Origin of the sequence: Paenibacillus sp. E194, from assembly GCF_000935845.1 — a bacterium.
Lineage (GTDB): Bacteria > Bacillota > Bacilli > Paenibacillales > Paenibacillaceae > Paenibacillus_B > Paenibacillus_B alvei_B.
This window is the reverse complement of sequence record NZ_JMDX01000013.1, coordinates 1-47,310: the sequence shown is the minus strand read 5'-3', so window position 1 is coordinate 47,310 and position 47,310 is coordinate 1. Positions and strand designations below refer to the sequence as shown.

Here is a 47,310-nt window from a genome sequence, read left to right as displayed (position 1 = left end):
GACATCGAAGAACCGGGTCGGATGGCGGATGTTATCGCCAGCCACTTGTCCATCAAGCTCAAAGATAAACAGGCGCTTCTGGAGACGGTGGATAGCAAAGCCCGTCTGCATAAGCTGCTTGAGCTGCTCAATAATGAGAGCGAAGTGCTGGAGATGGAGAAGAAGATTGGCCAGCGCGTGAAGAAGCAGATGGAGAAGACACAGAAGGAATACTATTTGCGTGAGCAAATGAAGGCGATCCAGAAGGAATTGGGAGATAAAGAAGGCCGCGCGGGCGAGGCCGAGGAGCTGCGTGCCCAATTGAAGGAGCTCGAGGCTCCGGATAAAGTCCTTGAGAAGATTGGCAAAGAAATCGATCGATTGGAGAAGATGCCGGCTTCTTCCGCAGAAGGATCGGTGATTCGAAACTATATCGATTGGCTGCTTCAGATTCCGTGGGCGCAGTTCTCGGAGGATGATCTGGATCTGAGCAAGGCAGAATCCATTCTGGAGGCCGATCATTATGGACTTGAGAAGCCGAAGGAACGTGTCCTTGAATATTTGGCTGTACAGCAGCTAGTCAAAGAAATGAAAGGGCCGATTCTATGCCTTGTTGGACCACCGGGTGTCGGAAAAACGTCGCTTGCAAGGTCAATTGCGAAGTCGCTTGGACGGAAATTTGTTCGTATCTCGTTAGGTGGGGTGCGTGACGAGGCGGAGATTCGCGGTCATCGTCGTACCTATGTAGGTGCGATGCCAGGACGTATTGTTCAGGCACTCAAAAATGCGGGCACGATGAACCCAGTAATGCTGCTTGATGAAATTGACAAGATGGCATCTGACTTCCGTGGGGATCCGGCATCGGCACTGCTGGAGGTATTGGATCCAGAACAGAACAATGCATTCAGTGATCATTTCGTCGAGCTCCCGGTCGATCTGTCCAAGGTTCTGTTCGTGACAACTGCCAATGCGGTTCACAACATACCGCGTCCGCTGCTGGATCGGATGGAACTGCTGTCCTTGTCTGGATATACGGAGCTTGAGAAGCTGGAAATCGCGAACAGACATCTGCTTCCGAAGCAGAAGGAAGCCCATGGATTGCGGGCGAATCAACTGACGGTTCAAGACGACTGCCTTCTGAGAGTGATTCGTGAATATACACGTGAAGCGGGGGTTCGTCAACTGGAACAGCAATTGGCTGCGCTATGCCGCAAGGCTGCAAAGCGAATTGTATCGGAACAGGTGGAAGACATACAGATTCACGCCCAGCAATTATCCGAATATTTAGGTGTAGCTCGATATCGCTATGGTCTGGCAGAACAAGATGACCAGATCGGAACGGTGACAGGACTTGCGTGGACGGAAGCGGGAGGGGATACGCTTAATATTGAGGTTACCGTTGTTCCTGGTTCCGGCAAGCTGCAATTGACAGGCAAGCTTGGCGATGTCATGAAGGAGTCCGCACAGGCTGCATTTAGCTACATCCGCTCGAAGGCGGCGCAGTGGGGATTGGAGCCCGACTTCCATGAGAAGCTGGATATTCATGTCCATGTCCCGGAAGGAGCGATTCCGAAGGATGGCCCCTCCGCCGGAATAACAATTGCGACGGCACTTGTATCGGCGTTCACCAATCGGTTTGTATCCAAGGATGTTGCAATGACCGGTGAGATTACATTGCGCGGGCGAGTTCTCCCGATCGGTGGATTGAAAGAGAAGTCGCTGGCTGCGCTTCGTGCAGGAATCAAGACGGTTCTGTTCCCGCATGACAATGAACGCGATCTAGCGGATATCCCGGATACGGTACGGCGGGAGCTGACCTTTATACCAGTAGCTCATATGGATGAAGTGCTGCAGCATGCCTTGCTGGAGGCGACTTCATCATAATGGTATAGCAACAAGACGGATGCGCGTGCAGCGCATCCGTTTTTCTTTTTTTTGTGAAATGACGGGAATCGTGTACAATTGTACAATAGACAGAACAGAATGTAAGGTGAGGATAATCGCGTATGAAAATAACAAATGCTGAATTTATTATTAGTGCTGTTGGATCTGCACAGTATCCAGATGACGGGTTCCCGGAGATTGGTCTGGCAGGTCGATCGAATGTAGGGAAGTCATCGTTAATCAATCGTATGATTATGCGCAAGAACTTGGCGCGTACAAGCTCGCAGCCGGGTAAGACACAGCAGTTGAACTACTATCGCATTAATGACAATATGTATTTCGTGGACGTGCCGGGATACGGGTATGCAAAGGTATCAAAGACGCAGCGCGCTGCGTGGGGACGCATGATTGAAGCGTACTTCCAAGAGCGTGAGACACTTCGCCTTGTGCTGCTGGTTGTTGATTTGCGCCATGCGCCTACAGCAGACGATTGCATGATGCATGACTGGCTTACGCATTATGGCGTCCCGGTATGTGTAGTTGCGACGAAGGCTGATAAAATATCGAGAAACCATCTTCCGAAACATGTGAAGCAAGTCCGTACCACGCTCGGGTTGTCATCGGATGCTCCGTTTGTCATGTTCTCCGCTGAGACGGGACAAGGACGAGAAGAGTTATGGGACATTATTAATCAGCATGCAGACGTTAATTCGTAAGCATGTTGGATAAAAAGCGGGGTAGTTCCGGCCTCAGTCCGTTTTTTTGCGAAATGCACCATAAAATGGCGGCTCATGAACAGGAATTCATATTCTCCCTGTAGTATAATAAACATGTATAAATATTATATGTTGAATACAGGTAAGGAGAGTTTTTATGGCTCGGCGGTTAGCCACAGAGTATGTGAAAGCCAGTTTACAGTTGACGGAAGCTCAATTGACCCGATTTGTGCAATCGCTCGCGAAGCAATCTATTGTGGGGCGGGTGAAGGTATTAGAAAACGGTAATCAAGAGGTGGTTCTTGAGGACGGCCAGGGTGATGAGATCATATTCCTGTTCGAGAAACAAGGCAATCGGTATGTCTGTGTAACGTCTTGCCGCTTGGTTCATCCGAAATTGACACAAGTGATGCATAAGCTTGTGGCGACATTCCGTGGCGAAGCGGTAGTCAATCGGATTTTTGCGGGATTTACAATCACTTATTATTACGCAGATGGGGCTGTTCGCAAGATTGTAGAGCAGAAGGAAGAGCCTCGCGTTATTTTCGAACATAAGGATACGGTGCAGGACTTGCATCACATGTATCGTAACGAACATGTGGAAATACGAATTGCGAGTATTAAGGAGCGCATCAACAATTTGCTTGATAAGCGCAATCGAAGCCTGTCAGCAGATGAGGTTCAAGCTGTAGATCAGCAGCTAGCAGCATTGGCAAAGCAATTGTTCATCTTGGAAGCCTGAGCGGCACTTGAATATGAAAGAACTTAAGGCATATGCCTTAAGTTCTTTTTTTGCTCTGCGGCGAGAATATTGGGCGGGCGTACTAGACACCTATTAGAGGCTTTCGCCATATAGTAGACAGGGAATTTGAAATAGTCAGGGGAAAAGTGGATAAAAAAGTGTTGCATTTATGTGAGTAAGATGTTATTTTTAATCTCGTTGAAAACAATATAGGAACCAGGATTCACTCAGGACATTGCATGTTGCGAGAGATTTTTCCCTCGGGAAGTGAATGACGTAGGTCCTAGCGGATGAAATTATTTTTTCAAACATTTTATTCCTAGGAAGGGGGAACCGGAAGATGGAATACTCAACTTTCGGAAGACATGTTGCTGTTGACACGTGGGGAGTCGACTTCGATTTGCTGAACAATGCTCAATTGCTTGAAGCACAACTGGTAGAAGCCGCTGAAGCGTGTGGTGCAACGGTCTTGTCTGTTCAATCTAAACAGTTTGACCCACAAGGGGCAACAGTTCTAGTTATGTTGTCAGAAAGTCATCTTTCAATCCACACTTATCCTGAACGTGGATTTGCAGCAATCGATTGTTACACTTGCGGAGAAACAGTAGACCCGCAGCTAGCCATTGATTACCTGGTCTCTGTGTTGAAACCGGAGAAAACGTACGCGAAGAAGCTTATTCGCGGATTAGGCGAATTGCAAGTGGTTACTCCGGATATGAAAGTATCCGAATTGGTATAAACGACAATAAAGTCCCGCTCATCCTCGTGCTTGGCACAGGGTGAGGCGGGCTTTTTTTTATTCTCCTACAGAGACAACCTCATAGCTCGGTTATTTGTCCACTTGTTGCTCCATAAGCTATATACATAATCATATATAGTAGGAGAATGCTGATGAGACCTAGACGATTTCGAGGCGGTATCGTATGGATGGTTGTGTTGTTCATGCTGCTAATATGGCCTTCCATTCAAGTGTACAACTTATTGTCACCGAAGGCAGAAGCGTCCGACCCGCTTAAAATGCTGTACGAAGTAGCTCAATTTCAAACGAACCTGTTAAAAGGATCATTGCAGGAAGCAGCGCGGTATGACTCGACAGAACCGCTTCAAAAATTGAAGCTTGTTGCTTATTCAGCTGCATTTGCACATGAAAGACTGGTTCGTGCGGTTGGGAAGAAGCAGCTGCCAGAGCTGCCAAGCCTGAATAAGGTTGTAGAAACCATCACATTGATGCAGATAAATGGTGATCGCCCATTAACGGACAGTGAAAAAGAGATGATCAGCATGAGCGCCGAGGCAATGACCCGACTCTATGACAGCTATGCGCTCATCTATAACAGCAGCGGGGGATGGGTCGCCTCGAAGCGTGAAGAACTGGTTAGCGCTGACAAGGATTTGAAGGGAGTGCTGGATTCTTATTTTACACCGAAGTAAGCTGGCAAAAAGTGCATAAAAAAGAATGACATTGGCTCGTAGCGATGATAGTATAAGGTTCAGTTAGCCCGTACAAACTAAAATTTGACATGCATTTCATAATATTTTCAAATTACGAACGAATGTTCTTGTCGATCTATGTTATAATGATTATCATCTGAGAATGTACTAAATTTTGAAAAGCAGGTGAAATGAATGCACATCATCGTCGTCGGCATGAACTATCGTACGGCGCCCGTAGAAATTCGGGAGAAGTTTGCGGTGCCCGAAAGTGATTGGCAAGAGGCGCTGAGACAATTGAGACAGACGAAGAGCGTGCTCGAATGCGTGATGGTGTCGACATGCAATCGCACAGAGCTGTATGTGGTTGTCGACAGATTGCACATGTGCGGTCACTTCATCCGCAGCTTTATGGAGACGTGGTTCGGCATTTCTAGACAGCAATTTACACCGTACCTCTATATATATGAAGATGATCAGGCCGTCGAGCATTTGTTCCGGGTCAGCTGCGGCTTGGATTCCATGGTCATCGGCGAAACGCAAATTTTAGGCCAAATCCGCAATTCCTTCTTGTTCGCGCAAAATGAAGGGGTAACCGGGACGTGGCTGAATACAGTATTTAAGCAGGCAATAACACTCGCGAAGAGAGCGCATGCCGAAACAAGCATTAACGAAAATGCGGTATCGGTCAGCTATGCCGCAGTGGAACTTGGCAAGCGAATCTTCGGATCGTTCCAAGGAAAGAAGGTGCTCATACTAGGCGCAGGCAAAATGAGCGAGCTGACTGTGAAGCACTTATATGCCAATGGGGCTGCGGAGGTAATGGTAGCGAACCGTACCCTATCTCGCGCGGAAGAGCTGGCGAAGCAGTTTGACGGCCGTGCAGGTACGCTTGATGAGGCCGAACAGATGCTGGTTGAGGCTGATATTGTGATTAGCTCAACGGGTTCGAAGGAATATGTACTGACAGCAGATGATGTGAAGCGGGCGATGAGCAGACGCAAATCTAGGTCGCTGTTCTTTATTGACATTGCCGTGCCGCGTGACTTGGATCCGGCGATTAGTGACGTGTCGAATGTATTTTTATATGATATCGATGATCTGCAAGGTATTGTGGAGAGCAATCTGGCACGTCGCCGCAAGGAAGCGGCGAAGATTGAAGCTTTCATCGCAGATGAACTCGAGGAGCACCGTCATTGGCTCAAAATGTTGGGTGTAACTCCGATGATACGGTCTTTGCAGTCCAAAGCAGAACGTATCCACCAGGATACGCTGCAAAGCTTGTTCAATAAACTTCCTGAGCTGTCTGAACGGGAAGAAAAATTGATACGCCGTCTGACGAAGAGCATGCTGAACCAAATGATGCACGACCCAATTAATCAAATTAAAGAGCTCGCCGCTGAGAAAAATGGGGACGAGGCATTGCGGTTATTTTCGCAAATTTTCGCACTGGAGCAGCCGGAAACGGGTGGCAAGGAGGAGCGAGGCAAGGAACAGCCCTCATCCCAAGTCGCCGTGAATCGAAATGCGGAACCCGAGCGGGGGAAGTCTGTGCTGTCTTGGGCAGCCGTCACATGGTAGAGGAAGAACAGGAGGCGGCAGGCATCGATGGTTACGAATAGTTGGATTTACGATGCGATTATCTACACATACGCCCTGAGCCTTCTGTTTTATTTTTCCGATGTGGTAGGAGTCAATCGGAAAGCGAAGCGGATGGGCGCAGGGCTTCTTACTTTTGTATGGGTACTTCAGACGATCTTCTTGATTGTGAGAATGGTGAGACATCAGGATGTGCCCGTTTTTAGTAGTTTTGAATTTATGTTTTTATTTTCATGGTTCCTCGTGACCGTATCCATTGTCATTAGCAGGTTCTTTCATATCGAATTTATCGTTTTTTTCGTCAATCTTATTGGGTTTGCCTTATTGCTCGTGAATATGCTTAACGACCCGACAATGCCTGCATCGATGAAGGAATGGGAGATGATGCGCAATTTGCTCTCTTTCCATATCTCGCTTGTAGCCTTTGGTTTCGCGGCCCTGACGATTAGTGCCGTATTCGCGGGCATGTATGTATTTCTTCATCATAAGCTGAAGGCCAAGCAATGGTCTGACGCAGTGCGGCGATTGCCTAGTCTTGAACGAATTGAACGATTTTCGTTTCTGGCTGTCGTAATCGGCATTCCGATGATTTTACTGTCGCTTGCCGTAGCAGTTGGAGCTATTCTGCTCGACAATCGTACAGAACTGCTGATTGATTTTAAAATATGGTTTACATTAGTGGCGCTGCTATTATATGGATCTTATATTGTGAAACGCTCGCGTAATGATTCAACAGGATTTCGACTTTCTTTGTTGAATTTAGGATGTTATGCGGTAATGATGCTCAATTTCGCATTAAATTCATTGTCGACATTTCATCGCTGGATTGGAGTGTAGCGAATGGGAGATTCCCCTCTGTATCCGATTATGCTGAAGCTCGTTGGCAAGCCATGTACGGTGATTGGCGGTGGCAAGGTAGCTGCGCGCAAGGTTCGTCATTTGCTGGCGAGTGGTGCTGAAGTGAAAGTGGTCAGTCCCGTATTAACTGCAGAGCTTTGGCACTTTGTCCATGAAGGTAGCATTGTTCATATCGCAAGAGAGTATGAAGAGGGGGACGCCATTGGAGCGCTGCTTGTGTTTGCTGCGACAGATCACTGTGAAGTGAATGAACGAGTAGCAGCGGAAGCAAGGCGCTGTGGGGCGCTTATCAATATTGCTCATAGTCCGGAACAGAGTGACTTCGCCAATCCTGGGACGGTGCAGCACGGAGATGTTCATCTTGCTGTATCGACTGGCGGCGCTAGTCCAACCTTGACGAGAAGTATATTAGCCAAGCTGTCCAAGTTAATGGACGATGAGTTGGCGCAAGTAGCGGAGATGCTGCTGCACGCACGCAAGGCTTCGCATGATGTGCTGCCAGACACGGTAGATCGCCAGCGAGCAATGCGGCACTATGCAGAAGAGTGCTGGCGAGCCTATGAATGTAATGTCACACTTCCCAAATGGGAGGACTGGGTCATGGCGTGGCTCGCTCAATATCAATAAATGAATGAATAATTTAGGCAAACAGGAGGGGCAACTAGATGCGTACTATCATTGTTGGGACAAGGCAAAGCGCCTTGGCATTGACGCAGACCGGGCATGTAATTGTGGCGTTGGAGACCATTTGCAAAGAGAACAACCTTCCGTTCCGATTCGAAATTAAGAAGATCGTAACGAAAGGGGACCGCATCCTGGACGTCACCTTGTCCAAGGTAGGCGGCAAAGGGTTGTTCGTGAAGGAGATTGAACAAGCGTTAATGGATAAGGAAGTGGATCTCGCGGTTCATAGCATGAAGGACATGCCTTGGGAACTTCAGGATGGACTGACGGTTGGCGCTGTGCCCACGCGGGAAGATCCAAGAGATTGCTTGATTATGAACTCTGGCACCTCTATTGAGGATTTGCCTATAGGTGCGAAGGTAGGTACGAGCAGCTTGCGCAGAGCTTGTCAATTGCAGGCGCATAGACCGGATTTGCAGATCGAGCCATTGCGCGGCAATATTGATACACGGTTGAAGAAGCTAGAGACGGAAGGATTCGATGCAATCGTTCTTGCTGCAGCAGGACTTCATCGGATGGGATGGCAGGATCGTATCACATCCTATTTGCCGACAGAACTGTGTCTCCCAGCGGTAGGGCAAGGGGCATTGGGGATTGAATGCCGTGCAGATGATGAGGAAGTACTGTCGCTGCTTGCGCGTTATCACGATGTAGATACCGCTCGTACCGTTCAGGCGGAGCGGGCTTTTTTAGGCCGCTTGAATGGCGGTTGCCAAGTGCCGATCGGAGCGTATGCAGAGCTTCATAAAGCAGATGACACGATACGCTTGACTGGTCTTGTCGGATCGGCGGAAGAGAATACGATTTTGAGTGACACAATGGAAGGTGGACAACCAGAGGAGCTTGGCATTGCAGTTGCAGAGCGGCTGCTGGATCGAGGGGCGGAACAAATGCTATCCCAATTAAGGGGCTGATATGAATGGAGCGGCATTCCTCTGAAAAAGGTATTGTCTATCTGGTAGGCGCTGGGCCAGGTGACGTAGGGTTGATAACGGTCAAAGGCTTGAATTGTTTGCAGGATGCGGATGTTGTTGTCTATGATCGTCTCTCTAGCCCTCAATTGCTCAGATATATGAAGCAGGGAGCTCGTAAGATCTATGTGGGCAAGCTGCCTGATCGACATGCGATGAAGCAGTCGGATATTAACCAACTGCTTGCTGATCTAGCACAGGAAGGAAACAAGGTCGTTCGCTTAAAGGGGGGCGATCCTTGTGTGTTCGGAAGAGTGGGAGAAGAAGTGGCTGTCCTGAAGCAACATGGAGTTCCGTATGAGATCGTTCCAGGGGTCACCTCTGCTGTTGCGGTGCCTGCATATGCAGGCATACCTGTGACTCACAGGGACTATGCATCTTCCTTTTGTGTAGTGACTGGTCATGAGAACCCGGACAAGTTGGATGAGTTCATCGAGTGGGAGCAGATGACCCAAACTGCTGGAACTTTGCTGTTCCTTATGGGTATCGGCAAGCTGCGTGTAATAGCCGAACGATTGATGAGTCAAGGGCGGGCAGCGGATACGCCTGTAGCATTAGTGCGCTGGGGAACAAGGGCGGAGCAGCGCACGCTCGTAGGAACACTAGCGACGATCGCGGATGAAGCAGAGCGTGCTCGCTTCGAGTCGCCGGCAGTCATTGTCGTGGGGGATGTTGTGAAACTGCGAGAACAGCTAGCTTGGGCAGAGGAGCGCCCGCTGTTCGGTAAGAGAGTGCTTGTCACGAGGAGCCGTTCGCAGGCTAGTGAGCTTGTTAAGCCCATTGAACAGCTTGGAGGGGAGACGTATGAATATCCCGTCATTGAGATGCGGGCGCCTGTCTCTCTTGGGAAACAGCAAGCGATTCAACAAGCTTTTATCCATGCACAGCAATATCAATGGCTAGTTCTGACGAGTGTGAATGGCGTCAAGTATTGGTTCCAACACTTGCAGGAGCAAGAGCAGGATATTCGCCAATGGGCGAATGTACGAATCGTAACGGTAGGCCCCAAGACTGCTGAAGCGCTTCGCGAATATGGAGTGCAGCCAGATGTATCTGCTGCTCAGTATAGCCAAGAAGGGGTATGGGATGCCCTTCGTCCATTAATCTCACCAGAAGAGCGCGTGCTCCTTGCGCGCGGTGATCTGGCGCGCCCTTGGCTGAAGGAGATGCTGCAGCAACATGGCCTTCTTGTGGATGAGGTCGATTTGTACGAGACCGTGCTGCCGGAGTACGATGATCCTTATTTAGTGGAATTGCTGGAAGAGAAGGCGATTCATCTGATTACGTTTACAAGTTCCTCGACCGTTACGAACCTGATTACCGCACTCGAACGCATGGGGGTTTCTGACCCTGTAGCGAAGCTGAGCGGCGCTCAAGTGGTGTGCATCGGGGAGATTACGGCGCGCACGGCGCGTGATGCAGGCTTGCAGGTTGCTGCAGTCGCAGAACGATCTACCATTAGCAGTATGGTGGACGAAATGTGCAGACTAAGCAGTGCTGACAAGGCGCATATACACATTCAAGGAGGTTGCTAACATGGTATTTCCAACTACAAGATTACGCCGCCTACGGAAGACGGCAGCTCTCCGCAATATGGTTCGCGAGACAGTATTGACAGTCAATGACTTGATTATGCCTATATTTGTGACGCATGGTACGGGGATTAAGGAAGAGATTAGCTCCATGCCGGGAGTTTATCATTTCTCCCTTGACCGCATGGATGAAGAAATAGATGAAATTGTGGAATTGGGTATACCAGCTATTGTGTTGTTTGGTGTCCCAGCTTCGAAGGATGCTGTCGGAAGCTCTGCATTCGCCTCGGATGGAATCGTGCAACAAGCAACAAGACGAATTAAGGCGGCTCATCCTGACCTGCTTATTATTGCGGATACATGTCTATGCCAATATACCGATCATGGGCATTGTGGAATGATTCATGTGCATGAAGTGAATGGATGCGAGGTAGGCGAGATCGATAATGACGAGTCCCTCGAGTACTTAGTGCGTACGTCGGTGTCACAAGCAGAAGCGGGTGCTGATATTATAGCGCCATCTAATATGATGGATGGATTCGTGCATGCGATTCGTGCAGGTCTTGATGAGGCGGGTTATCATGATGTGCCAATCATGTCCTATTCGGTGAAGTATGCATCGGCATTCTATGGTCCATTCCGAGATGCGGCTCATTCCGCGCCTCAATTCGGTGATCGCAAGACCTATCAGATGGATCCTGCCAATGTGCGCGAAGCAATTCGTGAAGCAGAAGAGGATGTTCTGGAAGGCGCGGACATGCTTATGGTGAAACCAGCCATGGCGTACATGGATGTTATCCGTGTGATGAAGGATCAATTCGATTTGCCGCTAGTGGCTTACAATGTGAGCGGAGAGTATTCCATGGTGAAGGCAGCGAGCAAGCTCGGATGGGTTGATGAACGTGCTATTGTGAGCGAACTGCTGCTTGGTCTGAAGCGCGCGGGAACAGATATGATTATTACGTATCATGCAAAGGATGCCGCACGTTGGCTGTCTGAACGAGCGTAAGAATTGTTGCAGTGGGGGCTTGAACAAGGAGAAGCGGCTTCCGTATAAATAGCAAACTCCCCGTGGCAAAGTTCATTGAATATGCCGACGGGGAGCTTTCTACCCGTTGTATGAAGCTAGCTAACGTAAGGACTCTGGAACAGACGGGATACGTCCAGCGTGTATTCGGTCGGCTGCAGCGTCAAGATACGCTGATGCTCGAGATCACGAATCACTTGTTCTAATACGTTCCGATGCACACCAGCAAGACCTGACATGGCATCAGCATCGAAGGCAGTGCGGATGTAGATTTTATCTCCGCGGCGCTCGCCTTGCTGCTGAGCGATGCGAACGATGTTCTTTACGATGCGGCTTGGTGCATCTAAAAACGTTAAGTCATAGACATATCCGTTCGTCGAGCGCAATCGCCCGCATAGTTGAATCATAACCTGCTTCGCAATATCGTAGTGGGCGCGCAGCAGTAAGTGGAAGCTCTCGGATGTGACGGTAAAGAGAACCGTATCCTCTAGTGTCTCTGCCGTTGCAGAACGCGGCTTGCCATCAATAAGTGCGAGCTCGCCGAAGTTGTCGCCGCTCTGAAAGACAGAGAGGATCTTCTGCTGGCCTTTCTTGTTGGATGTGTATACTTTGACGGCACCGCGTAATACGATGCAGAATGTGTGCCCTGGATCTCCCTGCTGGAACAATATCGTATGTGGGGCATACTCCCGACGGGACGTGATGGAAGATACGATTTCCAGTTGTTCATCTGTCAAGTCAGAGAATAATGGGACGCGTTTGAGCAATTCAATCATGACTTTCCCCTCTTTGCCAAGCCGATTTTTTTATTAGTGTAACATAGAACAGAGGAATAAATAAGAAGGAGCAACCAACATGTCTGAAAAAAAATCTGGCCGTGTAGATACACGTTCGCAGGCAGCATTCGCAGAAGCAAAGAAATACATACCTGGCGGTGTGAACAGCCCTGTACGCGCATTCAAATCTGTCGGTCTGACACCTGCTTATATTGAACGGGCGGAAGGTTCCCGGCTGTATGATATCGATGGCAATGTATTCGTCGATTATGTATGCTCATGGGGGCCGCTAATTATGGGCCATGCGCATCCAGAAGTCGTGCGTGCGATCCAAGAGACGGCAGCGAAGGGGACAAGCTTCGGTGCGCCTACGGAGATCGAGACGGCTATGGCGAAATTGGTATGTGAGCGCGTACCATCCGTAGACATCGTTCGTATGGTGAATTCCGGAACGGAAGCGACGATGAGTGCGATCCGATTAGCGCGCGGTATTACGAAACGGAGTAAGATTGTGAAATTCGAGGGGTCCTACCATGGTCATGGAGACAGTCTGCTCATCAAAGCTGGTTCGGGTGTAGCGACATTGGGGCTACCAGATAGCCCGGGAGTGCCTGAAGGAGTTGCCAGCAATACGATTGCGGTTCCTTATAATGATCTGGAAGCAGTGAAGTTGGCCTTTGATCGATATGGCGAAGATATTGCCTGTGTTATTGTAGAGCCAGTTGCAGGCAATATGGGGGTTGTGCCGCCTCAGGAAGGGTTCTTGGAAGGTCTGCGGCATTTGACGGAGCAATATGGAAGTCTGCTTATTTTCGATGAGGTTATGACAGGATTCCGTGTGGGCTACAGCTGTGCGCAAGGCTTGTTTGGCGTCACACCGGACTTGACTTGCTTCGGCAAGGTTATCGGCGGTGGACTGCCAGTAGGTGCATATGGAGGCAAACGCGAGTACATGGAGCAAATTGCACCGAGTGGCCCGATCTATCAAGCAGGTACGCTTAGCGGTAACCCGCTGGCGATGGCTGCTGGTTACACGACATTGTCTTTGCTTACGCCGGAGGTGTATGCAGAACTGGATCGTATGGGTGCCAAGCTCGAGGCAGGCTTTATCCGCAATGCGCAAGAACTGGGAGTGCCGTGTACAATCAACCGTGTTGGCTCTATGGTCTGCCCGTTCTTTACGAATGAGCCAGTAACGAATTTTGATACGGCTCGCACGTCCAATCAAGAGATGTTCCGTACGTACTTTAAGTATCTACTCGATGAAGGTGTTAATGTAGCGCCTTCGCAATTCGAAGGGATGTTTGTGTCGGCGGCTCATACCGATGAGGATATTGAATTTACGATTCAAGCTAATTATGCTGCACTAAAGAAATCAATCTAAGTGCAAGCAGGATTGTATACAGGATGGTCACCCTGTACACATAAATAGGACGAACATGAGCCCGGCGATTCCACGTTAGAAGTGGAGTGCCGGGCTTTGAAATGGATAGAAACGGAGGAGGTGCGTTATGACACGATATTGGAGACGACAAGGAGAATGGATAGAATTCATGCCTGGCAAAGCAGCGCTTCAAGATGAACAATCTTCACTGGCGTGGCTGATTAGCGAGCTGCGTTTGCCGAAGAATTTCGTTCATAGAATGAATCATGCGGGAGATATTCGCACTACAGGAGATAGGCTGCGTGTGAAATGGTTTGTTGCTGAATCGGATGCTTATGAGCCCGCTGACGCACCTGCCGAGGTGTTATATGAAGATGATGCTTGTCTGGTTGTATATAAGCCTGCAGGTATGGCGGTTCATCCAACGACACCCGAGCAGGATAAGAGGCGGGACAGTCTTGCCCATGCAGTGGCATGCCACTATCTATGGACAGGGCAGGCTTCCAAGGTGCTGCATATACATCGCTTAGATGTTGATACAACTGGGCCGGTGCTGTATGCGAAGCAGCCGTGTACACAAGTGATTCTAGATGAGATGATGCGTGAGAAGAAGATTGAGCGAATCTATCATGCGATTGTTCAGGGAACGCTGACGCCGGCTTCTGGAACGATAGATACGCCAATAGGGAAGGATCGTCATCATCGCGGCAAATATCGGGTAAGCGATAGCGGCGTACCTGCAATTACCCACTATGAAACACTGCAGCCAGGCTCAGAATTGTCCCTGGTGCGCCTAACGCTGGAGACGGGGCGGACACATCAAATTCGGGTGCATATGAGTGCGAAGGGGCATCCGCTCGCAGGAGATACGCAGTATGGGGGCGATGGCAGGTTCATTAGCAGACAAGCGCTTCATGGGGAGAGTTTGCGCTTCTTCCATCCGCTGTCAGGAGAACAGATTGTTGTAGACGCCCCGTGGCCTGAGGACATGTTGCGCTTGCGGCAAAAAATATAGTCATGCTCCTCTCTTTCCTCCCATATAGATGAAGTAGTGATACGAGTCTGACTTTGCGACTGTAGCTTAACATCGTTGCCATATCGCATGTACGCTGGTCACAAGGGAAGATGGCATATGAACTGCGGGAGGAGGAGCGGTCTGTGAACGAAGAATCATATGGATTGCGCTTTGATATTTATGAACGTGTGCACTTGTCCGACGAAGTGGTCGGCATTGATCAATTGGAAGAAGTGGAGTTGACACCGCACATTCAGGTCATTCCTGCTGGTGACCAGGTGACAGTGCGTGGCAGCTTGCTGCTGGCTGGGGCATATGTAGGTGCTGATGAACTGCGTAGCAGTCATTCGCTTGAGCATTGGATCCCTGTTGAAATCACACTCCCCTTAAATCGGGTGCGCAGCTTGGATGATATTTCAGTCGATATTGAGCACTTCGATGTAGACCTTTTATCAACACGTACATTAAATATTACAGGAATTTTATCGCTGCGCGGCATCTCAATGGAAAGTATAGAGCCTACGGCTTGGGAGCCGGAGCAATTTACAGTTGTACATCAAACGGAGCTCGAGCACGATGCGGAAGAGCCAGCGTGGCTGCGTGACTACGGTACTTATACACCGGCGTTCACGAAATCAGCAGAGCATGTGACTGAAGAAGTTGCAACTGAATCGGAAGTTGCGACTGAATCGAAAGTAGAAACAGAAGCTGATTATAGAGATTCCAGTCCTGTTAGGGCTTCAGAGGAACAGGAGCAAGAAGAACAAACAGAAGAACAGGCAGAGGACCAGATGGAGGAGCAGGCAGAAGAAGAGTTGGAAGAGCACTTCGATCGAGCTGCTGAAGACGTGGAGATTCGCGAAGTCGAAGGGGAAAGGCTGCTGCCTGCACAAACCGATCATGATGCATTCGATGGAGATTCTCCCCAATCTGAACGTATTCCGCTTACATGGAGTGGTTCTCAGTGGGCCAGAGAGACGCGAGATGAGGAAGATCGATTAGAGGTTCAGAGTGCCGAGGGGCAAAGCGAAGCAGGGCGAGCGTCGGGCAGAGCATCGGGCAGAGCAAGTGCTGCTACGGATAGAGCAGAACACGAGCCAGAAGCGAAAATGACTCAGTTGGAGTCTCATTCACCGAGCCTCTCGAATGAGGCGAATATGAATGAGCCTGTTGCGAGAAAGGAAAGCGTGCAATCCATCGAAGTAGATGCAGCTGTTCAATCAGAGGGTGGAGGTGAATCGTTCGCCTCGAATCATGAAGAGGAGCGGGACGATATTGAAGCAGCCGCTTCATTGAATGAGCCGGAGGATGTTCCAGCAGCTGCCAAGCAGGAGATGAAGGTTGCGATCGGCAAGTCGAAAGCGAGTGAGCCGGAAGCAGCGGAACCAGTTGGATTCAGTTCGTTGCTGCAGAAGAAGCGGGAGTCTCAAGAACTGGAACGCATCCAGAAGGAAGAAGAGGCAGCGCAGCTAGCAGCAATGAATGAGGAGACAACTGGTGAGGAAGTAAAGTGGCAGTCGTTATTCCTGCAGCGTATTGATGATGAGCGGGCTTTCAAGAAGGTGCGCTTGTGTATTGTGCAGCGTTCTGAAACACTCGATACAATTGCTGATCGCTATTGCATGAATTCGAGAGAAATTGCGCTCTACAACCGCTTAGCGGAATCGGATATATCCGAAGGGCAAGTTCTGTATATTCCTACCTCGTAACAATATCTCCACTTCCTATTAGATAGGCAAGAAACCCGTATGGCTCAATGAGCGACGGGTTTCTTTGTGTCTGCATGCAGCTGTACAAGCTTCAATATACATCCCACAAAAATCCAATGAAGATGAGGAATAATACAAATAGCAAAAATACGTCAAATGCTGTTGGCAGAAGCAACGTGCGAACAAATTGCAAGCAAATGATGGGGAAAAGAACCCCTTTAATGGAACCTCGAACACGACACCACCACCGTTCCATGTAAAACACCTCCTATAGTACATGTTATGAAAAATGAAAAACAGGATATGACTAATAGGGAAAGCATTTGTCAGTATCCTTTTGTGCTTCGTCTATTGACTCGCTCGGTATGCGAAGGTACAATATATCGTAAATGTTATTGTTTATTTTTATAAAGATCTGATTGAAAGACTATGAACAGGAGTAGTAAGCGATTGGCCCCTTACAGAGAGCAGAGCGACACGGTGCAACGCCTGCAGGATTGTCCCGCGCTGAAGTCACCTGGGAGTTGCCCTTTTGAACGTGTCACGGTAATGTATGAACACGATGTTCATCATGTTCCGGATACGCAAGATTAGGCCGGCCGCAGCCGTTATTTGCAACTGAAGTGCCGCTCGCACGATCTGTAGGATGTAAGGATCTGTTCTGGGAGCGGAATAAAGGTGGTACCACGGAAGCTAAACCTTTCGTCCTTTGTGGCGTAAGGTTTTTTTATTTGCCTACGTAAGCGAATTGTCCTTGCAAATACCGAGCTATACGCTTAGAGAAGCATGCATGGATCGAGCAGTATGATTTGCTTCGATTATATAGGCAGAACATTGTCGATTAGATATTCATGATTATGTAACGGAGGGATTTGCTTGGCAGAGAATCAAGAGCAACTGTCTATGCCTACGACGTATGATCCGAAGGCAGCGGAGCAGAAATGGTATGATTTTTGGATGAAAGGCGAGTATTTTAAAGCAGGTGATCGCAAGGATGCTGAACCATTCACAATCGTGATCCCGCCTCCGAACGTTACTGGTATGCTGCATATTGGTCATGCACTTGACTTTACATTGCAGGATATTTTGATTCGTTTCAAGCGGATGCAAGGATATGATGCTTTGTGGCTTCCAGGTTCTGACCATGCAGGTATTGCAACGCAGACGAAGGTAGAGCAGAAGCTGCGCGAAGAAGGGATTACACGCTATGATCTTGGGCGTGAAGCATTCTTGGAGCGTGTATGGGATTGGAAAGAGAAGTATGCGAATACGATTCGTGAGCAATGGGCGAAGATGGGACTGTCCTTGGACTTCTCCCGTGAGCGTTTTACGCTGGACGAGGGTCTGTCTCGTGCGGTTCGTCAAGTATTCGTGAAGCTCTATGAGAAAGGTCTCATCTACCGCGGTAAGTATATTATCAACTGGGATCCGGCAGCACGTACGGCATTGTCTGATATCGAAGTTGAATATAAGGAAGTGCAGGGGCATCTCTATCACCTGCAATATCCTCTGAAGGATGGCAGCGGCACAATCACTGTGGCGACAACACGTCCAGAGACGATGCTTGGCGATACAGCAGTAGCTGTACACCCTAAGGATGAGCGCTATAAGCATATGATTGGAAAAATGCTGGTACTGCCGATTGTTGGCAGAGAGATTCCGGTCATTGCTGACGATTATGTAGATAAAGACTTCGGAAGTGGCGCGGTTAAGATTACGCCAGCCCATGATCCGAATGACTTTGAAATGGGACTCCGCCATCAACTGCCGCAAATTACGGTAATGGATGAGTCCGGTAAAATGAACGAGCTGGCTGGCCAATATCAAGGGCTTGATCGTGCAGATTGCCGCAAGCAGATCGTGAAAGATTTGCAAGAGCAAGGCGTGCTGATCAAGATTGAAGATCATGTGCATCAAGTTGGTCACAGCGAGCGCAGTGGCGCAGTTGTAGAGCCGTATTTGTCTACGCAATGGTTCGTGAAGATGAAGCCACTCGCGGAGCGTGCAATCGAAGCACAGAAGTCTGGCAAAGGTGTTAATTTCGTGCCTGATCGCTTCGAGAAGACATATTTGCATTGGATCGAGAATGTACGCGACTGGTGTATTTCCCGCCAGCTGTGGTGGGGACATCGTATCCCTGCATGGTACTGTGAGGATTGCGGACACATTCATGTTGCAGAAGAAGACGCGATTGCATGTACATCATGCGGAAGCAGCCATTTGAAGCAGGATGAAGATGTACTTGATACATGGTTCAGCTCTGCATTGTGGCCGTTCTCCACACTTGGATGGCCGGAACAGACGGAAGATCTGAAGCGCTACTATCCAACGAATGTGCTCGTTACAGGCTATGACATCATTTACTTCTGGGTATCCCGCATGATCTTTACGGCGTTGGAATTCACAGACGAGATTCCGTTCAAGGATGTGCTGATGCACGGCTTGGTGCGTGATGCTGATGGCAAGAAAATGTCCAAATCGCTTGGGAATGGTGTCGATCCGCTTGAAGTTATCGAGAAGTACGGTGCTGATGCAATGCGCTTCATGATTTCGACGAGCAGTACACCGGGCCAAGACTTGCGCTTCCGCTGGGAACGTGTAGAACAGGCTCGCAACTTTGCCAATAAGATTTGGAATGCATCGCGCTTCGCTCTGATGAACCTGGAAGGGTTCACCTATGCGGATATCGACATCACAGGCGAATTGGGCACAGCTGACCGTTGGATTCTCCACCGTATGAACGAGACTGCCCGCGAAATTACACGCTTGATGGATGCCTATGAGTTCGGGGAAACAGGCCGTGTGCTCAATAACTTCATCTGGGATGATCTGTGCGATTGGTATATTGAATTTGCGAAGCTTAGCTTGTATGGCTCGAATGAGCAAGCGAAGAAGAAGACGCAATCCGTTCTGGCTTACGTGCTTGACCGTACAATGCGCATGATCCATCCGTTCATGCCGTACATCTCGGAGGAAATTTGGCAGCATCTGCCGCACTCCGGCGAGACGGTAACACTTGCGGAATGGCCAGTATACCATGCTGAATTCGAAGCGCCTGAGGCGGTTCGCGAGATGACACTTCTTATGGATATGATTCGCGCAGTACGTAATATTCGTGCTGAAGTGAACGTACCGATGAGCAAAAAGGTAGAATTGATTGTGAAGCCGACTGATCGTACGGTAGAAGCGAACATTACGAATAACCTTGAGTTCGTGGAACGCTTCTGCGGTACTTCGAAGCTGGAGGTAAGCACAGAAGCTATCGCTCCGAACAAAGCGATGACTGCTATTGTGACTGGAGCCGAATTGTACTTGCCGCTCGCTGGCCTTCTTGACATTGAACAGGAAATTGCACGTCTACAAAAAGAAGTCGAGCACCTGAACAAAGAAGTGGAGCGTGTCGATAAGAAGCTTGCTAATCAAGGTTTCATCGCGAAGGCGCCTGCTTCGGTCATTGATGAAGAGCGTGCCAAACAGCGTGATTACAGTGAGAAGAGAGACAAAGTATTGGGGCGTATTACCGAATTGAAAGAAGCGTAAACAACCTGTGCGATATGTACGACCGATCCGGACGTGAGCGTTGTCTCATGCCGGTTCGGTCGTTTAATGACATCTGATAAAGGATGAGGAACTATGCCTACGACAAGCGAGACGGAAGCAACCGATTTTCCTTTTGTTCGGGTAGAAGACGCAATTGATTGGATTAATTCTTTAATTCCTTTTGGAATCCGTCCTGGATTGGATCGGATCGAACTGTTGATGGAGCGGTTAGGTTCTCCGCACCGTCGATTGAAGTTCATTCATGTTGCGGGCACAAATGGTAAAGGCTCGACCTGTGCGATGTTAACAAGTGTCTTGCTTGCTAACGGATATGATGTCGGCACATTTACTTCTCCTTATATTGAGAAGTATACGAATCGTTTAAAGTACAACAACGAGGACATTCCTGAAGATACGTTGCTTCAACTTGCGAACAAGCTGAAGCCGTTGGTGGATGAAATCGCGCAAACGCCGCTCGGTTCGCCGACGACGTTTGAAGTATCAACTGCGCTCGCCATTATGTACTATGCGACAGTGACGTTCCCGGATGTCGTCGTATGGGAAACGGGACTTGGTGGTCGGCTTGATGTAACGAACATCGTGACGCCGATCGTATCGATTATTACGAATATTGGCCATGATCATATGGACATACTTGGGGATACGATTGAGAAGATTGCTGCCGAGAAAGCTGGAATTATTAAACCGGGGGTGCCGGCGGTGACGACGGTGGAGCAGCCAGAAGCGCTTGAAGTGATCAGGCAGGCTGCGACGAAAAACCAATCTACGCTGTATGTCATGAACGAACAGTTCCGGGTGGAACTGCTCCATGCGATTGAAAATGAACAGAACTTCACATTCTTCGGCCCTTTCCGTACGATGGAAGGAATGTCGCTTACGATGAACGGGGCACATCAGTTGAAGAATGCGGCTGCCTCATTAATGGCGCTTGAAGTACTGCGACAATATATGGCTTTCATGTTAGAGGATGCTGCCACGCAAGAGGGTCTGAAGCGTGCAGCATGGCCAGGACGCTTAGAGATGATATGCGAGAAGCCTCGCATGCTGCTCGATGGAGCGCATAATCCGGAGGGAGCAGCAACGCTTGCACAAGCGCTGCGCGATACGTACCGTTATGAACGGCTTCATATTATGATGGGCATGCTATCGACAAAGCATCATCCCGATGTTCTGCGACATATACTACCTTTAGCAGATACCGTTATTTTTACAGAACCAGATTTCCGCAAGAAGATGGATGCGGAGAGCTTGCAACATATTGCCGGGCAGGTGATGGAGGGCGATATGCATCGTCCAACCATTCTTGTAGAGCCGGATTGGCATAAGGCTTTGGAACAGCTACAAGCGATGACAGAGCCAGGGGATTTAGCAGTAGTTACGGGGACATTATATCTGATTGCAGACGTTCGTTCTTTCGTCCTGCATCGGACCGAATCTGAAAAGGGTTGGTGAGTTCGTTTTGAATACGACGGAACATATTCATTTTATCGGCATCGGGGGCTATGGGATGAGCGCCATCGCTCGTGTCATGCTGGAAATGGGGTACACCGTCACGGGGTCCGATGTGGCCGAACAGGATTTGACGGAAAAGTTACGCAAAAAGGGAGCGACTGTACATATCGGGCATGACCCTGCCTATGTTCAGAACGCCGACACGGTAGTATACTCTACGGCTTGTCCGAAGGATAATGTAGAGCGAGTTGCAGCTGAACAGCAAGGGATTCCAGTCATTCACCGCTCACAAATGCTGGCGCACTTGCTGAATGCTAAGAAAGGCATTGCTGTAGCTGGTGCTCACGGGAAAACGACGACATCTTCCATGATTGCTTTTGTCATGGAACGCTGCGGCGTAGATCCGACTTATATTATTGGCGGCGAAGTGACGAATCTAGGAACGAATGCCCAAGCAGGAAATAGTGAATATGTAGTAGCAGAGGCGGATGAGAGTGATGGCTCCTTTTTGAATTATCACCCTCATATTGCGGTTGTACTCAACATAGAGGCAGATCATTTAGAGAATTATGGCGGGGATTTCGAGCGATTGAAGGAAGCTTATGTACAGTTCCTGTCTCAAGTAAGTGCGGAAGGATGCTCTGTATTGTGTGCGGATGATCCAATTGTTGGTTCTATGCTTCCGAACTTGGGCACAGGTGTTGTGACATACGGCATTGAGCAAGCGGCTGATTATACAGCCACTGAGATCATCGCGGAAGATCGCGGTATGATCTTTACGATGAATCATCAAGGTAAGGCACTTGGCACAGTACAATTGTCTATTCCAGGTACGCATAATGTGTTGAATGCAATGGCGACCATTATTGTGGCGATGCGTGCAGGCATTCCATTCGAACAGGCATCTGCTGCCATCGTGGACTTTATTGGCGCTAAGCGCCGTTTCCAAGTAATTGGGGAAGAGCAGGGCGTACTTGTTGTAGATGACTATGCTCACCATCCGACGGAGATTGAGGCAACACTTACTGCTGCCAAAGCAACAAACCGTCGTATTGTTGCCGTATTCCAGCCGCAGCGTTATTCGCGGACTTATTTCCTGTTCGATCAGTTCAGCCGTGCATTTGAGGGTGCAGATGAACTGATTCTGACAGATATCTACTCTCCAGCTGGGGAGAAGCCGATTGAAGGGGTACACTCTTCGAAACTGGTTGACCGGATTCGCGAAAACAGCAACAGCAACGCACAGTATATTGCGGATAAGAATGATGCATTAGAGCATCTGAAATCGATTGTGAAGTCCGGAGATTTGGTAATCACAATGGGTGCAGGTGATATTTGGAAGACAGCACGTGACTTAACTGAGGCATTGAAATCGTAGTATCTCTGACAGTGAGTCAGCAATGTTCAAATAGTGTTCCAACAGTGGAATGTAAGTCTGTAGACAACCAGAATAGCAAGAAAAGATCGAGCTAGGGGTCGGGATTTGGCCCTTCGTTCGATCTTTTTTTCTGTTGACTTATTGTCTTTGTCTGAGTGGATTACACAAGTCTAATAGCAACTACAGCTGCAAATAGAATACGACGAATAAAGAAAAAGCCCCGACGCTGTACACGTAATCGGAAGGAGATAAGCCCCGAGGATAAGATTCTGCCAACCAGTACTTCTCCAGTAAACAGAACGACAATTACGCGACGGCCGATATTTCGTCTAACGAATCGACGTACCTCAGCTGGGGTCAAACGGAAGTTGCTTTTCTTGCTTTTCATTCTATTCCCTCCTTTGCTGCGGGATTGTATATCATATGCTAGCGTTGCAAGATTTGATAGGACGCATATAGGAGGACGGACGCACTTTCTAGCCAATAATTTGTGAGGTAGGTTCTATTGGATTGGAATCTAGCATAAATCTACTAGTAACCAATAGGACAAGGTAGGTGTTCGGATATGACCAACATGCGAACGAAGATGACGTTTCGATTCGATGATTCCCATCCTGTGAAGGATAACCATGAGATTCAGGGCATAGAGGCGAGCAAGAAGAAAGAGCGGCTTACAGATTGGGAGGAGATGTCTGATGGTACGATTGTGAATGGGTCTCCAGTGGAGCGGGAGAGCGTATCAGAACGTGAAGAAAATAGTGAATCAACTCCTATAGAGAATCGGCATCATATAGAAAAGGTCGAAATGGATGCTCCGAACATTGATCGGGAACAAGAAAAGGTAGAGAGCGAAGATGAACGAGTGGAGCGCTGGATTCGGGAGTCGGATCGTCAGTCTGAATATGACATTCCGAAGAACGGTTATGCGGTTCCATCCTCTATTGAAGATCCTGCCTCTAGTTCACTTAGTGATCAAGGCGAGTTGTTGTGGCATGGTATTCATTCGCGTTCTCGCAAGCCCCCGGTGTGGAGAGTCGTTGCTTCCGTTGCAGGCGCGCTCGCAACGGGTGCCTTGTTCGGATTTCTCGCTCTGTCTCTGTTCAAGGGCGAAGTATCGATGCCTAATCCAAGTGATGCTATTCCAGTATTCGCGAATGATAAGCAAGGAAAAGGCGGAGAGCCAGTATCTCAGGATTCGGCATTGAACGAAAAGGGAGCGGTGAAGGCAGGGGATTTAGGAAGCAAGTCCTCATCTACTAGCAATGGAGGAAATTCGGCTGCAACCGCAGCAGGTCTGTATGTGACGGATGTGAATATTCCGGAGAAAGTGTTTTACATGCTGCAATATGGTGTGTTCGCTCAGGAAGAAGGGGCTCAGAAGGCAGCGACGGAGCTGAGAGAACTCGGGCTGGCTGCGATGGAGGAGAAGTCAGAGCAGCATCGCGTGTATGCCGCTATCGCACCTTCGAAGGAGGATGCGATGGGGTTGAGCGCGTTGCTGAAGAACAAGCAGGTGGATTTGTATGTGAGAACCTTGAACCGCCCAGCGATTACAAAGCTGGCATTTCAAGGTGACTCAGCCTCCGTGGAACAATTTTTAGGCCAAAGTGATGTAGTGAATGAATGGTTAATGTCTCAATCGATTGCGTATTTAGAAAAGACCAATACCGAAGCATTCACTCAAGAGATCACGGAACAGCTTCGGAAGGAGCATCAGAAGTGGACACAGCAAATGAGCGCCGTGCAAAAAGGGATTCCCGACCAGTCCAAGAAAGCTTGGACGGAGCTGGTTCAGAGCATGAACACAGCAATCAGTGCAGTGAATGAGTATAATAAGCAGCCTTCGTCCTCGCATTTATGGAGTATCCAGCAGGCGGTTATGCAATATCGGAATGCAGAGGCGGTTTGGTTGGGTTCGATGAAGGTGTAGCTGAGAGCGGAATAGATCACATGCCAATTATATTGTTGGGAACAGAGTCTTTTGATAGGAGCGCAGCTCTTTGAGGGGGCTCTGTTTTGTATATAAGAACTTGCATTCGCATTGTTGTGAGGGAATGGATAGAAAACTGCATGAATTTGGGATTGTTGCATAGATTACCAAAATTTGTTCATCTAAATCTTGCAAAGATCATCATTTGAATGTTTGTTTCGACAGCCAGTTACGCGTATAATAGAACAGTGTCAAAAAATGGCGAGGAGAGACTACGAAAATGAGTATATCCAAATTCGAGCGACCAACGATCGTAATGGCTTCCTCCTCACCACGGAGACAAGAGCTTGTCCGTTCACTCGGTCTTCCTTATGTCGTACATCCTAGCGATGCAGACGAGACAGTGGATCCCAATCTGGATCCTGACTGTATTGTTGAGACGCTGGCACTGCGCAAGGCACAGGCGGTAGCAGATGTCCGCAAGGCGGCTGGCGAGCACGGTATTGTCATCGGTTCAGACACCATTGTCGTCTTGGATGGCGAAGTGTTGGGCAAGCCAATGAATGAAGAGGGTGCGGTTCGTATGTTGACTAGGCTGCAGGGAAGATCGCACAAGGTGTATACCGGCGTGGCGATGATTGATGCAGCGGACGAACATACAGAAGTAGCGCATGGTGTTACCACAGTCCATATGAAGCCATGGACAGATGAACAGATACATCGCTATGTTGCAACAGGTGAACCAATGGACAAGGCAGGGGCCTATGGGATTCAAGGAATTGGCTCAACGCTTGTCACGCAAATTGAAGGCTGCTATTTCAACGTAGTTGGATTGCCGTTGTCGCTTGTTAGCGATATGCTGGCTTCATATGGCATTATCATCCCGTAATGGGCACCGCCAGTATGGAGCAGCAAGGTGCAGCAGGAATTGTAAATGAGATAAGATGAGTATGAAATGTTGAATGCAAGACGGTCCTAGGAACAGCGGATGCCGACAAATGGTGCTTCGTCGGTGCATGATGGCGACCGGACAATCGACTACAGGGGGTTGTAAGATGGGACATAGTCCACTTCTACGCGATCTTCCCCATGAAGAACGTCCGAGAGAACGCATGATGCAATATGGGGCAGAGTCATTAAGTCATGCTGAATTACTTGCAATATTACTGCGTACAGGCACGAGAAATGAATCGGCCATTACATTAGCGCAGCGAATATTGAATCACGTAGGACAGCTTCGGCATTTGCACGATATGTCTGTTACAGAGTTGACGGCGATTCGTGGTATTGGCGACGCTAAGGCACTGCAGCTAAAAGCAGGATTAGAGCTTGGACGCCGTATGTCGCGTTCTCGTCTTGAAGATGCACTGCAGGTACGACGGCCGCAAGATGCAGCCGATCTGCTTATGGAGTCGATGCGATACTATGACAAGGAACATTTTATTTGTTTGTTTCTGAATACGAAGAATCGAATTATGGCACAGGAGACGGTTACGATCGGAATCCTGGATGCATCTTTGGTACATCCCCGCGAAGTTTTCAAGGCTGCTCTGAAGTGTGGTGCAGCTTCCATCATTTGTGCTCACAATCACCCAAGCGGAGATCCAACACCGAGTCCAGAGGATGTAGCGCTTACTAGGCGGCTAATGGAAGCTGGAGAAATTGTTGGCATCGAACTGCTGGATCACTTGGTTATTGGCGATAACCAATATGTGAGTTTGAAGGAACGCGGGCTCATGTAATATAATGATTGAGATTGAAGGTTATAAAAAGGAGATTAACATCATGTTGGGTGGCTTTACGAAAGATTTAGGTATTGACTTGGGAACTGCTAATACATTGGTCTATGTACGCGGTAAAGGTGTCGTCGTGCGCGAACCGTCTGTGGTAGCAATCCGCACAGATTCGAAGACGATTGAAGCGGTAGGAGAATCAGCGAAAAATATGATTGGACGTACGCCGGGGAATATCCGTGCAATCCGTCCAATGAAGGACGGCGTCATCGCTGACTTCGACACAACTGCTACTATGATAAAATATTTTATTCGGCAAGCTCAGAAGCAGCGTTCGCTGTTTCCGCGTCATCCGAACGTAATGGTATGTGTGCCTTCTGGTATTACTGCTGTTGAACAGCGTGCAGTTGAAGATGCTACGAAGCAAGCAGGTGCTAGAGAAGCTTATACGATTGAAGAGCCGTTCGCGGCAGCAATCGGTGCTGACTTGCCTGTATGGGAACCAACAGGAAGTATGGTCGTTGATATTGGTGGCGGTACAACTGAAGTAGCGGTGATCTCCCTTGGAGGTATCGTGACATGCCGTTCCGTTCGCGTTGCAGGCGACGAAATGGACGAAGCAATTATTCAATTCATTAAGCGCCAATACAACTTGATGATTGGTGAGCGTACAGCTGAACAGCTGAAGATGGATATCGGCTCGGCTATGGGGCTTGATGAAGAAGAGCAGATGGAGATTCGCGGTCGTGACTTGCTGACAGGTCTTCCGAAGCCGCTCACGATCTCCTCGAACGAAATTACAGATGCTTTGGCAGATACAGTGAGCTCTATTGTTGAAGCTGTTAAGGTAACATTGGAGAAATGTCCTCCTGAGCTTGCAGCTGATATTATGGATCGCGGTATTGTATTGACAGGTGGGGGCGCTTTGCTTCGCAATTTGGATAAGCTGCTTGCTCGTGAGACTGGCATGCCGGTCATCGTGGCAGAGAACCCGCTTGATTGCGTAGCGATTGGTACTGGTCGCGCGCTTGACAATATTCATTTGTTCAAGGGACGCAGCAGCTCTGCGCTTCGTTCCAAACGATAAGAATACGCCCATGAGGGAGTCAGATACCCGCGTCGATTCGTTCCAACGACGCGGGCATTGTTATCACTGAAGGTTGCTGCCAAGTCTGAAGCTTGCCTGATGCTTGGGCATAGGCTTGTAGGAACGACTTCATGATGGCAAGTGGACATCGTGAGCGACCTCTTTTCTGAGGGAACGAGTACCTCTTTACGATGAGAAGGTGTTAATACTGTTTAAGCTTCTGGGGAACAAACGTTTATTTTTGATGTTGTTTGGCCTTATTTTGTTTATTGCGTTAATGGGGTTTACATTAGGCGGACGCCTAAACCTTACTTGGCCAGAGAAATTTGTGCATGATACGGTAACCTTTGTGCAGCAAATATTCTACAGACCGGCATCTTATGTATCGAATTTCGTGAAGGATGTCTCCAGTCTGAAGGAACTGCACGAAGAAAATGAGCAGCTGAAGACGATGCTCGCACAATATACAAGGGATAAGGCCTACTACAATTCGGTTGCGGCGGAAAATAAGAGACTTCTAGACGATCTGGAGTTTACGGAGCGTCAGAAGCAGATGAATATGCCTTATAAATACCGAATTGCACAAGTGACGTCGATCAATGTGGCCGATCCATTTAACCAGACGTTGAACTTGAACCTCGGCTCGAAAAATGGAGTTCGCCAAGGGATGCCGGTTATATCGACGGAAGGCGTTGTTGGGATTGTCAGCCGCGTATTCGAATTCTCCTCCACAGTCCAGTTGTTGACGAATATGGATGAGAAGGATCCGAACTCACCAGCAATATCAGCTACTGTGCTTGGCAAGGAAAACAAGTCTTTCGGCGTGATTGAGTCTTATGACCACAGCAGTGGTACGTTCTTAATGACACGTATTCAAGAGGATGATGAGCTGGAAGAAGGAGATACCATTGTATCGTCCGGCCTTGGTGGCTCATTCCCGAAAGGTCTCGTTCTCGGCCAAGTTGTATCGCGGCAAGTAGGGGATATCGGATTGACGCATTCTGCTACGGTTAAGCCTGCTGCAACCTATCGTGACTGGCGTGAGTTGTTCATCGTTATCACACCGGACATGAATGAGACAGGGAAAGAGGCGCAGCAATGAATCGAAACTGGATGATCGTATTTATGTTCATTCTCTTCCTGCTGGAAGGTTCGCTGCTGCCTGTATTTATTCCAGATGCGTGGCAAGGAAGGATTGTCCCGCAACTGGTATTCATCGTAATACTGTATCATGCCGTATATCATCATCGGCATGCTGCGTTGATGATGGGATTGGGATTCGGGTTTCTGCAGGATATTGTATATTATGGCCATATGCTGGGCCCACACACATTTAGCATGGGGCTGCTCGGATATTTGACTGGATTACTTTTTGCGTCTCGCAACACATCCATGATTACGATGATAATCATTTCGGTATTCGGCAGCTTTGCCTATCAGACGATGCTGTATGCAGCTTACAGACTGTTTGGCTTGCATGGAATGACATTCGAATATGCAATATTCGATTTTATGATTCCAAGCTTGATTGTACAGCTTGTCTTCTCGCTGGCCATATATGTTCCGATGCGAAGATGGTTCGACCATTTGTCTGGGAAGAAGTCTGCCGAAGATGAACAGGGGTGATAGCCGTCTTGGAACATGTTTCCAGACGGCTTATGCCTTTTTGTTATCGATAATTTCTTTTTCAACCTGGTGTTGCAGGAACTTTCCTCTTCCATCTCGAAAAAGATAAAATTGGGGAGGGACCTTTCATGACGGCCAAGCCACTGGTAACGATTAAAGGCATGAAGGACGGCCTGGTGTTCCTGCTTGACGATAAGTGTGAATTTGCAGTCTTGTTGGGCGAATTGCGCGACAAGCTTGACCATACACCGCATTTTTTCGACGGACCGATTGTATATGTCGATGTCAAGTTAGGAGCCCGCGCTGTGACAGACGAGCAGAAGACAGAAGTGCTGGATGTGCTGCGTCAGCGGGGGAATTTACTCGTACGTTCGATTGGATCTTTTGAGGACAAGAAGGCGGAGCAGAAGGGGTATCGTATCGAGACGAGAACCGGTATGGTCCGTTCTGGACAGGTGCTGCGCCACGAAGGTAATTTATTGTTTTTAGGAGATGTCAACCCTAGCGGAATGATTATATGCACTGGCGATGTAATGGTCCTAGGAGCGCTGCGTGGAATGGTTCATGCAGGGGCAGAAGGAGAGCTATCTGCCGTTATTGGGGCCGCGTTATTTGCACCGACGCAACTACGCATCGGGGAAATTATTAGCAGACCGCCAGATGAATGGGGTGTAACCCAATCGCATATGGAATTTGCTTATGTGCATGAAGGTGTCATGCAAATTGATAAAATCTCGCAGCTACATCGCGTTCGCAAGGACATCAATATGTTCAAAGGAGTGTAGAAGGATGGGAGAGGCAATCGTCGTCACTTCGGGCAAAGGCGGTGTCGGCAAGACGACGACATCCGCGAATATCGGTACCGCGCTTGCTTTGCTCGGCAAAAAAGTGTGCATGATCGATACAGATATCGGTCTTCGCAACTTAGACGTCGTGATGGGGCTTGAGAATCGTATCATCTATGATATTTGCGATGTTGCGGATGGCCGTTGCCGATTGAATCAAGCGCTTGTGAAGGACAAGCGGTTTGATGAGTTGTATATGCTGCCTGCCGCTCAGACGAAGGACAAGTTGGCAGTGTCTCCAGAACAGATCAAGGATATCGTTCTGGAACTGAAGAAGGACTTCGAATACGTTATCATTGACTGTCCAGCGGGCATTGAACAAGGATTCAAAAACGCGATCGCAGGAGCAGACCATGCCATCGTTGTTACGACGCCTGAGAATGCTGCGGTTCGTGACGCTGATCGGATCATTGGACTGCTGGAGAATTCGGAAGTCTCCTCACCGAAGCTGATTGTGAACCGTGTGCGCGCCAACATGATGAAGAAGGATGGCGGCATGCTTGAGCTGGATGATATTTTGCAAGTGCTCAATATCGATTTGCTAGGCGTTGTTCCTGATGATGAAATGGTTATTAAAGCGGCTAACTCTGGTGAACCTACGGTCATGAATCCAGATGCGCCTGCTGCTGTGGCTTATCGGAATATCGCGCGCCGCATCCTGGGGGATACAGTACCACTGATGCCGCTTGAACAGAAGAAAGGCGTGCTAGACCGTGTGAAGAAGTTTTTTGGAATGGGATGATTAATCAGTGTTTAACAAGCTGAAACGAATTGATTGGATTATAGTCGGTATTTTGCTCGTGTTCTCGGTGTTCAGCCCACTGGTCATCCTAAGTGCAACGCATGGGGATGCAATGTTCAGCGATACATCCATGATGATGAAGACGATTATATTCTATATTCTCGGATTTATCCTTATGTTTGCCGTAGCGCTGTTCGATTATCGATTGCTATTGAAGAGCTGGCCGATTTCAATGGGGATCACAGTCCTGCTTCTTGTTGGCGTGTTTTTCCTAGGGGCGGATCTTAACGGGGCCGTTGGCTGGTACAAGCTCCCTGGAGGACAGACCTTCCAGCCTGCAGAGCTCGCGAAGATTACCCTCATATTTGCGTTAGCGCAATTGCTAGGAAGACGGAATGGGGATCCACTCTCATTTACGAAGGACTTGCTGCCAATTGGATTGGTAACGATCCTTCCATTTGGACTAGTAGTGATTCAGCCTGACCTTGGTAACGCCATTATTTATATTATAATACTGATTGGTATGCTATGGATCGGAGCGGTAAAATACCGGCATGTCCTTGTGGCGCTCCTCTGTGTTGCCGTCATAGGGGGAGCGATCTACGTATCGTTCACGACCTTCAATAAAGAAGTCAAGGATTTCTTCGTGAATAAGATCGAGAAGAAGCATTGGTATGAGCGGATAAACACATTTATCAACCCAGAGAAAGCAACCAACGATGCGAAGCATCAATCCAACTATGCGATGATTGCGATTGGTTCAGGCGGACTCAGCGGTGATGGCTACATGAAGGGCGAATTGAAGCAGCGCAGCTTCATACCGTATACGTATTCGGATGCCATCTTCGTGGTAATCGGTGAGGAATTCGGGTTCCAAGGCTCGGCCCTACTGCTTCTGCTGTACTTCCTGATGATATACAGGATGATTCTCATTTCCTTCCAGTGTTATGACTTGCGAGGGTCATACATGATAATCGGTATTGTGTCGATGTTCGTGTTCCAAATATTCGAGAATATCGGGATGATGATCGGCCTTATGCCGATTACCGGGATTACGCTGCCATTCATCAGTTATGGCGGTACATCACTTCTCTTGAATATGATTTGTATTGGACTGGTGATGAGCATACACATTTATCAAGAGAAATATCAGATTGAGCCTTAATGGAGTCGAAGATTAGGGTCTCAGTCTCATCATTTACGAAATTAGCGCTGAGGCGGCAATACGTCCATAACGGATGTAGTGCCGCTTTTTTGCGTACATCTGCTTGTTCCCAGGCTCACTGCTCATATCTGCTGTAGGCTTGTCATACACATGTGATAAGCACATCATTCAGCTGATGTATATTGTTGAAATGGGTTAAGAAGGGATGAGACGAGTATGAAAGAAGATATTCGGCGCCGAAGAGAAGAACGAATCCGTGACATTCTAATGGCTGAAGAGATGAAACGTAAGTCGCATGCGAAGGAAGGTGTGGAAGGTAATCTGTCTTCCCATTCACTTGTTCAACCCGATGTCGTGTTGAATGCTCCCTCTGCAACGGCTGTCTATAATAACGGAGAGCAGCGTGAGGAATACGAATTGAATCAAGAGTACACGTATGATCCTGAGCAGCAGTGGAAGATAAGCCGTTCGAAGTGGAATGAACGCTACGGCTGGGAAGAACCTCCTACAGGAAGAGGCAATGTATGGCGCTCCTTGCGCTCCAGACTTCTCGTATCCATTTTGTTGTTCGCTGCAGCTTATGGAATCACATCCTTCCCGGCGGAATGGAATGCACCTCTGCGCGCTTGGATTCAAGTGTCCCTTCATGATGAGATGGACATGCGTCCGATTGCGGCGTGGTATGAGCGAACTTTCTCCGGAACACCTGTGTTCATCCCTTTGTTTCCACAAGATAAGGAATCAACGAAGGCTGTACAGTCCACACATACCTATCCATCCCCGATTAAGGGGCAGATTGTGCAGCCGTTTGCTATGAATTTGAAGTCTGTCGCGATTGCCCCCGATCATGCGAGCGGTGCGGCGATTGAAGTTCAGAATATTGCTACGGGCAAAATTGAACGGGTAACTTCAGACGAGAAGTCAGGGATTACAGTAACTGTCCAACATGCTGATGGTCTTGTGACGGTGTATAGTGGGCTTACAGCGACTTCTGTGCAACAGGATGACTGGCTTGAACCCGGCGCAACAATTGGCACGATACAGAGTCAGGAGAACCAGACGGGGGTAGGCACTGAGCCTGTACTTACATTTGCGATGCAGCAGCGCGGCGTTTATATTGACCCGGCGGATGTGATACGAATTGATTAAATGGGGGGGGACCACCTACTCACTTCATCCGCTATTTGTGATCCTTATGGCTGCAGCTGCAGCTACAGGCTATATATTTGAATTGCTTACGTTATTTACGATCGTGCTGATTCATGAACTGGGACATGTAGCTTGTGCTAAGGTGTTCGGATGGACTATTACGGAAGTGAAGCTGCTGCCCTTCGGAGGGATGGCGGAGACGGATGATGGAGCACTATCGCCTGCTTGGCAAGAATGGATTGTAGCGGTAGCGGGGCCAGTACAAAATGGTCTCATGATATTGATTGCATGGTATGCGGAAGCGATGGGTTGGTGTAGTCCAGAATGGGCGAAAGGGTTTATTCAGGCCAATGCGTTCATTGGATTGTTCAATTTGCTGCCGATTCTTCCGCTTGACGGCGGACGGATGATGCAAGCAGCATGCTCGCTGTGGATGAGCTATCATCGAACCTTGCTTGTTGGTGCGAGGGTCAGCCTTGGGTGCAGTGCCATTATGCTGCTGTACAGTGTGTGCCCGGTAGTTGTGGGAGGCAAGCTGAACATTAATCTCTTGATGCTAGCTCTCTTTTTGCTGTGGACCAACTGGGTAGAACATCGAAATGTTCCTTTTCGTTTCATACGATTTTTGATGAATCGTCCCACGAGGTTGCGCGAGTGGGAGAGTTCAGTCGCATTAGGACGTCCAATTGTAACAAAAGGGGGGCGTTCGTTGTCTAGAATCGTTCGTCTGTTCCGCAGAGATGCCTACCACTTTATATATGTAATGGGTGATGAAGGGCGAATCCAACGGATCGTTCCGGAACAGCAATTAATTGATGCTTTCTTCGATGAACCCCCGCCTCGGAATCGTATGAAATCATGAGCACCATCTAGGTAAGTTTGGACTTAATTATGGGGACGAAAAGAAACAGTTATCATTTTTTCTAGCCTGTTCCATAAACCGGCATGTTCACCTTATCCTGCTTCATGTTACAATGGAAGATGACGCGCTGTAGTAGAGGTGATACCATGAATCAGATGATTGTTCACTGTGAGGAACAAGTGACGCAGATGGCGTTGCTTGAACATGGTCGGCTCGTCGAATTTGCAGTCGAACGTGCAACTGGCACCACGCTGGTCGGCAGCTTATTTAAGGGGCGGGTAGTGAATGTGCTTCCTGGAATGCAGGCTGCGTTCGTGGACATCGGGCAGAAGAAAAATGCATTTTTATATGTCGATGATTGTTTACATCCTCATCTGGAGAAGCAGCCTAAGCAGAAACCGCCGATAACGAGTCTGCTTCGAGTTGGACAGGAACTTATCGTGCAAGTGATGAAAGATCAGCTAGGAGGCAAGGGAGCGCGTGTAACCACGCACTATTCTCTACCTGGCAGATATTCGGTGTTTATGCCATATGCCGATTATATCGGTGTATCTAAGAAGATTGAGCAGGAATCGGAACGCAATCGATTGAAGCAGCTTGCTGAACAGCTTCGCCAGGGCGAAGAGGGGCTGATTATTCGAACCGTTGCTCAAGGTGAATGGACGGAGACGCTTGAAGGTGATATTGAGTCACTCCGCGAGTTGTGGGAGACAATTGGTTATCGTGCCAAGGAGGCTCAGGCTCCCGCATTGCTGCACCGTGATCTAAGCATGGTGGAGCGGCTTGTTCGGGATGCGTTCTCACGCGAGATTGACCAGCTGCTCATTGATGATGTTCGCCAATTGAAAAAGGTGCAGTCGTTTGTTCGTTCGTTTGACCCTGAATTGGAAAATCGGATTCATGTATACAAAGACAGTGAGCCGCTATTTACCCGCTATCGGGTGAAAGATCAACTAGATAAGGCTTTCCAGCGTAAGACTTGGCTGCAGAGCGGAGGATATCTAGTATGGGATCAGACGGAAGCACTGACGGTCGTTGATGTGAACACGGGAAAATATACGGGGACAAGCGATCTGGAGGAGACCGTATTCTTAACGAATCTGGAGGCGGCCGAAGAGATTGCGCGTCTTATTCGTCTTCGCGATATCGGCGGCATTATCATTGTTGATTTCATCGATATGGATACGGAAGAACATCGAGTGCGTATTGTGGAGCGATTGGAAACGATGATGCGGAAGGATCGTACGAAGTGCCTGGTTGTCGGTTGGACGAAGCTTGGTCTGATGGAACTGACACGTAAGAAGGTTCGCGAGCAGGTTATGCACCAACTGTTCCAGCCCTGTGCCGAGTGCGAGGGAAGCGGAGTTGTTTTGTCCCCGCTTTCTGAACGGGTACCGGAAATTATACGTTGATTTTTATTGCAGAGTGTGCTAAGATCTACGGGTATGTGTTAAGTCTAGTGCTGCACATGCTGTAACCGCACCAGACAGGTATGAAGTGTGAAGCGATGCTTCACCACCTGATTTAGGCGAGTCTGAGACATGAGGAGGTGCAACACAATGTACGCAATTATCGAAACAGGTGGCAAGCAGTATAAAGTTCAAGCTGGTGATGTATTGTACATCGAGAAGCTGAACGCTGCTGAAGGCGAAAGCGTGACATTTGACCGTGTATTGGCAGTATCCAAGGACAACGGCTTGGTCACAGGTACTCCGGTAGTATCCGGTGCTACTGTTACGGCGAAAGTTGAAAAGCATGGAAAAGGCGCGAAAATTGTCGTGTACAAGTACAAAGCGAAAAAGAACTACCGTCGTAAGCAAGGTCATCGTCAACCGTATACAAAAGTGACGATTGAGAACATTCAGGCGTAAGAAGGTGCCATATGATTCGCATTACAATACGGCGTAAGCCGGATCGTTCAATTGAGAGCTTCTCCATTGAAGGACATGCGAATTATGCTCGCCACGGAGAGGATATCGTATGTGCGGGAGTCTCTTCGGTGTCGGTGGGCGTGGTGAACGCCATTGAAGCATTGACGGGCATTGAGCTGGAGTGCAGGATGAAGGATGGGTTTTTGAGTGGACGTGTTCCTCGCATTAATCAACCGGATATCGAAGCTAAGGTTCAATTGCTGTTGGAGTCGATGATCGTCAGTTTACACACGATCGAAACTTCATACGATTCGTATCTTCAAATAGAAGACAAATAAGTGAGCAAGGAGGTAGACTATAATGTTGAAACTGAACCTTCAGTTGTTCGCATCCAAAAAAGGGGTAGGTTCCACAAAGAACGGCCGTGATAGTAAAGGTCGTCGTCTTGGTGTGAAGCGCTCCGACGGTCAAGTAGTTTCTGCTGGCAGCATTTTGGTGCGTCAACGTGGTACAAAAATTCACCCAGGTAACAACGTGGGCATCGGTAAGGACGACACTCTGTTCGCGAAAGTGGACGGCGTTGTTAAGTTCGAACGTTGGGGCCGCGATCGCAAAAAAGCGAGCGTCTACCAGGTTGAAACTGCACCAGTTGCAGCAGCTGTTGAGAACTAAGACGACTGAAGAACCCTCGGCTTGAGCCGGGGGTTTTTTTAATGAATAAGAGACGACAATGCGTTGTATGGCAAAGTGTAAGTTATGTCGAGCCTGTCATAGCCTATGTAGAGCTTATGCCACGCCTGTACCAAGCCTGTGCGAAGCCGAAGCTGTTGTTCGTCCGAGAGATAACTTGGTTGCTCATCTGAGGAAATGCACCGCAGGGAGCTATGCCTCATCAATTCTTTTTTTGTCTGCTCATTATTTCCCGCATAATGCCGCCATCAGCGCGGTCCGCATTATTTCTAATTCTGTTGTTATTGGAATGATTTGTGCAAATCCTTTATTTCTTAGTATGATTTTGTTTGGACGCGGTTTCAGGCGCGTGATATACTGAAATTCGGGGAGTTTGTACATAACTGGAAATGTGTGAGTATCGGGGAGCGAAGTGATGAATAGGACAAGCTTATGGATCGGCTGTTGCTGGGCTGTTGCTGGGCTGTCGCTGCAGCTGGGACAGCAGCTATCATTGGTTGGAATATGCACATCGGGTGGCGTATTGGACTCGCATCCGTTGTGGCTGCCAGTATTGGCGGAGCATTTTTTGCTATTCTCGCGACAACAACAACGACAAAGAGAACGAATGCTTCAAGAGGCCCAATTAGCGGCAATTCACTTAATGAATCATCAGCGGCATGATTGGATGAACGACTTGCAGCTTCTGTATGGATATGTTCGTTTGAAAAAGTACGATAAATTACCGGACTGCGTGGAAACAATAAAAGAAAGAATGGCGGAGGAAAGCCGAATTGCCAAACTAGGTTTTCCGGAACTCGTTATGTTTTTGATGCAGCACCGTACCTCTGGCGGTACGATGCCGCTCAAGGTAATGATTCCAGAGCCTCTTGAACTCGACCGATTGAACCTAGAAGTGGACACTGTCCGCTTGACGAATATGATTATCGAGACGGTTAACACATTCCGCTTCGCATCCAAGGAGCAAGGGGACGCTTATTGCCCGCTGCAGCTTGCGATATGGTGTGAATCGAGCGAGCTTAACATTCAATATCAATTAGAGGGTAAACTGCTTCGGCCGGGCGAAGTGGCCGAGAAGCTGAGACGAATTGCGATGGAACGCGGCGTGCGGCTGGAGCAGTTGTCGGCGAATCATCATGATGGGCAGGACGCCTACCAAATAGTCGTGCCATGCAGTGCATAATGAGGTGACAGCATGTTTGTAGATAAGACGAGGATTTATGTTAAAGGCGGCGACGGAGGCGACGGAATCGTCTCGTACCGCAGAGAGAAGTATGTGCCAATGGGTGGACCCGCTGGCGGTGACGGAGGACATGGCGGCGACGTTATTTTCCGTGTAGATGAAGGATTGCGTACGCTTGTCGATTTCCGCTATCAGAAGCATTTTAAGGCAGAACGTGGGGAGAAGGGCCGGAATAAAAGCCGGCACGGAGCGAACGCAGAAGATATGATTGTCCGCGTCCCCCCTGGAACGGTAGTTATCGATGATGATACGAAGGAAGTTGTGGCTGACCTTACCCGACAAGGCCAAGAGGTTGTAATTGCCAAGGGTGGCCGTGGAGGACGAGGCAACATCCGCTTCGCAACAGCGAACAATCCTGCACCGGAACTTGCAGAACATGGAGAAGAAGGTCAGGAGCGCTGGGTTATCCTTGAGTTGAAGGTCATGGCTGATGTCGGCTTGGTCGGATTCCCAAGTGTCGGCAAGTCAACTCTCCTGTCTGTTGTATCTGCGGCACAGCCGAAGATCGGTGCTTATCATTTTACGACGATTACACCGAACTTAGGTATGGTGGACGTCGGAGAAGGACGCAGCTTCGTTATGGCCGATCTCCCAGGATTGATTGAAGGAGCTCATACAGGTATTGGACTGGGTCATGAATTCCTTCGTCACGTTGAACGTACCCGCATCATTATTCATGTTGTGGATATGGCGGGCATGGAAGGCCGAGATCCATTCGATGATTGGGTGAAGATTAACGAAGAATTGAAGTTATATAATGAGAAGTTGTCCGAGCGACCGCAAGTTATCGCAGCCAATAAGATGGATATGCCTGAGGCAGAAGAGAACTTGGTGGTATTCCGTGAGAAGGTTCGCGAGATGACGGGAAGCGATATTGAGATTATGCCAATCTCCTCGCTCACACGGCAAGGTATTCAAGAGCTGCTCTATCGAGCGATGGAGATGCTTGAGCAGCTGCCTGAGGCTCCTGAAGTCGAAGAAGTGGCAGAGGTTGAAGAGCGTAAAATTTATCGCTTTGAGAAGACAAAACATGATTCAGAATTTACAATTCGCCGCGAGAACGATACGTTCGTGGTCGAGAGTGAAGCTGTTGAGAATATGCTGAAGCGTATGCAAATGAACTCTCATGATGCGATCTTGCGCTTTGCGCGGACACTGCGCCACATGGGAATTGATGAAGCGCTGCGCAAGCGTGGTGCAGTTGATGGGACGATTGTCCGCATTGCTGATTTTGAATTTGAGTTCGTAGAAGGCAGCAGCTACTATTAAAGTTCGTAAGAAAATGATTAGAACGCCTGACCCTTTTGGGTCGGGCGTTCTTTTTATTTATTTAGGCAACAATGGAAGTGACGCTTCGATCAAGTGGAACTATTGGACTGATCAATATTCGTAAGAAGGAGCAGGTCAGCTTCATCCAGCAGAATATCCATTCCGCGTGCACTATCTTGGATAGAGGAAGGCTTAGTGGCTGCTGGTATGGGAATGAGATTAGGGGATAGTGCAAGCAGCCATGCAATCACAATCTGGTAAGGACTTGCCGAATGCTTCTGTGCCAGTTCTGTCAATACAGGATGGTTCTGCAAATGGATGGAATTCCTCGGCCCACCGAATGGGCTATACGCAATGAAGCTGATGCTATGCTCATCACAGTATCGAAGCACGTCATTCGAGTGTCTGTCATGAAGATGGAGACGGTTCTGAATACAAGTGATGGGTGCGATTTGTTGCACACGCTGACATTCGCTCACAGTAACATTAGATAGACCTATATGGAGAATTTTGCCTTCTTCCTGGAGCCGGCTTAACGCTCCTACAGATTCTTCAATAGGAACAGAAGGATCGGGTGCGTGCAAAATGTATAGAGGATGGCATTCTCGCTTTAGAGTATGTAAGCTGAGCTCACATGCAGAGCGAAGAGAGTCGGGTCGGCCGTCGCATATCCAGGCCCCATTAGGACGAGCTAACCCCCCTTTTGTAATAATCAGGTACTCTTTAGTGGAGTAGGCAGATAGTGCTTCTTGCAGCAATTGTTCATTGTGGCCGAGATCGTGATCATCAAGGCAGTACGTATCGGCAGTGTCAAATAACGTGATTCCGCTTTCGAAGGCAGCATGGATGGTAGCGATAGCTTGCCCTCGGTCAGGTCTGCCGGCTACAGATAGTGGAGCGCATCCTAAGCCGAGCTTAGACACCTGTATTTGAGTAGTACCAAGCAGTGTGTGAATCATGAATAACTTTACCTCCTCTATGGAAAAATGGAGCAGCAAATTTAATCATTTGTATACTGTTACTGTCAAGGGAGGAGAAGGTTTCGTTTTTTTCGTCAGAACGGTTTTCATTATTTTTAAATAAAAACTAGGAAGACGATAGGGATAATCGTGTATAATAGATTAAACTTTTTATGCCTGTAAAATGGATTAGAGAAAATATTTATAGATTGGCCTATTGCCAACTTGCGCACATATCCGCTATAATGTCCTCTATAAATAAACAAAAGTCTTTATACGGAGGACTCAATCATGGCAGAGAGATATTACTTGGTGAGAGAAGACATATTGCCAGAGGCGGTAGTGAAGACGGTAAGAGCGAAGCAATTGCTCGCGACAGGTGAAGTGAAGACGGTTCATGAGGCTGCAGAACGAGTTGATTTGAGCCGCAGTGCTTTTTACAAATATAAAGACGGTATTTTTCCGCTCAATCAATTGGAGCGCGAACGGATTGTAACGATTTCAATGGATTTGGATCACCGTTCAGGCATTCTATCCAAAGTGCTTGGTTCTGTCGCTTCCTTTGAGGGCAACGTATTGACGATCAATCAGACGATACCTCTGCAAGGAATTGCGAATGTTGTAATTTCAGTTGAAACGTCACTTATCGCAGAGCCATTCGGCAATATGCTGGATGCGCTTCGGGATATCCCTGGGGTAAAGCGTGTGACGATCATCGGACAAGGGTAAGTGTACTTGCTTAATTACATCGGTATTACTCTATAACTACATTAAGATACAGACAGCTGCTGGGAGAATGGGAGGAACTGATTTATGAAGCCGATTAAAGTTGGATTGCTGGGATTGGGGACGGTAGGAACTGGTGTTGTACGTATTGTGGAGGGGCATCAAGAGGATTTGTCCAGCCAAGTGGGATCTCCGATTGTAATTGAGAAGGTACTCGTGAACAACATTCATAAGGAGCGCAGCATTAGCGTTCCTGAACATAAGCTAACTGAACAAGCGGGAGATATTATTAACAACCCGGATATTGATATTGTGATTGAAGTCATGGGTGGTCTTGAGCCAACGAAGCAATATATTATGGATGCGCTTGAGCGCGGCAAACATGTGGTTACGGCGAACAAAGACTTAATGGCGCTGCACGGGCGTGAAATTATGGCCAAAGCGAAAGCGAATCATTGCGATGTATTGTACGAGGCAAGTGTAGCTGGAGGCATCCCGATTATCCGCACCTTGATGGAGAGCTTCTCATCTGACCGGATTAAGAAGATCATGGGGATTGTGAACGGAACAACGAACTTCATTTTGACGAAGATGAGCAAGGAAGGCGCAGGCTATGAGGAAGTGCTGAAGGAAGCTCAGCAGCTTGGGTATGCAGAAGCTGACCCTACTTCGGATGTAGAAGGCCTTGATGCAGCACGCAAGATGGCTATCTTAGCTACACTTGGCTTCCACGCAGACGTAGCGTTGGAGGATGTTGAAGTTCGTGGAATTTCCCAAATCAAAAAAGAAGACATTATGTTTGCAAAGCGTCTCGGTTATGAGATGAAGCTGCTCGGTATCGCAGAACGTCAGGATGATCAGATTAGTGTAGTTGTGCAGCCTACGATGGTCAGCAATGCTCATCCGCTTGCTTCGGTCAATGGTGTCTTCAACGCTGTATATGTGTATGGCGAAGCCGTTGGCGAGACGATGTTCTATGGTCCTGGTGCTGGTGAGATGCCTACAGCTACCTCTGTTGTCGCAGACTTGGCGGCTGTCATCAAAAATATGAAGCTCGGCGTGAACGGATTGCGGGCGCTGACTCCATATAAGGAAAAGAAATTAAAAACAGATGATCAAATTTCATATAAGAACTTTATTCTTCTTCATGTGGAAGATAAGGCAGGGGTATTGGCGCAGATTACGCAAGTATTCGCGGAGTACGATGTGAGTCTTGATTCCGTCGTCCAACAGCCGAATTCGCATCATCCAGATGCTGAAATTATCATTATCACACATCAAGCTAGCCAAGCGAGCATGAAGAAAGTGTTTAAGCATTTTGAAAACTTGGATGTTATTAAATCCATCAAGAGCGCATATCGGGTAGAAGGTTAATCCATCAATCAGGCAGTAGAAAAGGAGTTATTTCGATGAGATACATGGGACTACTAGAAACATACAAATCATATTTGCCTATCAACGACAATACGCCAAAGCTGACACTGCATGAGGGGAATACACCGCTCATTCGTGCGGATCGTCTATCCGAAGAGCTTGGATTGGATTTGTATTTCAAATATGAGGGATTGAACCCTACTGGATCGTTCAAGGATCGCGGCATGGTTATGGCAGTAGCGAAGGCGGTAGAGGAGGGAAGCCGCACGATCATGTGCGCTTCTACAGGCAATACATCTGCTGCGGCTGCAGCTTATGCAGCTCGTGCTGGCTTGAATTGTATCGTTCTTATACCGAACAATAATATTGCGCTCGGCAAGCTCGCTCAAGCGATGATCTACGGTGCTAAAATTATTGCGATCGAGGGCAACTTCGACCGTGCGTTGGAGATTGTGAGAGAGATTACGGCGAAGCACCCGATTACACTCGTGAATTCGGTAAATCCATATCGAATCGAGGGTCAGAAGACGGCGGCTTTCGAAGTGTGCGATCAATTGGGGAAAGTGCCCGATGTACTTGCAATTCCAGTTGGCAACGCTGGCAATATTTCGGCTTATTGGAAAGGGTTCAAGGAATATCATGCTGCCGGCAAGACAGACTCCCTGCCGAGAATGGTAGGATTTGAAGCAGAAGGTGCAATGGCAATTGTAAAAGGTGAGCCGATTGCGGATCCGGAAACGGTGGCTACTGCTATCCGAATCGGTAATCCGGCAAGTTGGAAGACGGCAGTAGAAGCTGCTGAACAATCGGCGGGCCAAATTAATTACGTAACCGACGAACAAATCCTTGAAGCTTATCAATTAATGGCTGCGAGGGAAGGGGTATTTGCTGAGCCGGGCTCTGCTGCATCGCTTGCTGGTGTGCTGAAGCTTCATAAGGAAGGATACTTCAAGGGCGGAGAGACTGTGGTGAGCGTGCTTACTGGACACGGTCTGAAGGATCCGAATATCGCAATTAAGACAGTAGCGAAGGAACCGCTCGTCGTTCAGGATACAGAAGAAGCTGTTATGGAAGCAATTGCGAAGCTGGAGCGTGAACAATAATGTGGCGGGAAGAAGGGGTGCTCGTGCGTGTACCGGCGAGCACCGCGAATTTAGGGCCGGGATTCGATACATTGGGCATGGCACTTCAACTTCATCTGTGGGTCGCGATGAAACCAGCAGATCAAGCTATCATTCGATTGCACGGCTCTGATCTTGAGGGGGTACCGGCAGATGAGAGCAATCTTATCTATCGAATTGCACAATCAGTATTTGATGAAGCGGGAATAGAGCGTCGTCCGATTGAGATGGATGTATATAGTGAAATCCCGTTGACAAGAGGACTCGGAAGCAGTGCCTCAGCCATTATTGGCGGTTTGGTAGCGGCGAATCAGCTTATCGGTGAACCACTCGATGTGGGTCGTCTCTACGACATGGCGACGGCTATTGAACGCCATCCTGACAATGTTGGAGCCTCCCTCATAGGAGGGATTGTAGCAGCTGCATGGGATGGAGAACATACGACTTATGTTCGTGTTGAGCCGGATAGATACCTATCCACTGTGGTCGCTATCCCTCAGTTCCAGCTTGAAACGAAGCAAGCTCGAGGTGTGCTGCCCAGCCAAGTAGACATGGCCAAAGCCGTATTTAATATCAGTCGGTCTTCGCTTCTTGTAGCTGCATTAAGCAGTGGGAGATACGACATATTGTCTGAAGCGATGAAGGATTGTCTCCATCAACCATATCGTGCTCCGATGATTCCAGGTATGACTCATATTTTGGAGAATGCTGTGCAGCATGGTGCACTGGGCGTCGCGCTCAGTGGAGCGGGCCCAACTCTGCTTGCGTTTATTGACAAGCGTAGTGACAGCCAAGAACTCATTTCGTTTATGCGAGATACATTTAGCGAGCATCTAATCGATGCTGTTGTGAAAGAATTGGAGCCGAGTCATGAAGGTGCAGTATGTATTGGTACATGGAGCGATATGAAATCAATCTTATCTGCGCGCATGCTTAAATAGTCTACGAAGGAGTTAGCGTACATGGCACGAATTGCATTATTGCCGGAGGGCTCCGTTTCGCATGAAGCGGCATTGCATTTAGCAGGACATGATCATCAATTTGTACACTATAAGCTGATTTCGGATGTGTTTCTTTCGACTGCGCGTGGCGATTCAGAATATAGTGTCATCCCCATTGAGAATACAATTGAAGGTTCGGTCAACCTACATATGGACTGGATTGTTCATGAGGTGGATTTGCCGTTTCAGGCAGAATGGGTCTTTCCGTCTATTCAGAACCTGATTGGACGCCGTGAGGAACTACAGGGAGATTGGGGCAATATTCAAAAAGTAATGTCACATCCTGTAGCGATGGCACAGTGCATGCAGTACATTCGCAAGTACTTGCCGCATGCGGAACTCGAACATGTGAGCAGTACAGCTGAGGCGATCAATATTGTGAAACAGAATCCGGGCCGCGGCTGGGCAGCTATTGGAACGACAGTAGGTGCGCATACGCATGGATTGGATATATTGGCGCCAACAGTGACGGATCATAATAACAACTTTACTCGATTTGTGCTCATTGGGAGGAAGCCACTAGAATTACCTCCTTCAACTGCACATAAGACGACCATTTTGGTTACCTTGCCTGAGGATTTCCCGGGGGCGCTTCATCAGGTTTTGTCTGCATTTGCTTGGAGACGGATTAACTTATCTCGCATTGAGTCCCGTCCAACCAAGAGGAAATTAGGCAGTTATTACTTTTACATTGATGTAGAAATGGCGTTAGATACCGTTCTGCTCCCTGCTGCCATCGAAGAAATTGAAGCGATCGGCTGTCAAGTGCGCATTCTTGGTTCCTATCCAAGCTATTCGTATGAGTTTTCATTAGCGGATTCAAATGGCTGAGGGAAAAGATATATTAAAGACAAATCACAGCGCTGCAAGCTGCAATGATATAAGTAGGTTTGTAGTGCTGTGCGTGTATTCCGGATCGTTGTCCTCCCTAGCAAGGGGGGATTTTTTTGATTTTATTGCACACATGGATGTCAAACGCCTATTTGCTGCATAGGATAAAGTAGGTGATTTCGGGCTTATGTCCGGTAAGAGTAGGATGACGAACGTGTGGGAGGTTGCATGAAGTGAAAATACACATTGTTAAGAAAGGCGACACGCTATATGCGCTGGCGAAAAAATACGGAATTACTTTAGAAGAACTTATTGCTATGAACAGTCAGCTTGCTAACCCGAACGAACTGGATGTTGGTATGAAAATTAAAGTCCCGTCGACTCCGGTACCCTCAAGTGGACATGAGATCGTTCACAAGCACGTCGTAAAGGAAGGGGACACCCTATGGAAATTGTCTAAAGCATGGGGAATACCTCTTCAGACTTTAATCGATGCGAATCCGCAGCTCAAAAATCCGAATGTGCTGGTGATCGGTCAAGTTGTAAACATCCCTAAAATGCAGTCAGATGGCAATGTTCCGGCTCCTAATGTTAATAAGCCACCATCCTCAAAGGAAGAAATGACGAAGCCAAAGTCTGAAGTGACAAAACCGAAGGAAGAAGTAACGAAGCCGAAGGAAGAAGTAACGAAACCGAAAGAAGAGATAACGAAGCCGAAGGAAGAAGTGACGAAACCGAAGGAAGAGGTCGTGAAGCCGAAGGAAGAAGTGGAAAAGCCAAAGGTTGAAATCACGAAGCCAAAAGTAGAAATTGTAGAGCCGAAAATAGAAGTTATGCCGCAAACCAAAGTTCCTCAACCGAATGAAGAGAACAAGCAAGTGAATGAGCTAAAACCTATCCAAGAAATTGTACAGCCCAAGAAAGAGGTCAAGAAACCACACCATGCAACGGAATTTGTATATGAAATGGAAAAGGTGGACTATGGAAGTTCCCAACATGCGCATCCATGGGTAGGGTACAATCAGCCTATGAACTACCCGTCAAGCTTTGACTCATCTATGGGGAATCAATCTTTTCTAAACCAGCCAAACATGCAACAATCTTATGCCGCCCCAGTTCCGTCATTCCCGCCAAGCTACGAAATTCCTGTCCCAGTTATGCCGCAATATATGTCCCCTGTACAGTATGAGCCTTGTGGTTGTAATCATATAGATAGTAATTGGTACCCAACCAACATCCAACCGAACATCTATCCGAATGTACAACCAAACATTCAACCAAACATACAACCGAATATCGAACCTTACGTACAATCGGACATCCAACCGAACATTTATCAAAATGTACAACCGAACATCTATCCAAATGTACAACCAAACATTCAACCAAACGTTCAACCGAATATCGAGCCTTACGTACAATCGAATATACAGCCGAATGTATCGCCGATCATAGAGTCGAATCAACCGTTTTCTCCTTATGAGTGTTACTGCCCACCGACACCAGTCTTCTGCGATCCTGGCTTTCCGCCTGTACCAACTGCTATCTATCCGCCATATCCTCCTGTGTATGGCGGTGCAGTATCAACGGTTCCGGGATACATTCCTTCTGCAATTCCGGCTGCAGTACCAACAGCAGTATGGGGGCCGATTGCTCAACCATTTGTGTATGCTTGTGGTTGTGGAGAAGAGAATGGCATGCATCCATATGCGAATCAGTCATTAATGAATGCAGCTAATATGTATGCCCCAGCAGGTATACAAGGAACCGATTCTTATGTGCAGCCAACTGAATATGGTTCGGACGGCATGAACTTCTACAATCCGAACTTATACGGATCCATTCCGGGACTCGCCAATTCGTCTTTAGGAAGTAATGCTTCAATAGAAGTCGGTGGTCATGGCAAACGTGGAGAACATGAAGTAGAGTTCAACAGTGAATCGGCATCCACAACGGATAAAGAAGGGCATGTATCCAGTGTAGGTACAAAGGAACAAAAAGCGAAGATTAAAGGGTCGCCTTCCCAGACGACAAAAAAGAAGAGCACGGGGAAAAAGAAAACGGCGCAGAAGCGTTCTAACGTGAACTCGAGAAGCATTCCGTGGATCAACGGATAGCCCAAAGGAAGCTGGAGTATCAACTATGAGAGACTGCAATAAGCAGAACGATCATGGTTGATATTTCCTGTTGTCAAGATAGGACAGGCCATGATATATTATAAATCCAGTCGCGAGATGCGGCGGCGCAGTAGAGCTTCAACGCTTGAAACAAATCTTCTGAAAAAAAGATTTGAAAAAAAGTGTTGACAACAAATCAGATCCTGTGATAAGATAAAGTTCCTGTTGCGAAAGATGTTGAAAAATGTCGGAGCAGCAAGAAATGAAGATT

General features: G+C 48.1%; 45 protein-coding genes and 2 other annotated features. Of the genes, 41 read left to right on the top strand and 4 right to left on the bottom strand.

All coding sequences use genetic code 11. The features are described from left to right. From lon to hemB, 11 genes are all read left to right on the top strand, one after another. Window positions 1–1,863, top strand: a 1,863-nt coding sequence (gene lon / locus AZ66_RS03460) for an endopeptidase La (RefSeq protein ID WP_044353597.1), incomplete at its 5' end; no start/stop codon positions are given. 122 nt (window positions 1,864–1,985) lie between these two features. After that, window positions 1,986–2,579, top strand: a complete 594-nt coding sequence (gene yihA, locus AZ66_RS03455; RefSeq protein ID WP_021258192.1) for a ribosome biogenesis GTP-binding protein YihA/YsxC — start codon at window positions 1,986–1,988, stop codon at window positions 2,577–2,579. Between the two features lie 157 nt (window positions 2,580–2,736). Continuing rightward, window positions 2,737–3,321 (top strand): hypothetical protein, encoded by a 585-nt coding sequence (locus AZ66_RS03450; protein ID WP_021258191.1) that lies wholly within the window; start codon window positions 2,737–2,739, stop codon window positions 3,319–3,321. A 340-nt stretch (window positions 3,322–3,661) separates the two neighbouring features. Further along, entirely contained in the window at window positions 3,662–4,060 is a 399-nt protein-coding gene (gene speD / locus AZ66_RS03445; protein ID WP_021252328.1) for an adenosylmethionine decarboxylase, read from the top strand. 152 nt (window positions 4,061–4,212) lie between these two features. Then, window positions 4,213–4,752, top strand: a complete 540-nt coding sequence (locus tag AZ66_RS03440; protein ID WP_044353593.1) for a hypothetical protein — start codon at window positions 4,213–4,215, stop codon at window positions 4,750–4,752. 195 nt (window positions 4,753–4,947) lie between these two features. Beyond that, complete coding sequence (gene hemA, locus AZ66_RS03435) at window positions 4,948–6,333, top strand: glutamyl-tRNA reductase (RefSeq protein WP_044353592.1); 1,386 nt, start codon at window positions 4,948–4,950, stop codon at window positions 6,331–6,333. Window positions 6,334–6,360: 27 nt separating this feature from the next. Then, entirely contained in the window at window positions 6,361–7,188 is an 828-nt protein-coding gene (gene ccsA, locus AZ66_RS03430; RefSeq protein WP_021258012.1) for a cytochrome c biogenesis protein CcsA, read from the top strand. A 3-nt stretch (window positions 7,189–7,191) separates the two neighbouring features. After that, window positions 7,192–7,836 (top strand): precorrin-2 dehydrogenase/sirohydrochlorin ferrochelatase family protein, encoded by a 645-nt coding sequence (locus AZ66_RS03425; protein ID WP_021258013.1) that lies wholly within the window; start codon window positions 7,192–7,194, stop codon window positions 7,834–7,836. 38 nt (window positions 7,837–7,874) lie between these two features. After that, window positions 7,875–8,807: a hydroxymethylbilane synthase gene (gene hemC / locus AZ66_RS03420; protein ID WP_044353591.1), complete on the top strand. Its 933-nt coding sequence runs from the start codon at window positions 7,875–7,877 to the stop codon at window positions 8,805–8,807. 5 nt (window positions 8,808–8,812) lie between these two features. Next, window positions 8,813–10,399 carry a uroporphyrinogen-III C-methyltransferase gene (cobA, locus tag AZ66_RS03415; RefSeq protein WP_044353590.1) on the top strand — a complete coding sequence of 529 codons (1,587 nt, stop codon included), beginning with the start codon at window positions 8,813–8,815 and terminating at the stop codon, window positions 10,397–10,399. A 1-nt stretch (window position 10,400) separates the two neighbouring features. After that, window positions 10,401–11,405: a porphobilinogen synthase gene (gene hemB, locus AZ66_RS03410; protein ID WP_044353589.1), complete on the top strand. Its 1,005-nt coding sequence runs from the start codon at window positions 10,401–10,403 to the stop codon at window positions 11,403–11,405. Window positions 11,406–11,521: 116 nt separating this feature from the next. On the opposite strand, the gene AZ66_RS03405 is transcribed toward hemB, so the two are convergent. Next, window positions 11,522–12,199, bottom strand: a complete 678-nt coding sequence (locus AZ66_RS03405; protein ID WP_021258017.1) for a Crp/Fnr family transcriptional regulator — start codon at window positions 12,197–12,199, stop codon at window positions 11,522–11,524. A 79-nt stretch (window positions 12,200–12,278) separates the two neighbouring features. On the opposite strand from AZ66_RS03405, the gene hemL reads away from it, so the two are divergent. The 3 genes from hemL to AZ66_RS03390 all read left to right on the top strand — a co-directional run bounded on the left by hemL (window position 12,279) and on the right by AZ66_RS03390 (window position 16,307). After that, complete coding sequence (gene hemL, locus AZ66_RS03400) at window positions 12,279–13,583, top strand: glutamate-1-semialdehyde 2,1-aminomutase (RefSeq protein ID WP_044353588.1); 1,305 nt, start codon at window positions 12,279–12,281, stop codon at window positions 13,581–13,583. A gap of 127 nt (window positions 13,584–13,710) precedes the next feature. Beyond that, window positions 13,711–14,598, top strand: coding sequence for an RluA family pseudouridine synthase (locus AZ66_RS03395; protein ID WP_044353587.1), 888 nt, complete (start codon window positions 13,711–13,713; stop codon window positions 14,596–14,598). 143 nt (window positions 14,599–14,741) lie between these two features. Continuing rightward, window positions 14,742–16,307: a LysM peptidoglycan-binding domain-containing protein gene (locus AZ66_RS03390; RefSeq protein ID WP_044353586.1), complete on the top strand. Its 1,566-nt coding sequence runs from the start codon at window positions 14,742–14,744 to the stop codon at window positions 16,305–16,307. Between the two features lie 91 nt (window positions 16,308–16,398). On the opposite strand, the gene AZ66_RS31775 is transcribed toward AZ66_RS03390, so the two are convergent. Continuing rightward, complete coding sequence (locus AZ66_RS31775; RefSeq protein WP_162833933.1) at window positions 16,399–16,563, bottom strand: hypothetical protein; 165 nt, start codon at window positions 16,561–16,563, stop codon at window positions 16,399–16,401. A 164-nt stretch (window positions 16,564–16,727) separates the two neighbouring features. Next, window positions 16,728–17,020 (top strand) — a binding site (T-box leader). A 190-nt stretch (window positions 17,021–17,210) separates the two neighbouring features. Here AZ66_RS31775 and AZ66_RS03385 point away from each other — a divergent pair. The 3 genes from AZ66_RS03385 to murC all read left to right on the top strand — a co-directional run bounded on the left by AZ66_RS03385 (window position 17,211) and on the right by murC (window position 22,698). Beyond that, entirely contained in the window at window positions 17,211–19,847 is a 2,637-nt protein-coding gene (locus AZ66_RS03385; RefSeq protein WP_197081647.1) for a valine--tRNA ligase, read from the top strand. Window positions 19,848–19,940: 93 nt separating this feature from the next. Further along, the gene (locus AZ66_RS03380; protein WP_044353584.1) at window positions 19,941–21,320 is read left to right on the top strand and encodes a bifunctional folylpolyglutamate synthase/dihydrofolate synthase; all 1,380 of its coding nucleotides are present in this window, start codon (window positions 19,941–19,943) and stop codon (window positions 21,318–21,320) included. Window positions 21,321–21,327: 7 nt separating this feature from the next. Then, the gene (murC, locus tag AZ66_RS03375; protein ID WP_082061434.1) at window positions 21,328–22,698 is read left to right on the top strand and encodes a UDP-N-acetylmuramate--L-alanine ligase; all 1,371 of its coding nucleotides are present in this window, start codon (window positions 21,328–21,330) and stop codon (window positions 22,696–22,698) included. 160 nt (window positions 22,699–22,858) lie between these two features. Here the strand turns inward: murC and AZ66_RS03370 are convergent, their stop codons facing one another. After that, window positions 22,859–23,086 carry a hypothetical protein gene (locus AZ66_RS03370; RefSeq protein WP_021258024.1) on the bottom strand — a complete coding sequence of 76 codons (228 nt, stop codon included), beginning with the start codon at window positions 23,084–23,086 and terminating at the stop codon, window positions 22,859–22,861. Between the two features lie 177 nt (window positions 23,087–23,263). On the opposite strand from AZ66_RS03370, the gene AZ66_RS03365 reads away from it, so the two are divergent. The 18 genes from AZ66_RS03365 to obgE all read left to right on the top strand — a co-directional run bounded on the left by AZ66_RS03365 (window position 23,264) and on the right by obgE (window position 38,910). Then, window positions 23,264–24,628 carry an SPOR domain-containing protein gene (locus AZ66_RS03365; protein ID WP_044353583.1) on the top strand — a complete coding sequence of 455 codons (1,365 nt, stop codon included), beginning with the start codon at window positions 23,264–23,266 and terminating at the stop codon, window positions 24,626–24,628. Between the two features lie 280 nt (window positions 24,629–24,908). Next, window positions 24,909–25,517, top strand: coding sequence for a Maf family protein (locus AZ66_RS03360; protein WP_044353582.1), 609 nt, complete (start codon window positions 24,909–24,911; stop codon window positions 25,515–25,517). Between the two features lie 166 nt (window positions 25,518–25,683). Next, window positions 25,684–26,370, top strand: a complete 687-nt coding sequence (gene radC / locus AZ66_RS03355; protein ID WP_021254216.1) for a RadC family protein — start codon at window positions 25,684–25,686, stop codon at window positions 26,368–26,370. A 43-nt stretch (window positions 26,371–26,413) separates the two neighbouring features. Next, entirely contained in the window at window positions 26,414–27,448 is a 1,035-nt protein-coding gene (locus AZ66_RS03350; RefSeq protein ID WP_021254217.1) for a rod shape-determining protein, read from the top strand. A 199-nt stretch (window positions 27,449–27,647) separates the two neighbouring features. Beyond that, the gene (gene mreC, locus AZ66_RS03345) at window positions 27,648–28,550 is read left to right on the top strand and encodes a rod shape-determining protein MreC (protein ID WP_036618686.1); all 903 of its coding nucleotides are present in this window, start codon (window positions 27,648–27,650) and stop codon (window positions 28,548–28,550) included. After that, window positions 28,547–29,074: a rod shape-determining protein MreD gene (gene mreD / locus AZ66_RS03340; protein ID WP_021254219.1), complete on the top strand. Its 528-nt coding sequence runs from the start codon at window positions 28,547–28,549 to the stop codon at window positions 29,072–29,074. The genes mreC and mreD overlap by 4 nt, the downstream gene beginning before the upstream one ends. 128 nt (window positions 29,075–29,202) lie before the next feature. Beyond that, window positions 29,203–29,859, top strand: a complete 657-nt coding sequence (locus tag AZ66_RS03335; protein WP_021258028.1) for a septum site-determining protein MinC — start codon at window positions 29,203–29,205, stop codon at window positions 29,857–29,859. Between the two features lie 4 nt (window positions 29,860–29,863). Beyond that, window positions 29,864–30,661 carry a septum site-determining protein MinD gene (gene minD / locus AZ66_RS03330; RefSeq protein WP_021258029.1) on the top strand — a complete coding sequence of 266 codons (798 nt, stop codon included), beginning with the start codon at window positions 29,864–29,866 and terminating at the stop codon, window positions 30,659–30,661. A gap of 7 nt (window positions 30,662–30,668) precedes the next feature. Then, window positions 30,669–31,826 carry an FtsW/RodA/SpoVE family cell cycle protein gene (locus AZ66_RS03325; protein WP_021258030.1) on the top strand — a complete coding sequence of 386 codons (1,158 nt, stop codon included), beginning with the start codon at window positions 30,669–30,671 and terminating at the stop codon, window positions 31,824–31,826. A gap of 216 nt (window positions 31,827–32,042) precedes the next feature. Further along, a complete protein-coding gene (locus tag AZ66_RS03320; RefSeq protein ID WP_044353581.1) occupies window positions 32,043–32,975 on the top strand; it encodes a M23 family metallopeptidase in 933 nt (310 codons plus the stop codon). After that, window positions 32,968–33,837: a M50 family metallopeptidase gene (locus AZ66_RS03315; protein WP_044353580.1), complete on the top strand. Its 870-nt coding sequence runs from the start codon at window positions 32,968–32,970 to the stop codon at window positions 33,835–33,837. Before AZ66_RS03320 ends, AZ66_RS03315 begins: the two co-directional genes overlap by 8 nt. Window positions 33,838–33,983: 146 nt before the next feature. Next, window positions 33,984–35,249 (top strand): Rne/Rng family ribonuclease, encoded by a 1,266-nt coding sequence (locus AZ66_RS03310; protein ID WP_021258033.1) that lies wholly within the window; start codon window positions 33,984–33,986, stop codon window positions 35,247–35,249. 53 nt (window positions 35,250–35,302) lie between these two features. Next, window positions 35,303–35,383 (top strand) — a sequence feature (ribosomal protein L21 leader region). 13 nt (window positions 35,384–35,396) lie between these two features. Beyond that, on the top strand, window positions 35,397–35,708 hold the full coding sequence (rplU, locus tag AZ66_RS03305; RefSeq protein ID WP_005547385.1) for a 50S ribosomal protein L21: 312 nt from the start codon (window positions 35,397–35,399) through the stop codon (window positions 35,706–35,708). An 11-nt stretch (window positions 35,709–35,719) separates the two neighbouring features. Next, on the top strand, window positions 35,720–36,046 hold the full coding sequence (locus AZ66_RS03300) for a ribosomal-processing cysteine protease Prp (protein ID WP_021258034.1): 327 nt from the start codon (window positions 35,720–35,722) through the stop codon (window positions 36,044–36,046). Window positions 36,047–36,068: 22 nt separating this feature from the next. Continuing rightward, window positions 36,069–36,380: a 50S ribosomal protein L27 gene (gene rpmA / locus AZ66_RS03295; protein WP_021258035.1), complete on the top strand. Its 312-nt coding sequence runs from the start codon at window positions 36,069–36,071 to the stop codon at window positions 36,378–36,380. Between the two features lie 41 nt (window positions 36,381–36,421). Next, window positions 36,422–36,571 (top strand): hypothetical protein, encoded by a 150-nt coding sequence (locus tag AZ66_RS31210; protein WP_156159883.1) that lies wholly within the window; start codon window positions 36,422–36,424, stop codon window positions 36,569–36,571. Between the two features lie 242 nt (window positions 36,572–36,813). Continuing rightward, window positions 36,814–37,581 carry a Spo0B domain-containing protein gene (locus tag AZ66_RS03290; protein ID WP_231586714.1) on the top strand — a complete coding sequence of 256 codons (768 nt, stop codon included), beginning with the start codon at window positions 36,814–36,816 and terminating at the stop codon, window positions 37,579–37,581. A 12-nt stretch (window positions 37,582–37,593) separates the two neighbouring features. Then, window positions 37,594–38,910, top strand: coding sequence for a GTPase ObgE (gene obgE, locus AZ66_RS03285; RefSeq protein ID WP_021258037.1), 1,317 nt, complete (start codon window positions 37,594–37,596; stop codon window positions 38,908–38,910). 89 nt (window positions 38,911–38,999) lie between these two features. Here obgE and AZ66_RS03280 read toward each other — a convergent pair whose 3' ends face one another. Beyond that, entirely contained in the window at window positions 39,000–39,869 is an 870-nt protein-coding gene (locus AZ66_RS03280; protein WP_052648364.1) for an aldo/keto reductase, read from the bottom strand. A gap of 291 nt (window positions 39,870–40,160) precedes the next feature. Between AZ66_RS03280 and AZ66_RS03275 the strand changes: the two genes are divergently transcribed. From AZ66_RS03275 to AZ66_RS29595, 6 genes are all read left to right on the top strand, one after another. Next, window positions 40,161–40,598 carry an ACT domain-containing protein gene (locus AZ66_RS03275; protein ID WP_005547391.1) on the top strand — a complete coding sequence of 146 codons (438 nt, stop codon included), beginning with the start codon at window positions 40,161–40,163 and terminating at the stop codon, window positions 40,596–40,598. 84 nt (window positions 40,599–40,682) lie between these two features. After that, window positions 40,683–41,969 (top strand): homoserine dehydrogenase, encoded by a 1,287-nt coding sequence (locus tag AZ66_RS03270; protein ID WP_021258039.1) that lies wholly within the window; start codon window positions 40,683–40,685, stop codon window positions 41,967–41,969. Between the two features lie 35 nt (window positions 41,970–42,004). Next, complete coding sequence (gene thrC / locus AZ66_RS03265) at window positions 42,005–43,072, top strand: threonine synthase (RefSeq protein WP_044353579.1); 1,068 nt, start codon at window positions 42,005–42,007, stop codon at window positions 43,070–43,072. Further along, the gene (gene thrB, locus AZ66_RS03260) at window positions 43,072–44,031 is read left to right on the top strand and encodes a homoserine kinase (RefSeq protein WP_044353578.1); all 960 of its coding nucleotides are present in this window, start codon (window positions 43,072–43,074) and stop codon (window positions 44,029–44,031) included. Before thrC ends, thrB begins: the two co-directional genes overlap by 1 nt. Before the next feature lie 21 nt (window positions 44,032–44,052). Then, window positions 44,053–44,922 carry a prephenate dehydratase gene (gene pheA, locus AZ66_RS03255; protein WP_044353577.1) on the top strand — a complete coding sequence of 290 codons (870 nt, stop codon included), beginning with the start codon at window positions 44,053–44,055 and terminating at the stop codon, window positions 44,920–44,922. Window positions 44,923–45,155: 233 nt separating this feature from the next. Beyond that, entirely contained in the window at window positions 45,156–47,039 is a 1,884-nt protein-coding gene (locus AZ66_RS29595) for a LysM peptidoglycan-binding domain-containing protein (protein WP_052648363.1), read from the top strand. Window positions 47,040–47,310 lie beyond the last annotated feature (271 nt).

What these genes read in the sequence shown, in the direction of transcription:
- yihA (WP_021258192.1), top strand. Translation starts at nt 1,986, where the DNA reads ATGAAAATAACAAATGCTGAATTTATTATTAGTGCTGTTGGATCTGCA.
- AZ66_RS03450 (WP_021258191.1), top strand. Translation starts at nt 2,737, where the DNA reads ATGGCTCGGCGGTTAGCCACAGAGTATGTGAAAGCCAGTTTACAGTTG.
- speD (WP_021252328.1), top strand. Translation starts at nt 3,662, where the DNA reads ATGGAATACTCAACTTTCGGAAGACATGTTGCTGTTGACACGTGGGGA.
- AZ66_RS03440 (WP_044353593.1), top strand. Translation starts at nt 4,213, where the DNA reads ATGAGACCTAGACGATTTCGAGGCGGTATCGTATGGATGGTTGTGTTG.
- hemA (WP_044353592.1), top strand. Translation starts at nt 4,948, where the DNA reads ATGCACATCATCGTCGTCGGCATGAACTATCGTACGGCGCCCGTAGAA.
- ccsA (WP_021258012.1), top strand. Translation starts at nt 6,361, where the DNA reads ATGGTTACGAATAGTTGGATTTACGATGCGATTATCTACACATACGCC.
- AZ66_RS03425 (WP_021258013.1), top strand. Translation starts at nt 7,192, where the DNA reads ATGGGAGATTCCCCTCTGTATCCGATTATGCTGAAGCTCGTTGGCAAG.
- hemC (WP_044353591.1), top strand. Translation starts at nt 7,875, where the DNA reads ATGCGTACTATCATTGTTGGGACAAGGCAAAGCGCCTTGGCATTGACG.
- cobA (WP_044353590.1), top strand. Translation starts at nt 8,813, where the DNA reads ATGGAGCGGCATTCCTCTGAAAAAGGTATTGTCTATCTGGTAGGCGCT.
- hemB (WP_044353589.1), top strand. Translation starts at nt 10,401, where the DNA reads ATGGTATTTCCAACTACAAGATTACGCCGCCTACGGAAGACGGCAGCT.
- AZ66_RS03405 (WP_021258017.1), bottom strand. Translation starts at nt 12,199, where the DNA reads ATGATTGAATTGCTCAAACGCGTCCCATTATTCTCTGACTTGACAGAT.
- hemL (WP_044353588.1), top strand. Translation starts at nt 12,279, where the DNA reads ATGTCTGAAAAAAAATCTGGCCGTGTAGATACACGTTCGCAGGCAGCA.
- AZ66_RS03395 (WP_044353587.1), top strand. Translation starts at nt 13,711, where the DNA reads ATGACACGATATTGGAGACGACAAGGAGAATGGATAGAATTCATGCCT.
- AZ66_RS31775 (WP_162833933.1), bottom strand. Translation starts at nt 16,563, where the DNA reads ATGGAACGGTGGTGGTGTCGTGTTCGAGGTTCCATTAAAGGGGTTCTT.
- AZ66_RS03385 (WP_197081647.1), top strand. Translation starts at nt 17,211, where the DNA reads ATGCCTACGACGTATGATCCGAAGGCAGCGGAGCAGAAATGGTATGAT.
- AZ66_RS03380 (WP_044353584.1), top strand. Translation starts at nt 19,941, where the DNA reads ATGCCTACGACAAGCGAGACGGAAGCAACCGATTTTCCTTTTGTTCGG.
- AZ66_RS03370 (WP_021258024.1), bottom strand. Translation starts at nt 23,086, where the DNA reads ATGAAAAGCAAGAAAAGCAACTTCCGTTTGACCCCAGCTGAGGTACGT.
- AZ66_RS03365 (WP_044353583.1), top strand. Translation starts at nt 23,264, where the DNA reads ATGACCAACATGCGAACGAAGATGACGTTTCGATTCGATGATTCCCAT.
- AZ66_RS03360 (WP_044353582.1), top strand. Translation starts at nt 24,909, where the DNA reads ATGAGTATATCCAAATTCGAGCGACCAACGATCGTAATGGCTTCCTCC.
- radC (WP_021254216.1), top strand. Translation starts at nt 25,684, where the DNA reads ATGGGACATAGTCCACTTCTACGCGATCTTCCCCATGAAGAACGTCCG.
- AZ66_RS03350 (WP_021254217.1), top strand. Translation starts at nt 26,414, where the DNA reads ATGTTGGGTGGCTTTACGAAAGATTTAGGTATTGACTTGGGAACTGCT.
- mreD (WP_021254219.1), top strand. Translation starts at nt 28,547, where the DNA reads ATGAATCGAAACTGGATGATCGTATTTATGTTCATTCTCTTCCTGCTG.
- AZ66_RS03335 (WP_021258028.1), top strand. Translation starts at nt 29,203, where the DNA reads ATGACGGCCAAGCCACTGGTAACGATTAAAGGCATGAAGGACGGCCTG.
- minD (WP_021258029.1), top strand. Translation starts at nt 29,864, where the DNA reads ATGGGAGAGGCAATCGTCGTCACTTCGGGCAAAGGCGGTGTCGGCAAG.
- AZ66_RS03320 (WP_044353581.1), top strand. Translation starts at nt 32,043, where the DNA reads ATGAAAGAAGATATTCGGCGCCGAAGAGAAGAACGAATCCGTGACATT.
- AZ66_RS03310 (WP_021258033.1), top strand. Translation starts at nt 33,984, where the DNA reads ATGAATCAGATGATTGTTCACTGTGAGGAACAAGTGACGCAGATGGCG.
- rplU (WP_005547385.1), top strand. Translation starts at nt 35,397, where the DNA reads ATGTACGCAATTATCGAAACAGGTGGCAAGCAGTATAAAGTTCAAGCT.
- AZ66_RS03300 (WP_021258034.1), top strand. Translation starts at nt 35,720, where the DNA reads ATGATTCGCATTACAATACGGCGTAAGCCGGATCGTTCAATTGAGAGC.
- rpmA (WP_021258035.1), top strand. Translation starts at nt 36,069, where the DNA reads ATGTTGAAACTGAACCTTCAGTTGTTCGCATCCAAAAAAGGGGTAGGT.
- AZ66_RS31210 (WP_156159883.1), top strand. Translation starts at nt 36,422, where the DNA reads ATGAATAAGAGACGACAATGCGTTGTATGGCAAAGTGTAAGTTATGTC.
- AZ66_RS03290 (WP_231586714.1), top strand. Translation starts at nt 36,814, where the DNA reads ATGAATAGGACAAGCTTATGGATCGGCTGTTGCTGGGCTGTTGCTGGG.
- obgE (WP_021258037.1), top strand. Translation starts at nt 37,594, where the DNA reads ATGTTTGTAGATAAGACGAGGATTTATGTTAAAGGCGGCGACGGAGGC.
- AZ66_RS03280 (WP_052648364.1), bottom strand. Translation starts at nt 39,869, where the DNA reads ATGATTCACACACTGCTTGGTACTACTCAAATACAGGTGTCTAAGCTC.
- AZ66_RS03275 (WP_005547391.1), top strand. Translation starts at nt 40,161, where the DNA reads ATGGCAGAGAGATATTACTTGGTGAGAGAAGACATATTGCCAGAGGCG.
- AZ66_RS03270 (WP_021258039.1), top strand. Translation starts at nt 40,683, where the DNA reads ATGAAGCCGATTAAAGTTGGATTGCTGGGATTGGGGACGGTAGGAACT.
- thrC (WP_044353579.1), top strand. Translation starts at nt 42,005, where the DNA reads ATGAGATACATGGGACTACTAGAAACATACAAATCATATTTGCCTATC.
- thrB (WP_044353578.1), top strand. Translation starts at nt 43,072, where the DNA reads ATGTGGCGGGAAGAAGGGGTGCTCGTGCGTGTACCGGCGAGCACCGCG.
- pheA (WP_044353577.1), top strand. Translation starts at nt 44,053, where the DNA reads ATGGCACGAATTGCATTATTGCCGGAGGGCTCCGTTTCGCATGAAGCG.